General features: G+C 73.3%; 44 protein-coding genes and 7 tRNA genes. 35 read left to right on the top strand and 16 right to left on the bottom strand.

Going from position 1 to position 46,605, the window contains the following annotated elements; translation table 11 throughout:
* Window positions 1-126 precede the first annotated feature (126 nt).
* Window positions 127-798 (bottom strand): lysophospholipid acyltransferase family protein, encoded by a 672-nt coding sequence (locus tag ACIRQY_RS22000; RefSeq protein ID WP_351787377.1) that lies wholly within the window; start codon window positions 796-798, stop codon window positions 127-129.
* A 218-nt stretch (window positions 799-1,016) separates the two neighbouring features.
* Here ACIRQY_RS22000 and ACIRQY_RS21995 point away from each other — a divergent pair, with 218 nt between their 5' ends.
* From ACIRQY_RS21995 to ACIRQY_RS21985, 3 genes are all read left to right on the top strand, one after another.
* Window positions 1,017-2,198: a glycerophosphodiester phosphodiesterase gene (locus tag ACIRQY_RS21995; RefSeq protein WP_403928148.1), complete on the top strand. Its 1,182-nt coding sequence runs from the start codon at window positions 1,017-1,019 to the stop codon at window positions 2,196-2,198.
* A gap of 144 nt (window positions 2,199-2,342) precedes the next feature.
* Window positions 2,343-2,996: a sigma-70 family RNA polymerase sigma factor gene (locus tag ACIRQY_RS21990; protein ID WP_403928146.1), complete on the top strand. Its 654-nt coding sequence runs from the start codon at window positions 2,343-2,345 to the stop codon at window positions 2,994-2,996.
* 35 nt (window positions 2,997-3,031) lie between these two features.
* The gene (locus ACIRQY_RS21985) at window positions 3,032-3,529 is read left to right on the top strand and encodes a GNAT family N-acetyltransferase (RefSeq protein WP_351787385.1); all 498 of its coding nucleotides are present in this window, start codon (window positions 3,032-3,034) and stop codon (window positions 3,527-3,529) included.
* A gap of 62 nt (window positions 3,530-3,591) precedes the next feature.
* Here ACIRQY_RS21985 and ACIRQY_RS21980 read toward each other — a convergent pair whose 3' ends face one another.
* Both ACIRQY_RS21980 and ACIRQY_RS21975 read right to left on the bottom strand, forming a co-directional pair.
* Complete coding sequence (locus ACIRQY_RS21980; RefSeq protein WP_351787388.1) at window positions 3,592-4,029, bottom strand: hypothetical protein; 438 nt, start codon at window positions 4,027-4,029, stop codon at window positions 3,592-3,594.
* 2 nt (window positions 4,030-4,031) lie between these two features.
* Entirely contained in the window at window positions 4,032-4,394 is a 363-nt protein-coding gene (locus ACIRQY_RS21975; RefSeq protein ID WP_351787390.1) for a hypothetical protein, read from the bottom strand.
* Between the two features lie 656 nt (window positions 4,395-5,050).
* Between ACIRQY_RS21975 and ACIRQY_RS21970 the strand changes: the two genes are divergently transcribed.
* The 8 genes from ACIRQY_RS21970 to ACIRQY_RS21935 all read left to right on the top strand — a co-directional run bounded on the left by ACIRQY_RS21970 (window position 5,051) and on the right by ACIRQY_RS21935 (window position 16,297).
* Window positions 5,051-6,115: an ATP-binding cassette domain-containing protein gene (locus tag ACIRQY_RS21970; protein WP_351787393.1), complete on the top strand. Its 1,065-nt coding sequence runs from the start codon at window positions 5,051-5,053 to the stop codon at window positions 6,113-6,115.
* Complete coding sequence (locus ACIRQY_RS21965) at window positions 6,112-6,780, top strand: methionine ABC transporter permease (protein ID WP_403928140.1); 669 nt, start codon at window positions 6,112-6,114, stop codon at window positions 6,778-6,780. The genes ACIRQY_RS21970 and ACIRQY_RS21965 overlap by 4 nt, the downstream gene beginning before the upstream one ends.
* Window positions 6,781-6,871: 91 nt before the next feature.
* Window positions 6,872-7,723 (top strand): MetQ/NlpA family ABC transporter substrate-binding protein, encoded by an 852-nt coding sequence (locus ACIRQY_RS21960; RefSeq protein WP_351787399.1) that lies wholly within the window; start codon window positions 6,872-6,874, stop codon window positions 7,721-7,723.
* Window positions 7,724-7,921: 198 nt separating this feature from the next.
* The gene (locus ACIRQY_RS21955; RefSeq protein WP_351787401.1) at window positions 7,922-8,557 is read left to right on the top strand and encodes a GNAT family N-acetyltransferase; all 636 of its coding nucleotides are present in this window, start codon (window positions 7,922-7,924) and stop codon (window positions 8,555-8,557) included.
* Between the two features lie 80 nt (window positions 8,558-8,637).
* Window positions 8,638-9,873, top strand: a complete 1,236-nt coding sequence (gene cbiE, locus ACIRQY_RS21950; RefSeq protein ID WP_403928138.1) for a precorrin-6y C5,15-methyltransferase (decarboxylating) subunit CbiE — start codon at window positions 8,638-8,640, stop codon at window positions 9,871-9,873.
* Between the two features lie 306 nt (window positions 9,874-10,179).
* Window positions 10,180-13,920 (top strand): nicotinate-nucleotide--dimethylbenzimidazole phosphoribosyltransferase, encoded by a 3,741-nt coding sequence (gene cobT / locus ACIRQY_RS21945; protein WP_403928135.1) that lies wholly within the window; start codon window positions 10,180-10,182, stop codon window positions 13,918-13,920.
* A gap of 220 nt (window positions 13,921-14,140) precedes the next feature.
* A complete protein-coding gene (gene cobA, locus ACIRQY_RS21940) occupies window positions 14,141-15,409 on the top strand; it encodes a uroporphyrinogen-III C-methyltransferase (protein WP_403928133.1) in 1,269 nt (422 codons plus the stop codon).
* 69 nt (window positions 15,410-15,478) lie between these two features.
* Window positions 15,479-16,297 carry a TrmH family RNA methyltransferase gene (locus ACIRQY_RS21935; protein ID WP_403928129.1) on the top strand — a complete coding sequence of 273 codons (819 nt, stop codon included), beginning with the start codon at window positions 15,479-15,481 and terminating at the stop codon, window positions 16,295-16,297.
* A 134-nt stretch (window positions 16,298-16,431) separates the two neighbouring features.
* Here the strand turns inward: ACIRQY_RS21935 and ACIRQY_RS21930 are convergent, their stop codons facing one another.
* Window positions 16,432-17,592, bottom strand: a complete 1,161-nt coding sequence (locus ACIRQY_RS21930; protein ID WP_351787415.1) for a serine/threonine-protein kinase — start codon at window positions 17,590-17,592, stop codon at window positions 16,432-16,434.
* Window positions 17,593-18,101: 509 nt separating this feature from the next.
* On the opposite strand from ACIRQY_RS21930, the gene ACIRQY_RS21925 reads away from it, so the two are divergent.
* From ACIRQY_RS21925 to ACIRQY_RS21915, 3 genes are all read left to right on the top strand, one after another.
* Window positions 18,102-18,269, top strand: coding sequence for a hypothetical protein (locus ACIRQY_RS21925; protein WP_351787418.1), 168 nt, complete (start codon window positions 18,102-18,104; stop codon window positions 18,267-18,269).
* A gap of 608 nt (window positions 18,270-18,877) precedes the next feature.
* Window positions 18,878-20,131: a phosphotransferase gene (locus ACIRQY_RS21920; RefSeq protein WP_403928126.1), complete on the top strand. Its 1,254-nt coding sequence runs from the start codon at window positions 18,878-18,880 to the stop codon at window positions 20,129-20,131.
* A 46-nt stretch (window positions 20,132-20,177) separates the two neighbouring features.
* Window positions 20,178-20,483 carry a zf-TFIIB domain-containing protein gene (locus tag ACIRQY_RS21915; protein WP_351787424.1) on the top strand — a complete coding sequence of 102 codons (306 nt, stop codon included), beginning with the start codon at window positions 20,178-20,180 and terminating at the stop codon, window positions 20,481-20,483.
* A 60-nt stretch (window positions 20,484-20,543) separates the two neighbouring features.
* On the opposite strand, the gene ACIRQY_RS21910 is transcribed toward ACIRQY_RS21915, so the two are convergent.
* From ACIRQY_RS21910 to ACIRQY_RS21890, 5 genes are all read right to left on the bottom strand, one after another.
* Window positions 20,544-20,618: transfer RNA gene (locus ACIRQY_RS21910), tRNA-Val, on the bottom strand.
* Between the two features lie 39 nt (window positions 20,619-20,657).
* Window positions 20,658-20,729, bottom strand: a tRNA-Val gene (locus tag ACIRQY_RS21905).
* A 34-nt stretch (window positions 20,730-20,763) separates the two neighbouring features.
* Window positions 20,764-20,835: transfer RNA gene (locus ACIRQY_RS21900), tRNA-Val, on the bottom strand.
* 1 nt (window position 20,836) lies between these two features.
* Window positions 20,837-20,910 (bottom strand) — tRNA-Cys (locus ACIRQY_RS21895).
* Between the two features lie 39 nt (window positions 20,911-20,949).
* Window positions 20,950-21,022: transfer RNA gene (locus ACIRQY_RS21890), tRNA-Gly, on the bottom strand.
* 231 nt (window positions 21,023-21,253) lie between these two features.
* On the opposite strand from ACIRQY_RS21890, the gene ACIRQY_RS21885 reads away from it, so the two are divergent.
* The 3 genes from ACIRQY_RS21885 to ACIRQY_RS21875 are packed head-to-tail and all read left to right on the top strand — an operon-like array spanning window position 21,254 to window position 24,030.
* Window positions 21,254-22,321 carry a chorismate-binding protein gene (locus tag ACIRQY_RS21885; protein WP_403928123.1) on the top strand — a complete coding sequence of 356 codons (1,068 nt, stop codon included), beginning with the start codon at window positions 21,254-21,256 and terminating at the stop codon, window positions 22,319-22,321.
* Entirely contained in the window at window positions 22,318-23,148 is an 831-nt protein-coding gene (locus ACIRQY_RS21880) for an aminotransferase class IV (RefSeq protein WP_403928120.1), read from the top strand. Before ACIRQY_RS21885 ends, ACIRQY_RS21880 begins: the two co-directional genes overlap by 4 nt.
* A 42-nt stretch (window positions 23,149-23,190) precedes the next feature.
* Window positions 23,191-24,030, top strand: a complete 840-nt coding sequence (locus tag ACIRQY_RS21875) for a GNAT family N-acetyltransferase (RefSeq protein ID WP_403928118.1) — start codon at window positions 23,191-23,193, stop codon at window positions 24,028-24,030.
* A gap of 147 nt (window positions 24,031-24,177) precedes the next feature.
* Here ACIRQY_RS21875 and ACIRQY_RS21870 read toward each other — a convergent pair whose 3' ends face one another.
* Window positions 24,178-24,693 carry a DsbA family protein gene (locus ACIRQY_RS21870; RefSeq protein WP_351787436.1) on the bottom strand — a complete coding sequence of 172 codons (516 nt, stop codon included), beginning with the start codon at window positions 24,691-24,693 and terminating at the stop codon, window positions 24,178-24,180.
* A gap of 149 nt (window positions 24,694-24,842) precedes the next feature.
* Between ACIRQY_RS21870 and ACIRQY_RS21865 the strand changes: the two genes are divergently transcribed.
* Both ACIRQY_RS21865 and ACIRQY_RS21860 read left to right on the top strand, forming a co-directional pair.
* Window positions 24,843-25,256 carry a hypothetical protein gene (locus ACIRQY_RS21865; protein WP_403928115.1) on the top strand — a complete coding sequence of 138 codons (414 nt, stop codon included), beginning with the start codon at window positions 24,843-24,845 and terminating at the stop codon, window positions 25,254-25,256.
* 121 nt (window positions 25,257-25,377) lie between these two features.
* Entirely contained in the window at window positions 25,378-25,539 is a 162-nt protein-coding gene (locus tag ACIRQY_RS21860; protein ID WP_351787442.1) for a hypothetical protein, read from the top strand.
* A 170-nt stretch (window positions 25,540-25,709) separates the two neighbouring features.
* Here ACIRQY_RS21860 and ACIRQY_RS21855 read toward each other — a convergent pair whose 3' ends face one another.
* The gene (locus ACIRQY_RS21855) at window positions 25,710-26,267 is read right to left on the bottom strand and encodes a CGNR zinc finger domain-containing protein (RefSeq protein ID WP_351787444.1); all 558 of its coding nucleotides are present in this window, start codon (window positions 26,265-26,267) and stop codon (window positions 25,710-25,712) included.
* Between the two features lie 192 nt (window positions 26,268-26,459).
* Window positions 26,460-26,873, bottom strand: a complete 414-nt coding sequence (locus ACIRQY_RS21850) for an SsgA family sporulation/cell division regulator (protein ID WP_015032345.1) — start codon at window positions 26,871-26,873, stop codon at window positions 26,460-26,462.
* A 189-nt stretch (window positions 26,874-27,062) separates the two neighbouring features.
* Here ACIRQY_RS21850 and ACIRQY_RS21845 point away from each other — a divergent pair, with 189 nt between their 5' ends.
* Window positions 27,063-27,485, top strand: a complete 423-nt coding sequence (locus ACIRQY_RS21845) for a TIGR02611 family protein (protein ID WP_351787447.1) — start codon at window positions 27,063-27,065, stop codon at window positions 27,483-27,485.
* Between the two features lie 54 nt (window positions 27,486-27,539).
* Window positions 27,540-27,611, top strand: a tRNA-Val gene (locus ACIRQY_RS21840).
* Between the two features lie 56 nt (window positions 27,612-27,667).
* Here the strand turns inward: ACIRQY_RS21840 and ACIRQY_RS21835 are convergent.
* A complete protein-coding gene (locus tag ACIRQY_RS21835; protein WP_403928111.1) occupies window positions 27,668-30,313 on the bottom strand; it encodes an SCO7613 C-terminal domain-containing membrane protein in 2,646 nt (881 codons plus the stop codon).
* Window positions 30,314-30,405: 92 nt separating this feature from the next.
* Here ACIRQY_RS21835 and ACIRQY_RS21830 point away from each other — a divergent pair, with 92 nt between their 5' ends.
* Window positions 30,406-30,846 carry an SRPBCC family protein gene (locus tag ACIRQY_RS21830; protein WP_403928108.1) on the top strand — a complete coding sequence of 147 codons (441 nt, stop codon included), beginning with the start codon at window positions 30,406-30,408 and terminating at the stop codon, window positions 30,844-30,846.
* Between the two features lie 45 nt (window positions 30,847-30,891).
* Window positions 30,892-30,963 (top strand) — tRNA-Val (locus ACIRQY_RS21825).
* 47 nt (window positions 30,964-31,010) lie between these two features.
* Here the strand turns inward: ACIRQY_RS21825 and ACIRQY_RS21820 are convergent.
* The gene (locus tag ACIRQY_RS21820; protein WP_351787456.1) at window positions 31,011-31,739 is read right to left on the bottom strand and encodes a 3'-5' exonuclease; all 729 of its coding nucleotides are present in this window, start codon (window positions 31,737-31,739) and stop codon (window positions 31,011-31,013) included.
* Window positions 31,740-31,860: 121 nt separating this feature from the next.
* On the opposite strand from ACIRQY_RS21820, the gene ACIRQY_RS21815 reads away from it, so the two are divergent.
* The 3 genes from ACIRQY_RS21815 (at window position 31,861) to thrS (ending at window position 35,969) form a co-directional block, all read left to right on the top strand.
* Window positions 31,861-32,436 (top strand): DUF4365 domain-containing protein, encoded by a 576-nt coding sequence (locus tag ACIRQY_RS21815; protein ID WP_351787459.1) that lies wholly within the window; start codon window positions 31,861-31,863, stop codon window positions 32,434-32,436.
* On the top strand, window positions 32,436-33,761 hold the full coding sequence (locus ACIRQY_RS21810) for a hypothetical protein (RefSeq protein WP_403928106.1): 1,326 nt from the start codon (window positions 32,436-32,438) through the stop codon (window positions 33,759-33,761). Before ACIRQY_RS21815 ends, ACIRQY_RS21810 begins: the two co-directional genes overlap by 1 nt.
* Before the next feature lie 231 nt (window positions 33,762-33,992).
* Window positions 33,993-35,969 (top strand): threonine--tRNA ligase, encoded by a 1,977-nt coding sequence (thrS, locus tag ACIRQY_RS21805; RefSeq protein ID WP_403928104.1) that lies wholly within the window; start codon window positions 33,993-33,995, stop codon window positions 35,967-35,969.
* A gap of 85 nt (window positions 35,970-36,054) precedes the next feature.
* Here the strand turns inward: thrS and ACIRQY_RS21800 are convergent, their stop codons facing one another.
* On the bottom strand, window positions 36,055-36,741 hold the full coding sequence (locus ACIRQY_RS21800) for a potassium channel family protein (RefSeq protein ID WP_351787467.1): 687 nt from the start codon (window positions 36,739-36,741) through the stop codon (window positions 36,055-36,057).
* A gap of 65 nt (window positions 36,742-36,806) precedes the next feature.
* Here ACIRQY_RS21800 and ACIRQY_RS21795 point away from each other — a divergent pair, with 65 nt between their 5' ends.
* Complete coding sequence (locus ACIRQY_RS21795) at window positions 36,807-37,370, top strand: HIT domain-containing protein (protein ID WP_351787470.1); 564 nt, start codon at window positions 36,807-36,809, stop codon at window positions 37,368-37,370.
* 56 nt (window positions 37,371-37,426) lie between these two features.
* Here ACIRQY_RS21795 and ACIRQY_RS21790 read toward each other — a convergent pair whose 3' ends face one another.
* Window positions 37,427-39,085 carry a hypothetical protein gene (locus ACIRQY_RS21790; protein WP_351787473.1) on the bottom strand — a complete coding sequence of 553 codons (1,659 nt, stop codon included), beginning with the start codon at window positions 39,083-39,085 and terminating at the stop codon, window positions 37,427-37,429.
* A 593-nt stretch (window positions 39,086-39,678) separates the two neighbouring features.
* On the opposite strand from ACIRQY_RS21790, the gene pgsA reads away from it, so the two are divergent.
* From pgsA to ACIRQY_RS21750, 8 genes are all read left to right on the top strand, one after another.
* Window positions 39,679-40,341 (top strand): phosphatidylinositol phosphate synthase, encoded by a 663-nt coding sequence (gene pgsA / locus ACIRQY_RS21785; protein ID WP_351787476.1) that lies wholly within the window; start codon window positions 39,679-39,681, stop codon window positions 40,339-40,341.
* On the top strand, window positions 40,338-41,282 hold the full coding sequence (locus tag ACIRQY_RS21780) for a phosphatidylinositol mannoside acyltransferase (protein WP_351787479.1): 945 nt from the start codon (window positions 40,338-40,340) through the stop codon (window positions 41,280-41,282). The genes pgsA and ACIRQY_RS21780 overlap by 4 nt, the downstream gene beginning before the upstream one ends.
* On the top strand, window positions 41,279-42,433 hold the full coding sequence (locus tag ACIRQY_RS21775; RefSeq protein ID WP_351787481.1) for a glycosyltransferase family 4 protein: 1,155 nt from the start codon (window positions 41,279-41,281) through the stop codon (window positions 42,431-42,433). The genes ACIRQY_RS21780 and ACIRQY_RS21775 overlap by 4 nt, the downstream gene beginning before the upstream one ends.
* Window positions 42,434-42,839: 406 nt before the next feature.
* On the top strand, window positions 42,840-43,475 hold the full coding sequence (locus ACIRQY_RS21770) for an MBL fold metallo-hydrolase (protein ID WP_351787484.1): 636 nt from the start codon (window positions 42,840-42,842) through the stop codon (window positions 43,473-43,475).
* Window positions 43,476-43,486: 11 nt separating this feature from the next.
* Entirely contained in the window at window positions 43,487-44,029 is a 543-nt protein-coding gene (locus tag ACIRQY_RS21765; RefSeq protein ID WP_351787486.1) for a hypothetical protein, read from the top strand.
* Window positions 44,030-44,144: 115 nt separating this feature from the next.
* Complete coding sequence (gene pdxS / locus ACIRQY_RS21760) at window positions 44,145-45,059, top strand: pyridoxal 5'-phosphate synthase lyase subunit PdxS (protein ID WP_351787489.1); 915 nt, start codon at window positions 44,145-44,147, stop codon at window positions 45,057-45,059.
* 6 nt (window positions 45,060-45,065) lie between these two features.
* Window positions 45,066-45,653, top strand: coding sequence for a pyridoxal 5'-phosphate synthase glutaminase subunit PdxT (pdxT, locus tag ACIRQY_RS21755; protein WP_403928096.1), 588 nt, complete (start codon window positions 45,066-45,068; stop codon window positions 45,651-45,653).
* A gap of 62 nt (window positions 45,654-45,715) precedes the next feature.
* Entirely contained in the window at window positions 45,716-46,468 is a 753-nt protein-coding gene (locus ACIRQY_RS21750; protein WP_351787494.1) for a YebC/PmpR family DNA-binding transcriptional regulator, read from the top strand.
* Window positions 46,469-46,605 lie beyond the last annotated feature (137 nt).

The raw sequence follows: 46,605 nt of genomic DNA, 5'->3' as shown, positions 1-46,605 counted from the left end.
CGGTCGGCCTCCGTCCCGCGGCGGCGGGCGCGGCGCCCCGCCGGGTTTATTGGTCCCCCCCCCCCGCGGGCGGGGGGGGGGCCCCGCCCCGGCGGGGGGGGGGGCCCCCCCCCCGCGTTCCCGCGGTCAGGCCGCCTTCGCCTTGGTGGCGTACATGTCCACGTACTCCTGCCCGGACAGCCGCATGACCTCCGTCATCACCGAGTCCGTCACCGCCCGCAGCACGTAACGGTCGCGGTCCATCCCGTCGTACCGCGAGAACTCCATCGCCTCGCCGAACCTGACCGTCACCCGCCCTGGGCGCGGGAAGCCCGAGCCGCCCGGCTGGATCTTGTCGGTGCCGATCATCGCGAACGGCACCACCGGCGCCCCGGTCATCAGGGTGAGGCGCGCGATGCCCGTACGGCCCCGGTACAGCCTGCCGTCGGGGGAGCGGGTGCCCTCCGGGTAGATCGAGAAGATCTTGCCCTCCTCCAGGACCCGACGGCCGGTCATCAGCGCCGCCACACCGCCGCGTCCACCGTCCCGGTCCACCGGGATCATGCCGACGCTGGTGAAGAACCACGCCATCGCCCGGCCCTTGAGGCCCTTGCCCGTCACGTACTCGTCCTTGCCGATGAAGTAGACCGGGCGGTCCAGGCAGATCGGCATGATCATCGAGTCGATGAACGTCAGGTGGTTTCCCGCGAGGATGACGGGACCGGTTCCCGGGATGTTCTCGGCGCCCTCCACGCGGGGGCGGAACATCAGGCGCATGGGCGGCCCGAGCACTGCCTTGATGATCGCGAGACGGGACAACGGTTCCTCCGGTGGGACGCGGGTCGGTCGGGCCACGGTGCAGCACGCGACGATACTCGCGCGTCCGGTCCGTACGCACATCGGGTTCACCGAGTGGATACGCGGTGTTGACGTGTGTTTCCGCCATGTTCCGCCGGGGTCTGCCGTCCGTAGGGCCCGGATGCCTAGCGTCGGGGACACCCGCCGACAGGCGCGGGCATCACACAGGAGGACACCTCATGACCCAGGGCGAACGCCGGACCCCGGCACGGCGGACGGTTCTCGGAGCGGCGGGCGCCACGGTCCTCGGCGCCTCCACGGCCCTCACGGCCGGTACGGGCCCGGCGTCGGCGGCCGGCACCCCGGCCCCGGCGGCCCGGACGCACGGCCGGGGCGGCTACCGCTCGCTCCCCGTCCCCACCGTCATCGCCCACCGGGGCGCCAGCGGCTACCGGCCCGAACACACCCTCGGCTCCTACCAGCTGGCCCTGGACCTCGGTGCTCACGTCATCGAACAGGACCTCGTCCCCACCAAGGACGGACACCTGGTCTGCCGGCACGAGAACGACATCACCGGCACCACCGATGTCGCCGACCACCCCGAGTTCGCCTCCCGCAAGGCGACCAAGAGCGTCGACGGGGTCTCCCTCACCGGCTGGTTCACCGAGGACTTCACGCTCGCCGAGCTCAGGACCCTGCGCGCCAAGGAGCGGATTCCGGCCATCCGCCAGGAGAACTCCCTGTACGACGGCCGGTGGACCGTCCCCACCTTCGAGGAGGTCCTGCGCTGGGCCGACGAGGAGGGCCGCCGCCGGGGCCGCGAGGTCTGGCTGCACGTCGAGACCAAGCACCCCAGCTACTTCCGCGCCCTGGGCCTCGGTCTGGAGGAGCGGCTCGCCGGGCTGCTCCGCCGGTACGGCCGCCACCGCGCGAACTCCCCGGTCTTCCTCCAGTCCTTCGAGCCGAGCAGCATCCAGCGGCTCTCGAAGCTCGTCGGCGCGCCCGGCGTCGTCCTGCTCTCCGGACCCGGCACCCGCCCCTGGGACTTCGTCGTGAGCGGGGACCCCCGTACGGTCGCCGACCTCGTCACCCCCCGGGGCCTGCGCTGGATCGCCTCGTACGCCAAGGGCATCGGCCCCACCCTCGACCTGGTGATCCCCAAGGACGCGAGCGGGCGGCTCGGCGAGCCGACGACCCTGGTGCGGGACGCCCACGCGGCGGGCCTGGTCCTCCACCCGTACACCCACCGCAACGAGAACGCCTTCCTGCCCGCCGACTTCCGCCGGGGCACGGACCCGACGGCGTACGGGGACGCGTTCGGCTCCCTGAAGCGGTACCTGGAGACCGGCATCGACGGCATCTTCGCCGACAACCCCGACACGGCCCTGCTCGCCGCGGCGGACCTCACCGCCCGGCGCTGAGCCCGGCGGTCCGTCCGCCCCGGGAGCCGCCCGGGGGAGCGGAGGGGGGTGCACGGGCGGGCGGACGGACCCGCACACCCCCCGCCCGGGTGGTTTGGCCCACGGACCGCAACCACGCGCGCGTGCCCCGGCATCGTGCCCCTCATGACCACCCACCGGACCACCGCTCCCGCTCCGGCTCGTGACGCCGAAGCGGAAGCCGAAGCGGAAACCCAAGTCGAAGCGGAAGCCGAAGCGGAAGCCGCCCCCGGATCCGTCCCCGCCGACGCCCCGGGCCTCCTCGCCGCGCTCGCGCCCCTGCTCGCCGCCGAGTCGGACGCCGAGGCGCCCGCCGCGGGGGTCGATCCGGGCGACCTCGAACAGGCCGTCTGGCTCCGCCTCCTGGAGCGGCTCCAGGAGACCGGCACCGCCCCCGAGCGCCCCGCGGAATGGCTCCGCAGGGCCGTCCGGGCGGAGGCCCGCCGTGCCCGCAGGACGAGTCACCGCGAGACCCCGTACCGCGAGGAGCCCGTCCACCGGCCCGGCGGCGCCGAGCCCCACGGCTCCCCCGAGCACTCCCTGATGGCCGCCGAGGGCCGCCGCACCCTGCGCGCCGCCGTCACCCGGACGCCCGGCCGCTGTCCCCGGGTGCTGACCGCGATGCTCGACCCGGAGGACCACACCTACCGGGAAATCGCAGGAGAGTTGGGTATCTCACAGGGCAGTCTGGGACCGATGCGTTCCCGATGCCTGGGATGCCTGCGCAGAATGCTGGCGACAGAGGTTCCCGCTCCCGCTCGACGGGGAAGTGTGCGGTAAACCGATGATCGAACCAGAGCGGGAGGCGTGCACACATGGGCCTGAGCGTGACCATCTCAGCGGCGGCCGCGCGGGACGCGGAGCACATCCTGAAGCTGCAGTACCTCTGCTACCAGAGCGAGGCGGAGCTGTACGGGGACTGGTCCATCGAGCCGCTCACCCAGTCGCTCGACGCCCTGAGCGCCGAACTCGACGAGGGGCACGGGCTGGTGGCCCGGCTCGGCGACGAGGTCGTCGCCTCCGTACGGGCCCGCCTCGACGAGGACGGCACGGTACGGATCGCCAAGCTCATCGTCCACCCCCGGATGCGGCGGCACGGCCTCGGCGGCAGGCTCCTCGACGCCATCGAGGGCCACTTCGCGGGCGGTGTCCCCCAGCTGCCCGCCCCGTCCGCCAAGCGCTTCCGGCTCTTCACCGGCCACCGCAGCGAGGGCAACCTGCGCCTCTACCGCAGCCGGGGATACGCGCAGGTCGGCGTCCACGAGGTCGGCCCCCGGCTGACCCTGGTGACCCTGGAGAAGGCGGCGGCCTGATCCCGGGGCCACGGATCCCGGTGTCCGGCCCGGCGGTGTCCGGGCCGGACACCGCCGGGTCCTCAGGACTCCGTGCCGCGCGACCTCCGCAGCCACCACATGCCGGTCAGCGGCAGCAGTACCGGGATGAAGAGGTAGCCGTAGCCGTAGTCCGACCAGACAGTGGCGTCCGGGAAGGCGGACGGCTCGACCAGCGTCCACGTCCCGACCACCAGCACGCCCGCGAGTTCGGCGGCGCAGCACACCAGCGCCGCCCTGCGGGCCTTCTCCCCGCCGCGCACCAGCGTGTAGGTGATGAAGGCGTAGACCACGGCGGCCACCGCCGACAGGCCGTACGCGAGCGGCGCACGGTCGAACTCGGTGGCGATCTGGTAGATCGAGCGCGAGACCGCGCCGACCGACATCACGCCGTACAGCCACACGAGGAGGATGCCGGGGCCCGTGACGAGCCGGTTCCCCGTGCCCGCCGTGTCCTGCTCCCGCTCCCGCGTCCCGGTCATGGTCAGCCCACCGTCCAGATGTCGTAGAGACGCACTTCGAGCACGGCCAGGACGACCGCACCGGCGGCCACCGTGGCCGAGCCCCACCGGCTCCGCTCCGCGAGCGACATGAAACCGGCGATGGGCACCGCGCACAGTGCCCCCAGCAGATAGGCGACGAAGATCGTCGCCCCTTCCTCCGCCTTCTCGCCGCGCACCAGCTGCACGATCCCGACGATCAGCTGGACCAGGACGAGGAAGGTCACCACGGCCATGCCGATGAAGTGCCAGTCCTTGGTCGGCTGGTCGCGGAGGGCGGCGAAGCCGCACCAGGCGGCGAGGGCGAGCGCGGCCACGGAGACCGCGACCGTCAGGGCGTCAAGCATGCGCCCGAGGGTATTACGGTCCGAAAGGCCCGATGCGCTCGGCCCCACCGCTCCGTCCGCGTCGCGGACCGTCCGGCGGCGCCCGCAGGCGCGCGACGGAGGGGAACGGAGGGGCGCGCGGGGACGGACGGGCACGGGGAGGCACGGACGGGCGCCGAGGTGGCCTTGACCACAGCCGGGGCCCCGCACCCCTCCTCCGTACCCCCGGGGCGGGGTGGTCCGGGAGCCCCGTCCCCGCAGGCCACAGGGGAAATACGGGGCGGAGCGGAGGGTTCCGTACCGACCGCTGGACATCTCATGCGTGTCCGCTATTCGGACGCTCTCCTTTCGTTCGCACCTGCGCATGGTTTACTTCAGCCATGACCACGACGAGCAGCCGCACCCTTGCGACCGAGGCGATCACGACGCCCGGTGCTCGTTGTATGTGTCGAATGCGCGCCTTCTGAGGGCCCCCGCCTGAGTCTCGCGCCCCGAAGCGAGACCGACGGCCGTGCCGTTCCGCCCGCCATCCGGCAGTGGACCGTGCCCGTCCCGCGCACCCCGCCGACTCCCGGCCCACGCCGGAGCGGTCTCCGTGCGCCCGACTGTCCGAATTGACGAATGCCCCGTGCGTGACGGACTCCGCGTCGCGCACTCGACAGTGACGGAAAACCCCTGTGATCACCACTTCGGGCCTGACCAAGGTCTACGAGTCGCGCGGCCGCCAGGTCACCGCTCTGGACGGTGTCGACCTGCACGTCCGCGAGGGCGAGGTCTTCGGCGTGATCGGCCAGAGCGGCGCCGGCAAGTCCTCGCTCATCCGCTGCGTCAACCTCCTGGAGCGCCCCACCTCCGGCACGGTGACCGTCGACGGCGTCGACCTGACCGCCCTCGCGGGCAGGGGCCGCCGCGCCGGCAAGGACCTGCGCAGGGCACGCAGCGGCATCGGCATGGTCTTCCAGCACTTCAACCTGCTGTCCTCCCGCACGGTGAAGGACAACATCGAACTCCCCCTGGAGATCCTCGGCGTCTCCGGCGCCGAGCGGTCCCGCCGGGCCCTCGAACTCCTCGACCTGGTGGGGCTCGCCGACAAGGCCAAGTCCTACCCCGGCCAGCTCTCCGGCGGCCAGAAGCAGCGCGTCGGCATCGCCCGCGCCCTCGCGGGCAGGCCCAAGGTCCTGCTCTCCGACGAGGCCACCAGCGCCCTCGACCCGGAGACCACCCGCTCCATCCTCCAGCTGCTCCGCGACCTCAACCGGCAGCTCGGCCTCACCGTCCTGCTCATCACCCACGAGATGGACGTCGTGAAGACGATCTGCGACTCCGCCGCCCTGATGCGGCACGGACGGGTCGTCGAGTCCGGCACGGTGAGCGGACTGCTCGCCACCCCCGGCTCCCAGCTGGCGGCCGAACTCTTCCCGGTCAGCGGCGGCCACACCGACGCCGACCGCACGGTCGTCGACGTCACCTTCCACGGCGAGGCCGCGACCCAGCCGGTCATCTCCCAGCTGTCCCGCACGTACAACATCGACATCTCGATCCTCGGGGCGGCGATGGACACCGTCGGCGACCGCCAGATCGGCCGGATGCGGATCGAGCTGCCCGGAAGGTACGAGGACAACGTCGTCCCGGTCGGGTTCCTGCGCGAGCAGGGCCTCCAGGTCGAACTCGTCGAGGAGCCGGACACCCCGGCCACCGTGCCCGCCCCGGCGCACGTACTGGTGAAGGAAGGTGCGAAGTGACCTGGTCCGAGATGCAGCCCCTGCTGGAGCAGGGCACGCTCGACACGCTCTACATGGTCCTGTGGGCCACCGTCGTCACCGTCCTCGGCGGCCTCCCGCTCGGCATCCTCCTCGTCCTCACCGACAAGGGCGGACTGCTGCAGAACCTGCCGGTGAGCAAGGTCGTCGGTGCGATCGTGAACGTGGGACGTTCGCTCCCCTTCATCATCCTGCTGATCGCCGTGAGCCCCTTCACCAGTTTCGTCGTCGGCACCTTCATCGGCCCGACCGCGATGATCGTGCCGCTCTCCATCGGCGCCATCCCCTTCTTCGCGCGGCTCGTCGAGACGGCCGTCCGCGAGGTCGACCACGGACTCGTCGAAGCCGTCCAGTCCATGGGCGGCGGCATCCCGACCATCATCCGCAAGGCCCTGCTCCCGCAGTCCCTGCCCTCGCTGGTCTCCGCCGTCACCACCACGGTCATCGTCCTCATCGGCTACTCCGCCATGGCCGGAGCGGTCGGCGGCGAAGGCCTCGGCGCGAAGGCCGTCACCTACGGCTACCAGCGCTTCGACACCCGGTTCATGCTCGTCACCGTGGCGCTCCTGGTCGTCATCGTGACCGTGATCCAGCTCATCGGCGACGTGACCGTACGACTCCTCGCCCGCCGGGGACGCACCGCCTGAGGCCCCCCGGCCCCCCTGACTTCTTCCTTCGAAGAACACGCCCGGACTTGTTGTCCAGGCTCCACCGCTCCACCGGAAAGAGGCACTCTTCGTGCGCAAGAACATCAAGCTCACCGCGGGCATCGCCACCGCCGCCGCCCTCGCCCTCGGCCTCACCGCCTGCGGCACCTCCTCGGACCCGTCGTCCGCCAAGGGCGCGGCCGCCGCCGACAAGCCGCTCGTCGTCGCCGCGTCCCCGACGCCGCACGCCGACATCCTGAAGTTCGTCAAGGACAACCTGGCCGAGAAGGCCGGTCTGAAGCTGGAGGTGAAGGAGTTCACGGACTACGTCCTGCCGAACACCGCCGCCGAGTCCGGCCAGGTCGACGCCAACTTCTTCCAGCACAAGCCGTACCTCGACGACTTCAACAAGAAGAACAACACCCACATCGTCCCGGTGGTCAACGTCCACCTGGAGCCGCTGGGCCTCTACTCCAAGAACCTCACGTCGCTGAAGGACATCAAGGCGGGCCAGACCATCGCCGTCCCCAACGACACCACCAACGGCGGCCGCGCCCTCCAGCTGCTCGCCGAGAACGGCCTGATCACCATCAAGCCGGGCGTCGGCACCAACGCCAAGCTCTCCGACATCACCGACAAGAAGGGCCTGGAGTTCAAGGAGCTGGAGGCCGCCACCGTGCCCCGCGCCCTGAACGAGGTCGACGCCGCCGTCATCAACGGCAACTACGCCATCGAGGCCAAGCTGGAGCCCGCGAAGGACTCCCTCGCCCTGGAGAAGTCCGAGGGCAACCCGTACGCCAACTTCCTCGCCGTCAAGGAGGGCAACGAGAAGGACGCCCGTGTGCAGAAGCTCGCGGAGCTCCTCAACTCGCCCGAGGTGAAGAAGTTCATCGAGGACACCTACAAGGGCTCGGTCGTCCCGGCCTTCGGTGCCGTCAAGTAGGAAAGCGGAATCCGAGGGACCGTCAGACCGGTTCCCCCGTACCGCCCTTGTGTCGAAGGCCCCCCGCATCCCGTCCGGTGCGCGGGGCCTTCGCCGTGCCCCCGGCCGACACCCCACCCGGCCATGCGCGGCGGCGTCCGCATACTGCATGCTGTGCGTTCACGCTCGATTCGGACGGTCCTCGGCATGGAGCTGCGCATGACTACCACCTTTCCGGACATCTCCATCAACACGGACCGGCTGGTGCTGCGCGCGCTCGAAGAGGCGGACGTCCCCGCCCTCACCGAGATGATGAACGACGAGCTCGTCGTCGCCTGGATCCCGGTGCCGCAGCCCTTCACCGAGGCCACCGCCCGCGCCTGGATCGCCGAGCAGGCGCCCGCCGAGCGCGCCTCCGGCCGGGGCATCGACCTCGCCGTCACCGAGTTCCTCACCCAGCGCCTGGTCGGCGTCGTCCGGCTGGCCGGGACCGACTGGCGGGTCCGCTCCACCGAACTCTCCTACATCGTCGCCCCCTGGGCGCGCGGCGAGGGATACGCCTCCGAAGCCGCCCTCGCCACCGCCCAGTGGCTCTTCGGCGACCAGGGGTTCCAGCGCCTGGAACTGCGCACGGCGGCCGACAACACCGCCTCCCAGCAGGTCGCCCAGAAGATCGGCTGCATCAGCGAGGGCGTCCTGCGCGACGCCTGTATAGCCCGGGCCCGCACCGAGGACGGCGGCTGGACCGAGCTGCGCACCGACCTCATCGTCTGGGGTCTCCTCCCCGAGGACCTCGACGGGGTCGCCGACCAGATGGCCGAGGCCGGATACTCCTCCTTCACCGACTGGAGCTGAGCCCCGGCGCCCGGCACGGGGTACGCTCGGCACGCTTCCGACCTGCGACGACCTCAGACGACCCCAGGAGACAGACGACGATGGCCGACCGCGTCACGGTGATCGGCTGGGACGGTTCGCCCCTCACCGCGGCGGCCAGGTCCGCGCTGTCGGCCGCCACCCTCGTAGCGGGCGCGGCGCACCACCTGGCGCTGCCCGAGGTACCGCCCGCCGCCGAACGCGTCCGCCTCGGCAGCGTCGACCTCGCCGCCCGCCGCATCGCCGGCCACCGGGGCACCGCCGTCGTCCTCGCCGACGGGGACCCCGGCTTCTTCGGCGTCGTCCGCACCCTGCGCGCCCCCGAGCACGGCCTGGAGGTCGAGGTCGTCCCCGCGGTCTCCGCCGTGGCCGCCGCCTTCGCCCGCGCCGGAATGCCCTGGGAGGACGCCCGGACCGTCGTCGCCCACCAGCGCACCCTGCGCCGCGCGGTCAACATCTGCCGCGCCCACCCCAAGGTCGCCGTCCTCACCTCGCCCGGCGCGGGACCCGCCGAACTCGCCCTCCTCCTCGACGGCGTCCACCGCACCTTCGTCGTCTGCGAACAGCTCGGCACCGCACAGGAACGCGTCTCCGTCCTCACCTCCGACAAGGCCGCCGACCACACCTGGCGCGACCCCAACGTCGTCCTCGTCATCGGCGGCGGAGCCACCGGCACCACCCCCGCCGCGCCCTGGCTGTCCGGCCAGGACCCCGCCGCCCGCCCGGTACGGGGCTGGGGCCTGCCCCCGGGGGAGTACGGCCCCGCCGAGCCCGGCGCGCCCCGGCCCGGCACCGGCGAGGACCCCTCCCTGCGCGCGGCGCAGCTCGCCCGGCTCGGCCCCCGCCCCGGCGACCTCGTCTGGGACATCGGCTGCGCGGGCGGCGCCTTCGCCGTCGAGGCCGCCCGCTTCGGCGCCGCCGTCATCGCGGTGGACGCCGACCCGGCCGCCTGCGCCCGCACCGAACGGGCCGCCCGGGGTCACGGCGTACCCCTCCAGACCGTCCCGGGGCGCGCCCCGCACGTCCTGGAGAACCTGCCCGAACCCGATGTCGTACGGATCGCGGCGGGCGGAGTGCCCGTCGTCAGCGCCTGTACGGACCGGCGGCCGGAGCGCATCGTCGCCCACGCCTCCACCCGGGACGAGGCCGAGGCGATCGGCGCCGCCCTCTCCGACGGCGGCTACGCGGTCGAGAGCCTCCTCCTCCAGACCGTCGGGCTCGACCCCGACGACTGGTCGGAACGGGAGCGTTGTGTCGTGTTCCTGCTGTCCGGACGCAGGATCGAGCGCTCCCCCTGACGGGGGAGCTCCGCGCGGCGGGGTAGGCTGGCGGATTGTTGTACCGCGTCCGGACGTTCGGTGATTCGTTCGTCAATGTCCTGATTGGATGGCTGGTTCACGCCAGTGACGTGGTACGCCACCCGGGGGGACCGTGCGACGTGGCGCAGTCCACAGCGCACCGTGGCGAATCTCCCTGCCTCCGGGGCCGGGGGCCGCGACAATGTATGGGTGTCCGCGCGTCCTTTCGTGCCGCGCGGCACGCGTGCTCGTTCTTGTCGACGGGCGCGGGTCTGAAGGAACACAAGCGATGGGCGAGGGGTACGCATGACGGACACCGGCCAGGTCCCGGGCGAGGGACTGCCGGAGAACGCAGGCATGGTCGAGCAGCCGGGCATCCCCGCACCGGGCGCGTACGCCTTCCTGGACCCCTCCGAGCACCCCGCAGAGGACGACGACGTACTGCTGATGCCGGGCGCCCAGGGCGCCTGGAGCGAGCACCCGCCCGGCGTCGTGCCCGCGCCCCCCGTCGCCGTGCCGCCGCCGTCCCTCCCGAACCGGACGGCGCCCCACCAGGGCCTGCCGCACCCGGCGGCACAGGAGGCGCGGGTCCCGTCCGGCGACCCGCTCACCGACCCGCTGACCGCCCCGCTGGACGCGGTGGCCCTCGGCGACGTCCTGACCGCCCCTCAGCAGCAGACCCCGCCCCAGGGCGTGCCGGTCGCCCCGGCCGTGGGCACCCCCGCCCACGGCATCCCGGCCGAGCAGTTCGGCACGCCCGCGCACGGCGTCCCGGCCCAGCAGTTCGCGGGCACCCCCGCGCACGGCGTGCCCGTCGCCCCGCAGGAGCAGACCGTCACCGACCACGGCTACGAGCCGGGCATCCTCGACACCGGCGCCCACGGCACCGCGGGCCACGACACCGGCTCCGTCGACCTCGGCGGCGTCCCCGTGCCGCCGCCCGCCCCGGCCGCCGCCCGCCGTCCGCTCCACATGGGCCCGCCCGTCCCCGAGTCCGGTGGCGTCGTGCTCTCCCTCGCCGACCGGGGCCCGGCCGCCCCGCCCGCCCCACAGCCCGTCCCGGCTGCCGCGCCCGAACAGATGCCGCCCACCGGCCCCGCCCCGGTGCGCACCCCGGGCCCGCCGACCAGCGGCCCCGAGTACCTCGATGTGCCGCAGGACCAGCAGCTCGCGCCGCAGGGCGCCGAGCCGTGGACCGCGCAGCCCCAGGTGCCGGCGGCCCAGCCGTTCCCCGTGGAAGCAGAAACGGTCGTCCCGGCCCTGGGGTTCGTCCAGGTCGAGGGCATGGTCCCGACCGCCCCGCACCTCGCCCCGCATCCGGCGCCCGCCGCCGGTCAGGCCCCGGCGGAGGCTCCGGCGCCCGCCGTCGACCCCGTCGTCGAGGCCGCCCCCGAGGCCCTCGTCGCCGCCGAGGCTCCGGCCGCCGCCGCTCAGGAGGCGCCCGCCGAGCCCGTCGTGGCCCCCCCGGCCGAGCCCGCCGAGGCCGTCGCCCCCGAGAGCCTCGTCCCCGCCCCGCGCGAGGGCGAGCCCGCCGCCGAGGCCGTGGAGGCCGCCGCGCCGGAGCCGGAGCAGACCCCGGAGACCGCGCCGGAGCCGGAGCCCGCACCCGGGGCGGCGACGGCCGAGACGCCCGCAGCCGAGACGGCGACGGCCGAGACGCCCGCAGCCGAGGCGGCGGGCGCGCCCGCGCCCGCTCCCGAGAGCCCGGTGGAGTCGCCGAGCCCGGCGACCGAACAGGCCGAAGCCCCGGTGGTCCCCGAGCCGCTCCCCGCCGAGCCCCCGGTGGAAGCCGTCGCCGAGGACCTCCCGCCCGTCCAGGAGGCAGCCCCCGCCGACGTCCCGCCCCAGCCCGTGGCGGAGCCCGCCCCGGCCGCCGAGGCCACCGCCGTACCCACGGAGGACACGGAGGACAAGGGAAGCGCCGGGACCCCGGAGGTTCAGGAGGCCGCGGGGTCTCCGGAGCCCGTGGAGTCTCCTGAGTCCCCGGAGGCCGTCGAAGCGTCCGAGGACGCGGTGAGCCCCGAGACCCCCGGGTCCGAAGAGGTTCCCGCGACGGGTGAGACGCCCGAGGCCGAAGCGGCTCCCGCGACCGAGGTGGCCATCGAGGCCGAAGCGGCTCCCGCGACCGAAGTGGCGCCCCAGGCCGAAGAGACCGCCGAAACCCCTGAGTCCCCCGAGGGGCCCGAGGCCGTCGTCGCGGAGCCTGCGGAGGCCACCGAGGCCACCGAGGCCACTGCGAACCCCGAGGCCACCGAGAACCCCGAGGCCGCCCCGGACGCCGTCACGGACACCGGGACCGGCCCCCTGGAGGAGTCCGCCCCCGCCCCCGGCTACGACGACGCCGAGCGCGAGGCGGTGCTCCGGGTCATGCGCGAGCGCCGTGACATCCGCAACGGCTTCCGCTCCGACCCGATCCCGCACGAGGTCCTCCTCCGGGTCCTGGAAGCCGCCCACACGGCCCCCAGCGTCGGCCACTCCCAGCCCTGGGACTTCGTCGTCATCCGCTCCGCCGAGACCCGGCAGACGATGCACGAACTGGCCGTGCGCCAGCGCGAGGCCTACGCCGAGTCGCTGCCGAAGGCGCGGGCGAAGCAGTTCAAGGAACTGAAGATCGAGGCCATCCTCGACACCCCGGTCAACATCGTGGTGACCGCCGACCCCACGCGGGGCGGCCGCCACACCCTCGGCCGCTACACCCAGCCGCAGATGGCCCCGTACTCCTCGGCTCTCGCGGTCGAGAACCTCTGGCTCGCCGCCCGCGCCGAAGGCCTCGGCGTCGGCTGGGTCAGCTTCTTCGACGAGCGCGAGATGGTCCGCGCCCTCGGCCTCCCCGAGCATCTCGAAGTGGTCGCGTACCTCTGCGTCGGCTACGTCGACGAGTTCCCCGAGGAGCCCGAGCTGATGCAGGCGGGCTGGTCCAAGCGCCGTCCGCTGGCCTGGGTCGTCCACGAGGAGACGTACGGCCGCCGGGCGCTGCCCGGCGAGGAGCCGCACGACCTGCTCCAGGAGACCGTCGCCGACATCCGCCCGCTGGACGCCAAGGCGCTCGGCGAGGCCTGGGAGCGCCAGAAGCGGATGACCAAGCCGGCCGGGGCGCTCGGGATGCTGGAGATCATCTCCGCCCAGCTCTCCGGGCTCTCCCGGGTCTGCCCGCCGCCGATCCCGGAGCCCGCCGCCGTCGCGATCTTCGCCGGTGACCACGGGGTGCACGCCCAGGGCGTGACCCCCTGGCCGCAGGAGGTCACCGGCCAGATGGTCGCCAACTTCCTCGGCGGGGGAGCGGTCTGCAACGCCTTCGCCCACCAGGTGGGCGCCGAGGTCTGCGTCATCGACGTGGGCGTCGCCTCCGAACTGCCTGCCACCCCGGGCCTCCTGCCCCGCAAGGTCCGGCCGGGCACCGCCGACTTCACCATCGGCACGGCCATGACCCGCGAGGAGGTGCTCGCCGCCATCGAGGTCGGCATCGAGACCGCCCGCGACCTGGTCGCCGCAGGCAACAAGGCACTCCTGACCGGCGAGATGGGCATCGCGAACACCACCGCGTCCGCCGCCCTCATCTCGGTCTACACCGGGGTGGACCCGGCCGAGGTCACCGGCCGGGGCACCGGCATCAACGACGACACGCACGCCCGCAAGGTGGACGTCGTCCGGCGCGCCCTCGACCTGCACAAGCCGGACCCGGAGGACCCGATCGGCGTCCTCGCGGCGGTCGGCGGCCTGGAGCACGCGGCCCTCGTCGGCCTGATCCTGGGCGGGGCCTCGCTCCGTACCCCGGTCATCCTCGACGGCGTGTCCACCGGCGCGGCGGCGCTCGTCGCGCGGGCCGTCGCCCCCGAGTCCCTCGCCGCCTGCATCGCCGGGCACCGCAGCGCCGAGCCGGGCCACGTGGCCGCGCTCAACAAGCTGGGCCTGCGCCCCCTGGTCGACCTGGACCTGCGCCTCGGCGAGGGCACGGGCGCGCTGCTCGCCCTCCCGCTGGTGCAGAGCGCGGCCCGCGCGATGCACGAGGTGGCCACGTTCGACTCGGCGGGAGTCACCGAGAAGTAACCCGCTCCGGCGCGGCTCCCGGCCGGCGCGCCTCCCGCCCCACCGGGCAGGAGGCGCGCCGCTTCCGGGAGTGGCCCCGGCAGCCCCCGCGACCGGGACGTCCGTCACAGGGTGACCGCCCCGGGACGCGGATATCGTGGGACGCACACACCGTGTCCCACCAGCCGCTCCACAGCCGCAGCGGCCCCGCACACGCCACGCCCCGAGGAGCCGCTCACCCATGGCCGAGCACGCCGACCGCGCCGAGAACGCGACGCACCCCGCCTACCCCGTCGGACTGCGCCTCGCCGGCCGTCGCGTCGTCGTCCTCGGCGGCGGGCAGGTCGCCCAGCGGCGGCTCCCCGCCCTGATCGCCGCGGGCGCCGACATCACGCTGGTCTCGCCGTCCGCGACCCCCTCCGTGGAGGCGATGGCCGAGGCGGGCGAGATCACCTGGACCCGGCGGCGGTACGAGGAGGGCGACCTCGCCGACGCCTGGTACGCGCTGGTGGCCACCACCGACCCGACGGCGAACGCCGCCGCCTCCGCCGAGGCCGAGCGGACCCGCACCTGGTGCGTCCGCTCGGACGACGCCGAGGCGGCCACCGCCTGGACCCCGGCCACCGGCCGCAGCGAGGGCGTGACCGTGGCGGTCCTCACCGGCCACGACCCCCGCCGCTCCGCCGCCGTCCGCGACGCGATCGTCGAGGGGCTGCGGGACGGTTCCCTCGCCGCGCCGCAGCACCGCGCGCGCGCCCCCTTCGTCGCCCTGGTCGGCGGCGGACCCGGCGACCCGGACCTGATCACCGTGCGCGGCCGTCGGCTGCTCGCCGAGGCGGACGTGGTCGTCGCGGACCGCCTCGGCCCCCGTGACCTCCTGGACGAACTGCCCCCGCACGTCGAGGTGATCGACGCGGCGAAGATCCCGTACGGCCGGTTCATGGCGCAGGAGGCCATCAACAACGCGCTGATCGAGCACGCGAAGGCGGGCCGGTCGGTCGTGCGGCTGAAGGGCGGCGACCCGTTCGTCTTCGGCCGGGGCATGGAGGAGGCGCAGGCGCTGGCCGCCGAGGGCATCGCCTGCACGGTCGTGCCGGGCATCTCCAGCTCCATCTCGGTGCCGGGCGCGGCGGGCATCCCGGTCACCCACCGGGGCGTGGCCCATGAGTTCACCGTGGTCAGCGGGCACGTGGCCCCCGACGACCCGCGTTCGCTCGTCGACTGGGCGTCGCTGGCCCGGCTCACCGGCACCCTGGTGATCCTCATGGGCGTCGACAAGATAGGGAAGATCGCCGAGGCGCTCATCGCGCACGGCAAGGACCCGCGGACGCCGCTGGCCCTGGTCCAGGAGGGCACCACGGCGGCGCAGCGCCGGGTGGACGCCACGCTGGCGACGGTCGCGGAGACCGTCGTCGCGCGGGAGGTCCGCCCGCCCGCGGTCATCGTGATCGGCGACGTGGTCGCCGAGGGCCCCGACCGCCTGGTGGGACGACAGGGCGGACGACCGTAGCTGTAACCACGGGTAACAGAACCCCGCGCACACATTGGCACCACTCCCCGGACAAGGCAGTATCACCTCGTGGCCGAACTCATCACGATCGACGACCCCGACGACCCGCGCCTGCGCGACTACACCGGCCTGACCGACGTCGAACTGCGCCGCAGACGCGAACCGGCCGAGGGCCTGTTCATCGCCGAGGGCGAGAAGGTCATCCGCCGCGCCCGCCAGGCGGGCTACAAGATGCGCTCCATGCTGCTCTCCGCCAAGTGGGTCGACGTGATGCGGGACGTCATCGACGAGGTCCCCGCGCCGGTGTACGCGGTCCAGCCCGACCTTGCCGAGCGCGTCACCGGCTACCACGTGCACCGGGGGGCCCTCGCCTCCATGCAGCGCAAGCCGCTCCCGGACGCCGCCGAACTGCTGGGCGGCGCCCGCCGGGTGGTCGTCATGGAATCGGTGAACGACCACACCAATATCGGCGCGATCTTCCGCAGCGCCGCCGCGCTCGGTATGGACGCGGTCCTGCTCTCGCCCGACTGCGCCGACCCGCTCTACCGGCGGTCGGTCAAGGTGTCGATGGGGGCGGTGTTCTCCGTCCCGTACGCGCGTCTGGAGAACTGGCCGCGCGGCCTGGAGACCGTACGGGAGGCAGGCTTCAAGGTGCTCGCGCTGACCCCGGCGGAGAAGGCGGCGTCGATCGACGAGGCCGCCCCGCACCGGCTGGACAGGGTGGCGCTGATGCTGGGCGCGGAGGGCGACGGCCTGTCCACGCAGGCGCTGCGCGCCGCCGACGAGTGGGTGCGCATCCCGATGGCCCACGGCGTCGACTCGCTGAACGTGGGAGCGGCCGCGGCGGTCGCCTTCTACGCGGTGGCCACGGGCCGCCCGGAGTCGTAGCCCCGAGACCGGAAGACCCGGTGGCGAGGGGCCGGACGTCCGGCCCCTCGCCGGCCGGACCCGAGCGTCCCTGTCGCGGGAGCCCCGTGGTCCGGGTGTCCCCAGGACGTTCCCGTGGCTCCGGCGCGGCCGGGTCAGCCCTGGAGGGCCTGCGCGGCGGCGATGCCCAGGGCCACGACCAGCGTCACGACCACGAAGACGAAGAGCCGCTGCCGCAGCAGCCGGGGGTTGGCCGGACGCCGTCCCGTGGACGTGCCCCGGGCCCCCGGACGGGTACCGGGCCGGGACTGGGGCGTCCGCGCGCCGTCCGTACGGGGCCCGGCCGACGGCCTCGCCGCACCGGCACCGCGCCCCCGCTCGGACGGCCGCTCCGGGTCCCGGGCGTCCCGCTCGGTGTACCGCTCGGTGGGCCGGAGCGTGTGCCGCTCCTCCATCCGCTCCCGCTGCGCGGGAGGCCGGGAGGCAGGCAGCCCCTGGGCCTCGCGCGCCGCGATCTCCTTCAGCCGCATCGACAGCTGGAGCGTGCTGGGGCGGTCCTCCGGGTCCTTCGCCAGACAGGCCCGGATCAACGGCGCCAGCGCGTCCGGCACTCCGTGCAGTTGCGGCTCCTCGTGCACCACCCGGTAGAGCATGACCTCGGAACTGCCGTGCCCGAAGGGAGAGTCGGCCATCGCCGCGTACGCCAGGGTGGCACCGAGCGAGAAAACGTCGGTGGCCGGGGTGACGGCCGCTCCGCGCACCTGCTCCGGGGCGAGGAAACCGGGCGAGCCGACGGCCGTACCGACATGGGTGAGGGTGCTGGCCCCGGTGGCCCAGGCGATGCCGAAGTCGATGATCCGGGGGCCCTTGGGGGACAGCAGGATGTTCGAGGGCTTCAGGTCCCGGTGCACCACCCCCGCCTCGTGGACGGCGACGAGCCCCTCCGAGAGCGCCGCCCCGATCGTGGCGACGTCGGCGGCGCGCAGCGGACCCTCCTCGGCGACCCGGTCGTGCAGCGAGGGCCCGGGGACGTACTGGGTGGCGAACCAGGGACGCTCGGCCTCCAGGTCGGCGGCGACGAGACGGGCCGTGCAGCCACCCCGGATGCGCCGGGCGGCCGACACCTCGCGGGCGAACCGCGACCGGAACTCCTGGTCCTCCGCCAGATCGGGCCGGATCACCTTGAGCGCCACCCGCTGTCCGCGCCGGTCGGACCCCAGGTACACGACGCCCATCCCGCCGGCTCCCAGCCTGCGGTGGAGCCGGAACGACCCGACGATCCGCGGATCCTCGCGCCGGAGCCGCATCATCGCCATGTCCGTCCCCTCGTCCGTTCGACGTGGCACAGCTTACGTAGTGGCGCCCGCACGCGCTCATAGGCCGCGCCCTCGCACCGGATCGATTGTCGGTACCGGGAAGGCGGCGCCTGCCGCGCCCGCCCACGAGCCCACCCCAACCACCCACCGGACCACCACACTTGACGGCTGGTGAGGAACCGGCCCCGGCGCCCCGGGGCCCGTCCCGGCGGCCCGGGGGAGCGGACCGCGCACGGGACGCCCGGCGAAGTGACCGATGTCACGCCCCTCCGCCCTCCGGGGCCTCCGGCACGCGACCCCTCCGGGAAGACCCGGGGTTTCGCGCCCCTGTCTCCACCCCTGGGAGTACGTCGCACGGACGGGAGTCATCCTCCGGGAGGCCCGTAAGTCGGTACGCGGGCATGACGCCCAGGCGCTCCCCGCTCCCTAATGTTGAGGTCAAGCGGCGGGTGCAGCACTCGTCCCCCGAGGTCACGCACCCGCCGCGTCAAGACGACAGGAGAGGAACCATGGCATTCACGGCACCGAGGACGACCGCCGGGCCTTCCGGCCGACGTCACCCCCTGGTGGCCACGGCCATGGTCCTCCCTCTCGCGGCCCTGCTCGTAGTCGTCTTCGGCGGCTGGGAAGCGGTGGTCACACAGGCGTCGTCCGTGGTCACGATGCTGGGGCGCTGACAGCGCCCCGGACCCGGGAGAGCGGCCCGGGTCGGGACATCCGGCCATCAGCCCCGTGGGGACGGGGGTGCGGCGGACGGCAGCGTGGGGCCGGTCAGCTGGGGAGCTGACCGGCCCCCTCGCGCGTTCCCGCCCGGACAGCCACCTGAGCTGTTTCCCGACGGCCACCCCTGTCCCCCCTCCCCGCGAACACCGACCGGCCGCCGAAGCGCACTCCTGCCGGGCCTCCTGCCACGCGAGCGGTCCGGGTCCGCGACCCGCCAGGTGGGCCGGAGCCCGTCCGGTCGACCGCCTGTGCGTACCCGGGGCGCATCGACCCGGGCCTGTTCTTCCCTGCGGGTCGCGCGCCGCATGTACCCGAAGGGCAGCTGACGGCTCTTCACCGTCCCCGGGAGAACCGGTCGCCCCCTCGTGCCTTCCGGCGGAAGCCGCCCGGCCTCCTCGCCCTCCGGGAAACCCGGACACCCCTCGTTCCCGAGAGAGCCCGAGCACCCGGGGGAGTGGCCACCGCCTCGCGCCCTCCGGCGGAAGCCGCCCGCGTCCCCGCTCCCCGAGGGAAGCCACCCGCACCTCACCCCCGCCCGTACCCGTCCCGCTACGCTCCCGGCGTGGACCCCACCGCCCCGCCCCGCGCCCATGACCACCCGGCCCCGCCCCTGCCCGAGCGGCTCGCGTCCGTCGCGCACGCGGTCGCCCACCGGTCCGGCGCCCCCTGCTCCTGCCCGAGCGGTCTGGTCGGGGTCCTCGCCGACCGGGACGACGGCACCGTCGTACGCCACGGGGACCTGGTAGCCAAGGCGCACGCCCCCGGCACCGACCCCGACGCGCACCGCGCCCGCCTCGCGCTGGCCGCCCACCCGGACGTCTCAGACGTCCTCCTGCCGCCCCTGCCCGGCGGGCCCGGCGAACTGGACGGCCGCCCCGTCAGCCTCTGGCCCTACGGACCGCCGGTCGATCCGGCGGACCCCGACGCCGCGCCCTGGGAGGCGGCGGCGCGACTGCTCGCCCGGCTCCACCGCACGCCGCCGCCCGGCGGGGCGGCCCGGCTCCCGGAGTCGCGGGCCCCGCTCAAGGCGGCCCTCGCGGTCGGCCGGATGCGCGCCACGGCCCCGGACCATCCGGGCACCGCGACGGTCCTCGCCGCCTGGCGCACGATCCCCGGCGTCCGGAGCGCCCGCGACGGCGGTACGGCCCCAGGCCGCCGGGAAGCCCTCGGCATCCCGCGCACCTCAGACGCCCCGGACGCCCCCGGCCTCCCGCACAGCCCCGACCTCCCGCGCACCTCAGACGCCCCGGACGCCCCCGGCCTCCCGCACAGCCCCGACCTCCCGCAATCCCCTGGCCTCCCGCACAGCCCCAACTCCTCGGCATCCCCCGACAGCCCGGAAGGGCACTCCCTCCCGGAAGGACACTGCCTCCAAGCAGGGCACGGCCTCCCGGAATCCCACGGCCCCCGCCTCCTCTGCCACGGCGACTTCCATCTCGGTCAACTGGTCCGTGACGTCCGGTCCGAGTCCGCCGGGCCCTGGCGGCTCATCGACGTGGACGACCTCGGTCTCGGCGACCCGGCCTGGGATCTCGCCCGCCCCGCCGCCTGGTTCGCCGCGGGCGTCCTGCCGCCGGAGGTCTGGTCCCGGTTCCTCGGCGCCTACCAGGAGGCGGGCGGCCCCGCCGTGGGCGCCGACCCCTGGGCCCGACTCGACCTGCCGGCCCGCGCCCTGACGGTCCAGACCGCGGCCCTGGCCCTCGCCAAGTCGACCGTGCGGGGCCGCCCGCTCGACGAGGTCGAGGACGTGATGATCGACACCTGCGCCCGTATCGCGGGATTCCGAACCGCTTCGCCCTCCGGGGCGTCCGCATAGGGTGAAGCCATCATTCGAACGGCGTAGTCAGGGAGTTGACCCGACCATGCAGTGCCCCAAGTGTCACGCGGCCATGCACACGTACAACCGCAACGGCGTCCAGATAGAGCAGTGCAGCGGCTGCCGGGGGATCTTCCTGGACTACGGCGAGCTGGAGGCCCTGACCCGTCTGGAGTCCCAGTGGGTCCAGCAGGCCCCGCCCGCGCCTCCCGCCCCGGGGGCCTACCCGGCGCAGCCCGCCCCGGCCGCTCCCGCCTGGGGTGCTCCGCAGCACGGCGGCCATCACGGTGGTCACCACGGCGGCGGCCACTACCGGCAGCGCGGCTTCGGCCGGATGCTCTTCTCCTCCTGAGCGGTTCCCGGAGGGAACGACGAAGCCCCCGGCCGCGAAGTGCGGCCGGGGGCTTCTCGATGGTGCGCGATACTGGGATTGAACCAGTGACCTCTTCCGTGTCAGGGAAGCGCTCTCCCGCTGAGCTAATCGCGCGGGGTGCACACGAACTACCCGAAGGTACTGCGTACTGCGTGCGCGATACTGGGATTGAACCAGTGACCTCTTCCGTGTCAGGGAAGCGCTCTCCCGCTGAGCTAATCGCGCGGGGGATCCGAAGACCCAGGACCCGAAGGTCCAGTGGACGATACTGGGATTGAACCAGTGACCTCTTCCGTGTCAGGGAAGCGCTCTCCCGCTGAGCTAATCGTCCTTGGAGGTGGAGACGGGATTTGAACCCGTGTAGACGGCTTTGCAGGCCGTTGCCTCGCCTCTCGGCCACTCCACCAGGAGTGAATACAGGGGTTCGGGAAGATCCCCCACATCGAGCGGACGACGAGATTCGAACTCGCGACCCTCACCTTGGCAAGGTGATGCTCTACCAACTGAGCCACGTCCGCTTGTCGTTTCCGTTTCGCTTGCGCGTCCCGGCGACGTGTTGAACTCTAGCGGATTCCTGGGCCAGTACAAAAACGCGTTTCCGCAGCGTGCTGACCTGCGGGCCGACGCGGGTGCCCGGCCGGGGGTCCCGGAGGGTTCGTACGGCGTTCACCCGGTGTGCGCCCGCGGTGGCGGGGAGCCCACGTCGTGCGCCCCCGGTGCCGCCCCGGCGGCCGACCTAGACTCGACACGTGTACGACCTTGCCCCTCTGGCCCGCTTCGGCGGCCTCGTCGCGACCGATCTCCGGGACGTCACCCACGACCCCGAGGCCCTGGACTCCGCCGGCTTCTGGGCCGTCTGCGCGGACTTCGAAGGGCGGCTGACCTGTGCCCGCTTCGGGGACGTGCGGCCCGATCCCGTCCCGCCGCCCGTCCCGGGCGCCTGGCGCGGGCCCGCCGCCGGTGACTGGACGTCCTCGCTCGACCGCGCCGCGTACGTCGCGGGCGTCCGGCGCGTGCGCGAGCACATCGCGCGCGGCGAGGTCTACCAGGCGAACCTCTGCCGGGTGCTGACCGCACCGCTGCCGCACCCCGACGCCGCCGACGTCGACGCCCTGACCTCGCTCCTCGCGCGCGGCAACCCCGCCCCGTACGCGGGAACGATCCGGCTGCCCGCCCACGGCGTGGAGATCGCCACCGCCTCCCCGGAGCTCTATCTGCGCAAGGAGGGGGCGCTCCTCTCCTCCGGGCCCATCAAGGGGACCGGCAGGACCGCCGACGACCTCCTGCCCAAGGACCACGCGGAGAACGTGATGATCGTCGACCTGGTCCGCAACGACCTGGGGCGCGTCAGCGAGACCGGCTCCGTCGCCGTCCCCGAACTCTGCGCCGTCGAGGAGCACCCGGGCCTGGTCCACCTCGTCTCCACGGTCACCGGCACGCTGTGCGAGGGCGCGGGCTGGCCGGAGCTGCTCGCCGCCACCTTCCCGCCCGGTTCCGTCACCGGCGCGCCCAAGTCGAGCGCGCTGCGGATCATCGAAGCCCTGGAGACCGCGCCGCGCGGGCCCTACTGCGGGGGGATCGGCTGGGTGGACGCCGACGCGGGCACCGGTGAGCTGGCCGTCGGCATACGGACCTTCTGGATCGACCGCCCGGAGGGCGTGCTGCGCTTCGGGACCGGCGCCGGGATCACCTGGGGCTCGGACCCCGAGCGCGAGTGGGAGGAGACCGAGCTCAAGGCGGCCCGGCTGGTCGCGATAGCGTCGGGCGTCCACGAGTCGGGCGCCCCTGGGGCGAGCGGAAAGGCCATTTCTCGATGAAACTCTGGGTCAACGGCGGTCTGTACGACGAGGAGGCCGCCCGGGTCTCGGTACTGGACCACGGGCTGACCGTCGGCGACGGCATCTTCGAGACGGTGAGGGCCGAGCGAGGAGAAACGTTTGCTCTCACCCTTCACCTGGAGCGGCTCACCCGCTCCGCGCGCGGCCTGGGACTGCCCGACCCGGACCTCGACGAGGTCCGCCGGGCCTGTGCCGCCGTCCTGGAGGCCAACCCGATGCCGCTCGGCAGGCTCCGCATCACGTACACCGGCGGTCTCTCCCCGCTCGGTTCGGAGCGGGGTGACGCGGGCCCGGGTCTGGTCGTCGCCCTCGGGGAGACCGGCCGTCGCCCCGACTCCACCGCCGTGATCACCGTCCCCTGGACGCGCAACGAGCGCGGCGCCCTCACCGGCCTCAAGACCACCTCGTACGCCGAGAACGTGGTCGCCCTGGCCAGGGCGAAGGAACGGGGCGCGTCCGAGGCGCTCTTCGCCAACACGGTCGGACAGCTCTGCGAGGGCACCGGATCCAACGTCTTCGTCGTGGTCGACGGGCGGATCCTCACCCCGCCGGTCGCCTCCGGCTGCCTGCCGGGCATCACCCGCGCCCTCGCCGTCGAGTGGACGGGCGCCCTGGAGACCGATCTGCCGCTGGACGTCCTGGAGAGCGCCGAGGAGGTCTTCCTGACCTCGACCCTCCGTGACGTCCAGGCGGTCCACCGGGTCGACGGGCGCGAGCTGTCCCCGGCGCCCGGTCCGGTCACCGCGAAGGCCATGCGGGTCTTCGGCGAGCACGCGGCCCGGGACCGGGACCCGCGCCTCGGCTAAAACCTGATGACGTACGGCCCCGGGGTGGGTAGAACACCACTGATGACCACCACCCTGCGGCCGGCCGAGCCGCTTCAGCAGAGGCCCGACGGCGGCCGTTCCCGCACCTACGACGTGTGTGTGAACAGTCGCCGCGTCGGCTCCGTCCACCTCTCCACCGACCCCGGCTTCGGCGCCGCCTCGGGTCTCATCGAACGCCTCGGGATCGACGAGGCCGACCGGGGGCGCGGCCGGGGCGCCGTCGCCGCACTGGCCTCCGAGGAGGTGCTGCGCGGCTGGGGCTGCGTGGAGGTGCAGATATCGGTGCCCGCCGACGCCGTGGCCGCGCTGCGGACGGCCCGCTCACTGGGCTACACCGAGCGCAGCCGGAACATGGTCAAGGAACTGCCCGGGGAGCCGCCCGCCCTGCCGGAGGGCGTCGAGGTGCGGCCGATGACCGGCGAGGAGTACGCGGTCTGGGAGGCGCGGGCCAAGGAGGGCTTCGCGCGGAGCTGGATCGACCGGGGCGTCCCCGAGGAGCAGGCCCGCGCCAAGGCGGAGTCCAGCCACCGCAAGTACCTTCCCGAGGGCCTGGCCACACCGGGCGTCGCGATCCACGTGGTCGTACGGGACGGGCGGTCCGCCGGATTCCTGTGGACCGGCCGGATCGAACTGGAGCCGGGGCACTGGGCGGCCTTCGTGTACGACATCGAGGTCGACGCGGAGCACCGCGGCCTCGGCTACGGCCGGGCGCTGATGCTGCTGGCCGAGCGGGTCGCGCGGGAGGCCGGGGAGACCCGGCTCGGACTGCACGTCTTCGCGGGCAACACCCCGGCGATCCGGCTCTACGAGTCGCTGGGCTTCCGTGTGACCTACGTCAACAGCGCCAAGGAACTGCGGTAGGGAGTCCGCCCGCGGGCCTCGTCGCGCCCGTCGGCCCCGGGGCGGCCGGGCGCGGGGCCGCCCTCCGGGGGGCCGCTGCCTCCGGCCCGCCCGGCCGACGGGCGGCCGTCGCGCGCGGCCCGGCCGGGATCGTCGTCCGGCGGGGTGTCAGCCGTTCAGGAGGCGGTCGGCGATCTCCTCGACGCGCTCCCGCAGCCCGTCCTGGCTCTGGCCGCCGTCCAGCCGCTCGCCGCCGATGATGTACGTCGGGGTGCCGGTGACCTTGACCGCCTTGCCCTCGGCCTCGTCGGCGTCGACGGTCAGCAGGTGCCGCCCGTCGATCAGGGCGGTGTCGAACTCCTCGGCGTCCAGGCCCAGTTCACCGGCGATCTCCAGGAGTACCGGCTCGCCCCGGTCGGCGAGGTCCGCGGTCCTGGCGAGCAGCGCCGCCACGTACGGCCAGCCCTTGCCCTGCGCCACGGCCTCCTCCGCCGCCTGCGCGGCGGCGTACGCGTGCTTGTGCTTCGCGAGCGGGAAGTGCCGCAGCTGTACGTCGAGCCGGTCGCCGTACTTCTCGCGGAGCGCGCGGACGTCGTCGAGGGCCTGGAAGCAGTCGGGGCACTGGAGGTCGAACCACGCCTCCAGGACGACGGGGGAGACGGATGCGGTGGTGATGTCACTCATGGGAGCAGTCTCCCTCACCGGGACCTGGGGAGGAGATCCGGAGGGGAGGACCCGGAGATCTCCCTGAGACCGGGCGCGGACCATGGCCCCGGAGGGTCCCGGCGGTGCACGATGGAAGGGACGCAATCACCCCTGACCTGGAGGACCGCATGATCGCCGAGACCATCTGCTCCGCGGCGGCCGCGGCGGGCCTGGGTATCGCCGCGATCTCGGCGTACCGGAAGCGTTTCCTGTCCGCCGCCCGGATCGCGGCCTATGCCCTGGTGCCGCTCGGCCTCGTGATGACGGGCGCGGTCCAGTGGATCGCGGACACGGCGTTCAGCCCGGTCGCCTGGGCGGGCTTCGGCGTGCTCGGCACCGCGTGGCTGCTGTTCCTGTCCACCCGGGCCGTCGAGCGCCGCAGGGCCGTCCGCAAGGGGAGCGACGACGGGAGCGGGACGAGAGCCGTGGCCCCCGGCGCGTCGACGCCCTCGCGTGCCGTGGCGGCCAAGCCCCCGGCGGGCCAGAGCACCGGAGAGGATTTCAGTGACATCGAGGCGATTCTGAAGAAGCACGGAATCTGATCACTTCTGATGATTCCGGTGTCCGTCCTGGATCCGTGATCCACGGGAAGGAGTGAACAGCCCCCGGGATGGGGCGGTTTCCTGGATTTCCCGCCCCCGGCGTGCGCGATCATCCCCCGAGATGCTGGATACCTCGCGGGAGACCGCCCCCACCACCGATGCCCCCGACGAAGAGCCGCGCGGCTGCCTGTTCGCGCTCTCCCAACCACCCCTCATGATTTTTCTCGGGGTGATCGGCTGTCTGCTGCTCGTGGCCTCCGTGCACGACCTCTTCGTGCTGTGACGGGCCCGCTTCGTGCCACGACCGGCCCTCGCGATGCCGCGACCGGGTCCGACGCGCGGTCCCGTGCGGCTCGCCCCGACCCGTGCCGTTCGCGCGGCCCGTGGCGCGAGAAGGGTCCCTGGCGTGCGTCCTGTGGCGCGGGGGCGCGCGGCGAGGCCGCGCGGGGGAGGTCAGCCCGCCGCTTCCTTGCGGCGTGCGCGGTAGGCGGCCACGTGCAGCCGGTTGCCGCAGGTGCGGCTGTCGCAGTAGCGGCGGGAGCGGTTGCGGGAAAGGTCGACGAAGGCCCGGCCGCAGTCCGGTGCCTCACAGCGCCGCAGCCGTTCCTGCTCGCCCGCCACGACGATGAACGCGAGGGCCATCCCGCAGTCCGCCGCGAGGTGGTCCGCCACCGAGGCGCCCGGCGCGAAATAGTGCACATGCCAGTCGTAGCCGTCGTGGTCCGTGAGCTGCGGGGTGGTGCCCGCGCCCGCCACCAGCTGGTTGATCAGCGGAGCCGCGATCCGGGCCTCGGGCGCGGAGAAGACCGCCGCGAACTTCCCGCGCACCTGGCGGACGGCCTCCAGATCGGCGGATCCGAGCCGCCCCACGTCGCTGACCTTGTGGGCGCTCAGGAAGGCGTACAGCCCCGGCAGGTCCGCGAGCTCGTCGGGGCGGTCGCCCTGGGACGCGGTGTTCATCAGATCGACAACGGTGTCGAGGGCGATCCGGGTGTCGTGGGGGATCAGCACGTTTCGCTCCCTGGCCGGCCACGGGCGGGCGCCCGCGGAATGGCGCTGACTTTAGCGTGACCGGGAAACGGGCAACGGCGCCCTCCACCGCGCCGGCTGCGCGGTGGGGAGCGCCGGTGTCGTGCCTGGGTTACTGCCCGCGCGGTGCCGTCGCCCCGAGTTCGGACGGCGCCGCGCGACTCCCTGCCTGGCTCAGCTGTCGGCCAGGATGTGGGAGAGCTCCGTATCGAGATCGAAGTGCCGGTGCTCGGTGCCCGGTGGCACGGCGGCGTCGGTCCGCTTCAGGAACGACTCCAGGGCCCTCGCCGGGGCCTCGAGCAGGGCTTCTCCCTCGGGGGAGCTCAGTGCGATGCAGACGACTCCCTGCCCGTGACTACGGGAGGGCCAGACTCGGACGTCGCCCGTGCCGGTGGGCCGGTGCAGCCCCTCGGCGAGAAGGTCGCGGGCGAAGACCCACTCGACCGTCTCCTCGGCTCCGGTGTGGAAGGTGGCGTGCACGGCATACGGATCGGCCGTGTCATACCGCAGGCCCGCGGGTACAGGCAGTGAGGACTCGCTCGACACAACGAGGCGCAGGTGCAGCTCGCAGCTGACCGTGGTGTTCATAAGCGCCAGGGCCTTTCGCTCAGTGTGCGCTCGGGGATTCGCACGTCGGCGAAATCGACATGCCACCTCTGGGGTCGTTGTAAACCCCTCTGTCGGTTTTGTGGTTGTTCAGGTCGCTCGTACGGAAGCGTGTGACCTGGGGTAATACCGCCATTCCGGCGAGGGGCTCCGGTCCGGTAAGTTGGGGTCATGAATGCGGAGAGTGACGAGCGCACCGGGGAGTCCGCAGACGGCCAGGAAGCCGAACTGGGATCCCGCGCACCGAAGTTCATCAAGTCCCGGCGGGGCCTGCACCTGAGCTGGCAGGTCGGCGTCTTCATCGTGGGGCTCGCCGTGGTCGGCGCCGGAGTGCTCATGCTGGTGCTGCCGGGGCCGGGCTGGCTGGTCATCTTCGCCGGCATGGCGATCTGGGCGACCGAGTTCGTCTGGGCACAGCTCGTGCTCCGCTGGACGAAGCGCAAGGTGACCGAGGCGGCACAGCGCGCCCTCGACCCCAAGGTCCGGCGCAGGAACATCATCCTGACCAGCGTCGGTCTGGTGATCATCGGTGTCCTGCTCGGCGTCTACCTCTGGAAGTTCGGCATCGTCATGCCGTGGAAGATCACCGAGTGACCTCGGGACGGTACGGAAGCACCGCTGACATGCGGTAATGTTTGCGGTGCGCCGGGGCGATTAGCTCAGCGGGAGAGCACTTCGTTCACACCGAAGGGGTCACTGGTTCGATCCCAGTATCGCCCACCCGGACCGAAGGCCCGGAGACGGAACACCGTCTCCGGGCCTTCGGCGTTCCCCGCTCACCGCATCCGCGTCACCCGGTCCCGCAGCCTCCGGGCGTCCCGCAGCCGCTGCTCGTAGGTGGCGCCCACCGCGAGCAGCAGCAGCCCGGCCAGCGCGGGCGGCAGCCAGCGCGGCAGCGCGCCCACCGCCCGCACCACGTACGGCGCCAGCTCGTGCAGCCCGACGAGGGCGAGCACCGCACCACCGAGCACCAGCAGTGCCTGGAGCCGGAACCGGGCCCCGAGCAGGGTCACCACCAGGGCCGCGAGCCCCAGGAGCAGCGGACGCTGCCAGCCCGGGTCCGGCCAGGCGGCGGCCAGCCCCGGCAGCAGCGTCGCGGCGAGACCGGGACCGTACGCCGTCCAGGACGAGACCGCCGGGTCACGCCGTCGCCGCAGGAGACCGAGGAGCAGCGCGGGCACGGTCACCGGCAGCGTGTACGCCTCCGGGGCCGTCACCCCCCACACCGCGAGCCGGACCCAGGCGGCCGCCAGGAAGAGCGCCGCGGCCGTCCACGAGGCGAAGCGGCGGCGCTCGGGGCGCAGCGCCGTGGCCGCCGCGATCAGCCCGCCGAGGGCCAGCCCCGCCGCGAGGAACGCGGGCCGGGACGTGGCGAGCCCGAGGGCCGCGAGCCCCACCGTGCCACCGGTGATCTCGACCGGCAGCGCCACCCGGCGTGCCCCGGCGCCGACGAGCGCCGTCGCCGCAGGGACCGACAGCAGGGCGAGCGCCGTCCAGTGCGGGGCGAACCCGGCGGCAGCCGCCACCGCGCAGACGAATCCGGTCGCCGCCGCCACCGCGCCGCAGGCCGAGACGGTCCCGCGTGCGTCCCCGGTGGACACGGCCACCCCCACGAGCAGCGCGCACACCAGACCGAGCGCGGTGAACGTGGCACCCCGGACGTCCAGCGCGAACGCCAGCGCACCCACCGCGGACACCAGCCCGGCGGCGTAAGCGGCCCACCCGAGGACCACGCCGGGCTCCGGCGGGACAGCGGGCGTCCGGGGCCGCGAGGACGCTGCGGTGGGACTGGTGGGGCCCATGGGATCTGTGGGGCTGGTGGAGCCCGTGGGCGCCTTCCGCGTGGCGTCGTCGTCCGGTCGCCCGGCAGCGTTCCCCGTCGCAGCCGTCGCAGCCGTCGCAGCCGTTGCAGCCGTCCCAGCCGTCGCAGCCGTCGCAGCCGTCGCGGGCGAGCCGGAAGCCGTACGGGAGTGCACGGCGTCGGCCGCGTTCCCCGCCGCCGCCTCCCCGGGGGCCGCGCCCGGTGTCCGCGCGCCGGGGCGGGCGAGGCCGCGCGCCGGCGGGCCGGGCCGGACGGCGCAGGCCAGGGCCGCCGCCGTCGTCAGGAGCTGAAGCGTCAGTGTCACCGCGTACGGCAGTTCCAGTACGACCGGCAGCGCTGTGAGCAGCGCCCAGGCGAGGGCCAGCGCGCCACAGCGGGCCCAGAGCCGGGGGACCGCCACCAGGACCAGGGCGGCCACCGCCAGGACCAGGGCGGCCGTCGCCGGGTACGACGGGAGGACCGGCCCCGCGTGCTCGCCCGACCAGACGGGCGTCCGCCGGACCAGCGGCCCCAGCGCGCCCGCCACGACCGGCGGCAGCGCCCAGACGAGCCCCAGCGCCGCCACGGCGGCCCCCGCGACCGCCAGGCCCGCGCGCACCTCGCCCGGCAGCCGGACGCCGACGGCACCCGCCCACCACACCGACGCCAGGAGCAGCCCGCACAGCACGTACCCCGGCACCGTCCAGTCCGGAGCGAGCGCGGCACGCAGCAGACCGCCGGAGGCAGTCACCGCCGCCAGACCGGCGACAGTCGCCCCCGCCACCGCGAACGCCTGCCTCCGCCAAGCCGCGTACAGCAGCGCGGCCGCACCCGTCAGGAGCAGCGCGGCGCCGCTCCACGGCGCGGTCAGCGACAGCCCGCCACCGGTCAGGAGCGCCCAGCCGCCCAGCGCCGCCGCACCGGCCGCGGCCGTGATCCGCGCCGCCACCGGACGGGCCCACAGGACCACCGCGCCGTCCGCCGCGGCCGTGACCAGCGCCGCCCAGGCGAAGGCCGTCGGCCCGCCGCCCGCCGCGAGGACCCCCAGGAGCAGCGGCAGCTGCCCGGCGACCACGGCCGCCGGGAGCGGCGTCCGCAGCCGGGAGAGCCCCGTCCCGTACGCGGCCCACCCGGCCGCCAGGACCGCCGAGGCCACCGCCGCGTAACCGAGACCGTCCGTGTCCGTGAGCGCCACCCGGTGCAGCGCGTACGCGTCGAGCACGGTCAGGGCCAGGCCCAGCGCCGCCACCGACTCGGCCGTCGAGACCAGGCCCCGCCGCAGCAGCGCCACCGGCGCCACCAGCGCCGCCGAGGTCACCACGGAGAGGACCGCGGCCCGGCCGCCGATCCCCATCGAGCCCCAGCTCACCAGGGTGAAGGCGACCGCGGCGATGGTCAGGAGCGTCCCGCCCAGCGTCAGCAGCACGTTCTGCGCGCCGCGCGGCGTCGAGTCCGCGACCGGTGCGCGCGCCCCGGTCGCCGCCGTCACCGCGACGGGGGCGCGGAGGGCCTGGAGGAGCCAGGCGCGGCGGGCCAGCAGCGTGGACCGGCGCGCGTCGAGATGGGCCAGCTCGCGGTCGACGAGCACCAGCTCGTCGGCGGGCGGCAGGGAAGTGTTCATGGCCGGAGTGTGGCTCCCGCCACACCGGACCCGGATGCGCTCCGGTACTCATCTTCCGGTCCCCGCCGACTGAGTACGTCCACACTGGAGGCATGGACCGGTACCGGTATCGCTTCCGCAGCGTCTGGCGGCTGGCCGCCCCGCCCGACGCCGTCCGGGCCGTCCTCGAACGCGCCGAGGAGTACCCCTCCTGGTGGCCGCAGGTCCGCGAGGTCGTCCCCGTCGACGACACCACCGGCGCCGCCCGCTTCCGCTCCCTGCTCCCGTACGACCTCTTCGTCACCGTCAGGGCCCTGCGCCGCGAGCCCCGGGTCCTGGAGGTCGCCCTCCACGGCGACCTGGAGGGCTGGGCCCGCTGGACCCTCATCCCGGACGGGACCGGCACCCGCGCCCTCTACGAGCAGGAGGCCGAGGTCCGCACCCCGCTCCTGAGGGCCCTCGCCGTCCCCGGGCGGCCCCTCTTCCGGGCCAACCACGCCTGGATGATGCGCCGCGGGCGAAGGGGGCTCGCCGCCCGGCTGTCATCGGGGTGAATTTGGAAGCGGGCAGCGGAGACCTGTATGGTTCAACCCGTTCCCGGGCGATTAGCTCAGCGGGAGAGCACTTCGTTCACACCGAAGGGGTCACTGGTTCGATCCCAGTATCGCCCACCGGGAGAGGCCGGTCCGTCGAAAGACGGACCGGCCTCTGTCATGTGTCAGGCGGCCGTGTCCAGTTCCGGCCGCAGCGGCCACGCCGGGTCCACCGTCTCCGGCGTCCCCTGACGGGTGAACCAGGCCTGGAGCCCCCGTGCCTGTGCCGCGTGCCACACCGCCTGGAGGGTGTGCAGCTCCGCCGGGGTCAGCCGCTCCAGACGCGACGAGAAGCGCCGCGCCACCGCCCGTACGACCTCCAGCGCCGCCGTGGCGTCCGCCGCCGCGTCGTGCGCCCCCGTCAACTCCACCTCGTAGTGCGCGCACAGGTCCGTCAGCGTCCTGCGGCCCTTGCGGTAGCGGTCCAGGTGCTTGTCCAGGACCCGGGGGTCCAGGACGCACAGCGGCCTCCCCGCCAGATAGGTGCCGAGCGTGGACGCCCGGTGCCTGCGCAGCTCCCGGTCGAGGATCGTCAGGTCGAACGGCGCGTTCATCACCACCACCGGCCGCCCTGCTGCCGACTGCTCGGTCAGCGCCCGCGCCAGCTCCTCCATCACCGGGGCGGGCCACCGCCCGTTCCGCTGGAGGTGATCGTCGGTCAGACCGTGCACGGCCGTGGCCCCCTCGGGCACCGGTATGCCCGGATTGACCAGCCAGCGCGTCACCCTCGGCCGTGTCCCCGTCGCGTCCTGCACGACCAGGGCGGCCGACACGATCCGGTCGCCCTCGACGTCGATCCCCGTGGTCTCCGTGTCGAAAGCGGCCAGAGGCCCCTCGTACCACTGCATCGTCATCCCCGAACTCCCTGCACACGTGCGGCAGATGGCCAACCCTCTGCCCCGGAACGGTGATACCCGGACCGTTTGCGCCGTACGCGGACCGGTCACAACAGAAGGGACGGGGAAGGAAAACGACATGGCGCTCGCCCAGCCCGAGCCGGGAGGGCTGCCGCCTCAGCGGCCCGCTCCGACGCGCGGCTCACTCGCCACCACAGCCTGCATGGAGACCCTCCAGGTGGGATACCTGCACGCCGTCGCCGCCGCGGCCGGCTGCTCGCTCTCCCAGCCCTTTCCGGACAACGGCATCGACTGGCACGTGAGCCACAGCGCTCCCGGCCACACCGTCGACGACGAAGTGACCATCAAGGTGCAGCTCAAGTGCACCTACCAGCTGGCCCCGCGCGTCCCCGGGAGCGCCGCCGGGGCGTTCTCGTTCACCCTCGACAACGACCACCTGGTGAAACTCGCCAGAACCCCGGTGGCGGTGCACAAGATCCTGGTCGTGATGCTCGTCCCCAGAGCCCCCGAGGAATGGCTCAGCGCGGGCCACGACCGGCTCGACCTGCGCCACTGCTGCTACTGGACCAACCTGGCCGGACACCCGGTCACGGGACGGCGCCGGACCACCGTCCGCGTCCCCACGGCACGGATCTTCGACGACCGGGCGCTCTGCGAGATCATGACCCGGATCGGCGGGGGAGGGAGACCTTGATGCACCGGCCGACCGACGAACCAGGACCGGGGAACGACGGGTACGGGTACGGGCGCGGCCCCGTGTCCGTACCCCCGTCCCACCGGCCCCATCCGGCACCCGGCGACCCACCCGGCCCCTGGACCGGGGTCCCCGCCGCGCCCGCCGGACCCTGGGCCGACGCCCAGGGCGCCCCCGCCCCCGACCGGGTCGACCCCCGCGTCCTCGGCGCGCTCCTCGCCCGCCACGGCTGGCGGCGGCGCGGCGGGGCGCCCGGCCGCTACGGCCGCTGGACCCCACCCGGCGACGGCCCCGGCACCAGCCTCCTGGTGCCGGAGAACCGTGCCTTCCCGGACTGCGACGACCTGCTCGGCGAGGCGCTCACCGCCCTCGCCCGCAGCGCCGCGCCCTCCGCCCGCGAGGTCCTCACCGGCCTCGCCGTCCCCAGCGACGAGATCCGCTGGTGGCGGGACGTGCCCCCGGGCCCCTCCGGTACGGTCCCGTGGACCGTGCAGGAGCAGCTCAGGTCGGCCGCCCGCCAGCTCCTCCTGGCCGGGGCCCTCGCGGTGCGCGGCCGGGCGGGTTACCACGGAGCACGGCACCGGCGCCCCGCCCAGACGTCCCTGGAGACGGTCGTCGTGGGCGCCGCCCCCGGCGGGCGCGGCCTCACCGCCTATCTGCCGGTGGACTCCGGCCGCGCCATAGCCGTACGGCTCCACCACGCGCTCCACGCGGCCCGCGAGGCCACCGACTACCAGCGCGCCACCGGAGGCATGGAGGCCTTCGACGCCGCCGTCGGCGCGGGCGTCAGCAGGGAGCTCACCGAGGCCCTCGTCGCCCTGGTCCGGGGCACCGAGGGCGCCCGCGTCGCGCTGGCCTGGGCACCGTCGGCCGGGACGCCGGAGGGCTGCGCGGCCCGGCCCGAACCGGTCGAGTTCTCGCCCGGCGACCTGCCCGCGCTGCGCGAGGCGAGCGCCCGCTACCTCACGGACGAGCCCTCCGTCCCGGTCCGGCTCACCGGCGCCGTCGTACGGCTGCGCCGGTCCGGGCCGCGCGGCGGGGGCACCGTACGCCTCCGGGTGCTCGGCGGGGCGGAGGTCCCGCACGTCCGCGCCACCCTGGACGAGGAGGACTACCGGACGGCCGGCCACGCCCATCTGCTCGGGCTCCCGATCCGGGTCGCCGGGCGGCTGGAGAGCCGGGGCGGCTTCCGCCGTCTCACCGACCCGTCCGGGATCGTCCCCGTCCAGGTCGACGAGACGGAACGGGACCGGCTGATGAAGTCGCTCCAGGAGAACCTCGACTTCTTCGAGGAGGCCTGCGGCCCGGACGAGGACCTCCCCTGAGCCCAGGGGTTCGGGCGGAGAGAGGTGGGGCTCCGGGCCGCTGACCCCGCCCGTCCGGGGCGCGTCCCGAGGCGGCGCCGGGAGAACGGTCCCCGGCGCCGTCCGCCATAACCGTTTCGCGGAGTGGGGGGACCCGTCGGTAGGATCGGCCGTGCGCGGCACCTCGTCTCTGTCGCGCGTGGTCGGCGCCGGCACATCGTGTCTGCCTGCGCCCCTAGGTATGGAGTACCCGTGTCTGAAGTCCGTGTGACCGTCCAGTCCGCCTCGGATCAGGAGGAGAGGACGGTGAGCGCGGGCACCACCGCCGGCGCCCTGTTCGCCGACGACCGCACCATTGTCGCCGCCCGCGTCGGCGGCGAGCTGAAGGACCTTTCGTACGAGCTCGCCGACGGCGACGCCGTCGAGGGCGTCGAGATCTCCTCCCCGGACGGTCTCGACATCCTGCGCCACTCGACCGCCCACGTCATGGCCCAGGCCGTGCAGGAGCTCTTCCCCGAGGCCAAGCTGGGCATCGGCCCGCCGGTCAGGGACGGCTTCTACTACGACTTCGACGTCGAGAAGCCCTTCACCCCCGAGGACCTCAAGGTCATCGAGAAGAAGATGCAGGAGATCCAGAAGCGCGGCCAGCGCTTCGCCCGCCGCGTGGTGTCCGACGAGGACGCCCGCACCGAGCTGGCGGACGAGCCGTACAAGCTGGAGCTCATCGGCATCAAGGGAGCCGCGTCGACCGACGACGGCGCGAACGTCGAGGTGGGCGGCGGCGAGCTGACCATCTACGACAACCTCGACGCCAAGACCGGCGAGCTGTGCTGGAAGGACCTGTGCCGGGGGCCGCACCTGCCCACCACCCGGAACATCCCGGCGTTCAAGCTGATGCGGAACGCCGCCGCCTACTGGCGCGGCAGCGAGAAGAACCCGATGCTCCAGCGCATCTACGGCACCGCCTGGCCGTCGAAGGAGGAGCTGAAGGCGCACCTCGAATTCCTCGCCGAGGCCGAGAAGCGCGACCACCGCAAGCTCGGCAACGAGCTGGACCTGTTCTCCGTCCCGGACGAGATCGGCTCCGGACTCGCGGTCTTCCACCCCAAGGGCGGCATCATCCGCCGGGTCATGGAGGACTACTCGCGCAGGCGGCACGAGGAGGAGGGCTACGAGTTCGTCTACACGCCGCACGCCACCAAGGGCAAGCTGTTCGAGAAGTCGGGCCACCTGGACTGGTACGCCGAGGGCATGTACCCCCCCATGCAGCTCGACGAGGGCGTGGACTACTACCTCAAGCCCATGAACTGCCCGATGCACAACCTGATCTTCGACGCGCGCGGCCGCTCGTACCGTGAGCTGCCGCTGCGGCTGTTCGAGTTCGGCACCGTGTACCGGTACGAGAAGTCCGGTGTCGTGCACGGTCTGACCCGCGCCCGGGGCTTCACCCAGGACGACGCGCACATCTACTGCACCCGCGAGCAGATGGCGGAGGAGCTGGACAGGACCCTCACCTTCGTCCTGAACCTGCTCCGCGACTACGGTCTGACCGACTTCTACCTGGAGCTGTCGACCAAGGACCCGGAGAAGTTCGTCGGCTCCGACGAGGCGTGGGAGGAGGCCACCGCCGTCCTCCAGCAGGTGGCCGAGAAGCAGGGCCTGCCCCTGACCCCCGACCCGGGCGGCGCCGCGTTCTACGGCCCGAAGATCTCCGTGCAGGCGCGGGACGCCATCGGCCGCACCTGGCAGATGTCGACCGTGCAGCTGGACTTCAACCTGCCGGAGCGCTTCGACCTGGAGTACACCTCGCCGGACGGCACCAAGCAGCGCCCGGTCATGATCCACCGTGCTCTGTTCGGTTCGATCGAGCGGTTCTTCGCGGTGCTCCTGGAGCACTACGCGGGCGCCATGCCGCCGTGGCTGGCCCCCGTGCAGGCGGTCGGCATCCCGATCGGCGACACCCACGTCGACTACCTCCAGGACTTCGCCGTCGAGGCGCGGAAGAAGGGCCTGCGGGTGGACGTCGACGCGTCCTCGGACCGGATGCAGAAGAAGATCCGCACCCACCAGAAGCAGAAGGTGCCGTTCATGATCATCGTCGGTGACGACGACATGGCGGCCGGCACCGTCTCCTTCCGGTACCGCGACGGCTCGCAGGAGAACGGCATCGCACGCGACGAGGCCATCGCCAAGCTCCTCGACGTGGTGGAGCGCCGCGTCCAGGTGTGACCCGAGCGGTCGTGTGACGGGTCCAGGTGTGACGCGAGCGGTCGTGTGACGGGTCCTGGCGCGACCCGAGCGGTCGTGTGACGGATCAGGCCCCCGGGGTGCTCCCCGGGGGCCTCTTCTCGTCCTCCCGGGTGAACGCCTGGATCAGCCACGAGGAGAAGGAACCCGTCACCGCGCCCAGCAGCGCCAGACCACAGGCCATCACGCCGACCGCCGTCACCCTGCCCGCCGGGGTCACCGGCACCGCGTCCCCGTACCCCACGGTCGCGAGCGTCGCGCAGGTCCACCACACCGCGTCCCCGAAGGTACGGATCGAGGCGCCGGGCGCGTCCACCTCGTAGTGGTAGACGGTGAGCGCCCCGGCGAAGCCGAGCAGGGCCGTGGAGAGACCGGCGTACACCATCACGCGCGCGTAGAGGCCGAGCCGGGGCTTCTCGCGGCGGCGCTGGATCCGGTCGTAGGCACTCACCGTGCGGACCGGCCGCAGCAGCGGCAGGAGCAGCACCACCGTGTCCAGGAGATGGGCGCGGACGAAGCGGAGCGGGCCGAGACCGCTGAGCCGGAGCCGTACCGCGTAGTCCACGCCGAACAGCGCCCAGGAGGCGAGGGTGAGGGCCAGGCAGAGGTCGAGCCAGCCCTGCGGGAGCTGGTGGCGGGCGAGGATCCGGACCGCGTACCCCGCGAGATAGACCAGGGACGCCACGGCGAGCGGGGTCTCCATGCGGCGGTCCCAGCGCTCCTGGCGGGGCGGTTTCGGTGGCCTGTCGCTCATCGGATCAGCATGGACGCTGCCCGGATCTTCCGCCCCGGCGACACGTTCCGAACGGGCGACGCAATATGCTGCACGGCATGACGACTGAGCCGGAGCAGCAGATCGGAGTGGGGACGCCGGACGCGTTCCAGCGCCTGTGGACGCCTCACCGGATGGCGTACATCCAGGGCGAGAACAAGCCCACCGGACCGGGCGCCCAGGACGGCTGTCCGTTCTGTTCGATCCCGGCGAAGTCCGACGAGGACGGGCTGGTGGTCGCGCGCGGCCGGAGCGTGTACGCGGTCCTCAACCTCTACCCGTACAACGGCGGGCACCTGATGGTCGTCCCCTACCGGCACGTCGCCGACTACACGGACCTGGACCTGGCGGAGACCGGCGAGCTGGCCGACTTCACCAAGCGCGCGATGGTCGCGCTGCGGGCGGCGTCCGGGGCGCACGGCTTCAACATCGGCATGAACCAGGGGTCCGTCGCGGGCGCCGGGATCGCCGCCCATCTGCACCAGCACCTGGTGCCGCGCTGGGGCGGGGACACCAACTTCATGCCGGTCGTCGGGCACACCAAGGTGCTGCCGCAACTCCTCGCCGACACCCGGAAGATGCTGGCCGACGCCTGGCCCGCCACCGTCTGAGCCCTTCACGGAACGCGTACGGCGAGGAGCCCGGGGCCCCTCGCCGTACGGTCGTGTCAGGCGTCGTAGACGTCGGCCTTCTTCGGGCCCGGCTCCTGGATGCCGCCGCTGAGGGCCAGCGAACGGCTGGTGAAGCGGTCCGTGTCCACACCGTGCTCGTCGAGCATCTTCAGCGTCGCGGAGTGGACCGCGCGCAGCACCGGTGTCGCCATGCGGATGGCGTCGTCGGCCATGAAGCGGTTCTTCCACAGCGGGCCCGCCCAGACGTGCCGCAGCCCGAACGGCTCGGGCAGCACCATCTTGCCGCCGAGGAACTCCAGGATCGGCGGATACCAGGTCAGCGGGGCGCGCACCGCGAGCCGGACGATGTCGTCGGTGCCGAGCAGTGGCTGCTGGACCGTCCGCGTCTCCCAGAACCGGACGGCCTTGGAGACCTCCTTGGTCTTGGCCGCGGGCTTCGCGCTGAACAGGCCGTGCACCGGGCCGAGCGCGTGGCCGGTGACCTCGATCCTGAGCGTCTGGTGGAGCGAGGTCACGGTGACCATCATCGTCAGGACGAGGTTCCCGTCCCAGAGGGTGAACTGCACCCCGAGGTAGTGCCGGTTGCCCGCGCCGAACTGCTGGTCGTTGCAGATGCGCTGTATCTCGTGCGGCTTGACCTGGAAGTGCACGATGTTGTCGCTCTCGGGGCGGCTGACGGAATCGGCGCCCTCCCCGACGGCGGCGACGATCCAGTGCTTGACCGTGGGCTTCGGGAAGCCGGTCTTCATGGCGCCCCGCTCGAGCAGCGCCAACTGGTCGTGGATCCTGCGCACCACGTCCCAGGCGCGGAAGGCGTGGATCTCCCGTCCGGCCTGCGGGACGAGCTCCTCCGCCAGGGTCCAGCTGCCCCAGCGGGTGCCGAGCCCGAGGATTCCCTTGGAACCCGCGTAGAAGGCGATGTTGGACTGCTGCTCCGCGGAGAGCTTCTCCAGGTTCACCCGGAGCTCCTCGGCCGACTTCTCACCCGGGTCCGTGGGCACGGACTTGGGGATGTGGGGGCCCATGCCGCCGCCGCCGAGCAGCGCGGTCCAGCGCGTGCGCAGGTCGACCGCGGTCTTCTCGCAGACCCGGCGGGCGAGGAACCACCCGAGCACCGGGGCCACGATCATGGCCCGCAGATAGTTCGGCAGGATGCCGTCGAAGGGCAGCTTCAGCAGGACCAGCACGGCCAGCAGCCCCGCCGCCCACAGGAGTACGGTGCCGATGGTGCTGGTGCGCTTCTTCGCGGACCCGGCGGCCACCCGGCGCAACTGGATGACACCGAGCCAGAGCAGCAGACCGGGCAGGAAGAGCACACCGCACACGAAGGTGATCAGGGTCAGCCGGACGTCCCGCTGCCTGCGCAGGTGGGTGGCGGCCAGACAGTGCTGCACGACCGGCTGCGGGTCGACGCCGAACGACTGGATCAGGGCGCCCCGGCCACCGCCGAGCATCCGCATCTGGACCGCGCGGGAGAACGCCTCGCCCAGGTCGGGCCCGAAGAGCTTCTCCCACTTCCCGGTCTTGACCGTGGTCTTGTAGAGGTCGTTGTCGGCGTCCTGGATCGTCTTGAGCGGGCTGTCCCGGTACGCGGCGGAGGCCAGCGCGTTCGTCGCGCCCGTGCCCCCGCCCGATCCGGTGAGCGGGACCTGAGCCCCGGGTCCGAAACCGTCCATCGCCACTGCCGCCCCCATCGCGCGCGAGTACCTTGTGCGGGCTGTTCCCAACTGCCGCGCCCCGCACACCTTCTGAGCTGGGCACCACAGCGTAACCGGGGAGTGTCACGCGCGTCACCGCCTGTGGACGGCGCGGCCGGACGACGGGCCCGCGACCTGCGGCGGACGGCCGTTCCTTTCTTTCGGGTCGTCAATCGGGCGGAGCGTTGAGGCCCTTGCCGGGCCCGCGGCCCGGTGGCCGCTGCCCGGAAACCGGCGCCCGGCCCTCCGGGGCGCCCGGCCCCCCCCGGGCGGTGATGCCGGACCCGACCCGATCGGTGACGTCCGCGCCCGAGGAGTCCACCGCGTGCGCCTTGCCGTCCCTCAGGGTGCCCAGGACGCCCCGGACACCGATCAGCGGGCACCCCGAGGAGACGCGCCGCGCGGCCCGGTCCCGTACGGCCCTCTCCACCGTGGTAAGGGCGCGTCCCGTCCGTCGTACGGCGCAGGGCTCTCGGAGGGACGCCGACGCGGCCGGGCGGGTGCCCGCCGGTGAGCCGGGGCGCGCGTGGCTACGATGGGTGAGCCGGTGGTCATAGGGGCCGCGCGGCCCACCGAACCTCGGGAAGGCCATGCTGAACAAGTACGCGCGTGCATTTTTCACGCGTGTCCTCACACCGTTCGCCGCGTTTCTGCTCCGCCGGGGCGTCAGCCCCGACGCGGTCACGCTCATCGGCACCGCGGGGGTGATGGCCGGCGCGCTGGTCTTCTTCCCCCGCGGGGAATTCTTCTGGGGAACCATCGTCATCACCCTCTTCGTCTTCTCCGACCTCGTCGACGGCAACATGGCCCGACAGGCCGGCATCTCCAGCCGTTGGGGGGCCTTCCTCGACTCCACGCTCGACCGGGTCGCCGACGGCGCCATCTTCGGCGGCTTCGCCCTCTGGTACGCGGGCAAGGGCGACGACAACGTGCTGTGCGCCGTGGCGATCTTCTGCCTGGCGAGCGGACAGGTCGTCTCGTACACCAAGGCCCGGGGCGAATCGATCGGCCTGCCCGTCGCCGTCAACGGTCTGATCGAGCGCGCCGAGCGCCTGGTGATCTCCCTGGTCGCCGCCGGTCTCGCGGGTCTCCACGCGTTCGGGGTGCCCGGCGTCGAGGTCCTCCTCCCGATCGCCCTGTGGATCGTCGCCGTCGGCAGCGCCGTGACCCTGGGCCAGCGGGTCGTGACCGTCCGCAGGGAATCGGCCGAGGCGGACGCCGCCACGGCCCAGGGCGGCGGGGCGACCACATGAGTGCGTGGAAGGACCGGCTCAGCGACGGCCTGTACGGCGCCGGCTGGGCCGTCGTCAAGAAACTGCCCGAGCCGGTGGCCGTGGGCCTCGGCCGCCGGATCGCCGACTTCACCTGGAAGCGGCGCGGCAAGAGCGTCCTGCGCCTGGAGGCCAACCTCGCGCGCGTGGTGCCCGACGCCTCGCCCGAGCGGCTCGCCGAGCTGTCGAAGGCGGGCATGCGCTCGTACATGCGGTACTGGATGGAGTCCTTCCGGCTGCCGACCTGGAGCAAGGAACGCGTCGCGCGCGACGCCGACATCCAGGACAGCCACCATCTGCTGGAGGGACTCGCCGCCGGGCGCGGTGTCGTCCTCGCCCTGCCCCACCTGGCCAACTGGGACCTCGCCGGGGTGTGGGTGACCCGCTCCCTCGGTGTGCCGTTCACCACGGTCGCCGAGCGGCTCAAGCCGGAGAGCCTCTACGACCGCTTCGTCGCCTACCGCGAGTCCCTCGGCATGGAGGTCCTCCCGCACACCGGGGGCTCCGCCTTCGGCACGCTGGCCCGGCGGCTGCGGGCGGGCGGTCTGGTCTGTCTGGTCGCCGACCGCGACCTGTCCGCCTCCGGCACCGAGGTCAGCTTCTTCGGCGACACCGCGCGGATGCCCGCCGGACCCGCGATCCTCGCCCAGCAGACCGGTGCGCTGCTGCTCCCGGTGACCCTCTGGTACGACGGCCCGGACATGCTGAGGGGCCGTATCCACCCGCCCGTCGACGTCCCCGAGTCGGGCACCCGGGCCGAGAAGACGTCCGTCATGACGCAGGCGCTGGCCGACGTCTTCGCCCGGGGCATCGCGGACCATCCGGAGGACTGGCACATGCTGCAACGACTGTGGCTCTCGGACCTGGAGGAACGCCCGGAACCGGCCGCCGGTGCCGGGCGGGACGGGGAGCGCGGCGCGTGAAGATCGGGATCGTCTGCCCGTACTCCTGGGACGTGCCCGGCGGCGTCCAGTTCCACATCCGCGACCTCGCCGAGCACCTGATCCGGCTCGGCCACCAGGTCTCCGTCCTGGCGCCCGCCGACGACGAGACGCCGCTGCCGCCGTACGTGGTCTCGGCGGGCCGCGCCGTGCCTGTGCCGTACAACGGCTCGGTGGCCCGGCTCAACTTCGGCTTCCTCTCGGCCGCCCGGGTGCGCCGCTGGCTGCACGACGGCACCTTCGACGTGGTCCACATCCACGAGCCGACCTCGCCCTCGCTGGGCCTGCTCACCTGCTGGGCGGCGCGGGGGCCGATCGTCGCGACCTTCCACACGTCCAACCCGCGCTCCCGGGCCATGATCGCCGCCTATCCGATCCTCCAGCCCGCGCTGGAGAAGATCAGCGCCCGGATCGCGGTGAGCGAGTACGCGCGCCGCACGCTCGTCGAGCACCTCGGCGGCGACGCCGTCGTCATCCCCAACGGGGTCGACGTCGAGTTCTTCGCCCGCGCCGAGCCGAAGAAGGAGTGGCAGGGCGAGACCCTCGGCTTCATCGGCCGGATCGACGAACCGCGCAAGGGCCTGCCCGTCCTCATGCGCGCCCTGCCCCGGATCCTCACCGAACGGCCCGGCGCGCGGCTCCTCGTCGCCGGGCGGGGCGACGAGGAGGAGGCGGTGGCCTCGCTGCCCCGCGAGATGCGCTCCCGGGTGGAGTTCCTCGGGATGGTCAGCGACGAGGACAAGGCGCGGCTGCTGCGCAGCGTCGACGTGTACGTGGCGCCCAACACCGGCGGGGAGAGCTTCGGCATCATCCTCGTCGAGGCGCTCTCGGCGGGCGCCCCGGTGCTCGCCTCCGACCTCGACGCCTTCGCCCAGGTCCTCGACCAGGGCGCGGCGGGCGAACTGTTCGCCAACGAGGATGCGGACGCGCTCGCGGAGGCGGCGGTCCGGCTCCTGGACGACGCGGAACGGCGCGCGGAACTGAGCGCCCGGGGCTCGGCCCACGTCCGCCGCTTCGACTGGTCCACGGTCGGCGCGGACATCCTCGCGGTCTACGAGACGGTCACGGACGGCGCGGCGGCGGTCGACACGGACGAACGCGCGGGCGGCCTCCGGGCGAGGCTTGGCCTGTAGGCCTGTAGGCCTGTAGGCCTGTAGGCCTGGTGGGCGAGACGGGCGGACCGGCGGACCGGCGGATCGGCCGACTGGCCGGGCACCGACCGGCCGGTCCGGGCCGGGCCACCGGGGCTGTACCCCGGTGGCCCGCCCGCGCCGGGTCCACCGTGCCACCGGTGCGGCCCGGCCGGACCGGCTGGCCCCGCCCCGGACGGCGGCACTCCCCGGCCCGCTCGTCCGGAGGAAGCCCGGACCTCCGTTCCCGCCCCCGGCAGGGGCCTCTCCGGCAGGGCCCGCCTCGACGGGGCCCCCTCCAGCATCCCGCCTCCCGGTCGGCCCCACCGGCCCGCTCGGCCCCACCGACGGGATCCGCCACCAGCGGAACGCCCGCCATGACCGGGCCGGTCACGGGCACGCTCTTCGTATGATCTCCGTCCAGCGGCTCGATCTCGGCCGCTTCACCCGGCCCGCCGAGGAATGGGGCGGCCCCCACGCACGTGTGGAGCCCGCCCTCGGCTATCTCGTCCGGTACCCCGGCGGCACCCTCCTCTTCGACACCGGCATGGGCGAGGGCTCCCCGGAGACCGACGCCCACTACGGGATCGTCCGCCACCCCCTGACCGTCCCGCCCTCCGCCGTCTCCCTGCTCGTCAACTGCCATCTGCACTTCGACCACATCGGCGGCAACCAGCGCTTCCCCGGCGTCCCGGCCCTCGTCCAGCGCACCGAACTCGCCGCTGCCCGGACCGACGGCTACACCATCGGCTCCCTCCTGCCCGGCGTCCGGTGGACGGAGATCGACGGCGAGCACGAGATCGCGCCCGGGGTGCGGATCGTGCCGACACCGGGGCACACCGAAGGGCACCAGTCGCTCGTCCTCGACCACGGCGACCGGCTGACGGTCCTCGCGGGGCAGGCGTACGACACGGCGGGGGAGTTCGGCACCCCCCACCGGCCCTGGCTCGGGCGGCTCGCGGAGCTGGCGGCCGGACGGCCGGTCCGTGTCCTGTTCGCCCACGACCACGACCTTTGGGAAGGTGCGTCGCTCCTGCCCGGGTAGCCTGTGCGCCCGTGACCCAAACCCTGATCTGGACCGTCGTCGCGCTGATCCTCATCGGCGTCTACCTCAGCTGGACCGCCGGACGGCTCGACCGGCTGCACACGCGCATCGACGCCGCCCGCGCGGCCCTGGACGCCCAGTTGCTGCGCCGCGCCTCGGTCACCCAGGAGCTCGCCACCTCCGGCGTCCTCGACCCGGCCGCCTCGATCGTGCTCTACGAGGCGGCGCACGCCGCCCGGCAGGCCGAGGAGGAGCAGCGGGAGGTGGCCGAGAGCGAGCTGAGCCAGGCCCTCCGGGTGGTGTTCGGCGAGCCCGAGCAGGTCGAGCTGGTGCGGGAGGCCCCGGGCGGCGAGGAGGCCGCGGGGGAGCTGGCGGCGGCCGTCCGCCGGGTGCCGATGGCCCGCCGCTTCCACAACGACGCCGTGCGGGCCGCCCGTGCGCTGCGCCGCCACCGCAAGGTCCGCTGGTTCCGGCTCGCCGGACACGCGTCCTTCCCGCTCGCCTTCGAAATGGACGACGAACCGCCGGTCGCCCTTGCTGATCGTCCGGCCTGACGTCCACGGCCTGGGAAAATGATCCACCGGGTCCACATTGGCCCTTGAAGTGGACCCCTCGCGGGCGGTTTCCTCGACCTAGTCGTCAACCCCTGTTGTCACGAGTGAGGTATCCGTGTCCACCACGCCTTCCCCCTCCCCCCAGTCTCCCGAGACCGGCACCGCCCGAGTGAAGCGCGGCATGGCCGAGCAGCTCAAGGGCGGCGTGATCATGGACGTGGTCAACGCCGAGCAGGCGAAGATCGCCGAGGACGCCGGGGCCGTGGCCGTCATGGCGCTGGAGCGGGTCCCCGCGGACATCCGCAAGGACGGCGGAGTGGCCCGCATGTCCGACCCGAACATGATCGAGGAGATCATCGCCGCGGTCTCCATCCCGGTGATGGCCAAGTCCCGCATCGGCCACTTCGTCGAGGCCCAGGTCCTCCAGTCCCTCGGCGTCGACTACATCGACGAGTCCGAGGTCCTCACCCCGGCCGACGAGGTCAACCACTCCGACAAGTGGGCCTTCACCACCCCCTTCGTCTGTGGCGCCACCAACCTGGGCGAGGCCCTGCGCCGCATCGCCGAGGGCGCGGCCATGATCCGCTCCAAGGGCGAGGCCGGCACCGGCAACGTCGTCGAGGCCGTCCGCCACCTGCGCCAGATCAAGAACGAGATCGCCAGGCTGCGCGGCTACGACAACAACGAGCTGTTCGCCGCCGCCAAGGAGCTGCGCGCCCCGTACGAGCTGGTCAAGGAGGTCGCCGAGCTCGGCAAGCTGCCGGTCGTGCTGTTCTCCGCCGGTGGCGTCGCCACCCCCGCCGACGCGGCCCTGATGCGTCAGCTCGGCGCCGAGGGCGTCTTCGTCGGCTCCGGCATCTTCAAGTCCGGCGACCCGGCCAAGCGCGCCGCCGCCATCGTGAAGGCCACCACCTTCTACGACGACCCGAAGATCATCGCGGACGCCTCCCGCAACCTGGGCGAGGCCATGGTCGGCATCAACTGCGACACCCTGCCCGAGTCCGAGCGCTACGCCAACCGCGGCTGGTAGTCCTCGATGACCACTCCTGTGATCGGGGTCCTGGCACTCCAGGGCGACGTACGGGAGCACCTGATCGCCCTGGCCTCGGCGGACGCCGTGGCCAGGCCGGTCCGGCGCCCCGAAGAGCTCGCCGAGGTGGACGGCCTCGTCATCCCCGGTGGTGAGTCCACCACCATCTCCAAGCTGGCCGCGCTCTTCGGCATGACGGAGCCGCTGCGCGAGCGCATCGCCGCGGGCCTGCCGGTCTACGGCACCTGCGCCGGACTCATCATGCTCGCCGACAAGATCCTCGATCCCCGCTCCGGCCAGGAGACCTTCGGCGGCATCGACATGATCGTCCGCCGCAACGCCTTCGGGCGCCAGAACGAGTCCTTCGAGGCGGGCGTCACCGTCACCGGCATCGAGGGCCCCGTCGAAGGCGTCTTCATCCGGGCCCCCTGGGTGGAGTCCGTCGGCGCCGACGTCGAGGTCCTCGCCGAGCACGGCGGCCACATCGTCGCCGTACGGCAGGGCCAGGTGCTCGCCACCTCGTTCCACCCCGAACTGACCGGGGACCACCGCATCCACGCCCTGTTCGTCGACATGGTGCGCGCGGCACGGTGACCCGGTCCCGGTAGGATCTCTGGGGTTCGTTCAGAAATGGGTTACGCGAAGGAGACAGGCAGATGTCCGGCCACTCTAAATGGGCTACGACGAAGCACAAGAAGGCCGTGATCGACGCCAAGCGCGGCAAGCTCTTCGCGAAGCTGATCAAGAACATCGAGGTCGCGGCCCGCACCGGCGGTGCCGACCCCGAGGGCAACCCGACGCTCTTCGACGCCATCCAGAAGGCGAAGAAGAGTTCGGTCCCCAACAAGAACATCGACTCCGCGGTCAAGCGCGGCGGCGGTCTCGAAGCCGGTGGCGTCGACTACGCCACGATCATGTACGAGGGCTACGGCCCGAACGGCGTCGCGGTGCTCATCGAGTGCCTCACCGACAACCGCAACCGCGCCGCCTCCGACGTGCGCGTGGCCATGACCCGCAACGGCGGCTCCATGGCCGACCCGGGCTCCGTCTCGTACCTGTTCAACCGCAAGGGCGTCGTCGTGCTCCCCAAGGGCGAGCTGAGCGAGGACGACGTCCTCGGCGCGGTCCTCGAAGCGGGCGCCGAGGAGGTCAACGACCTCGGCGAGAGCTTCGAGGTCATCAGCGAGGCCACCGACCTGGTCGCGGTCCGCACCGCGCTCCAGGAGGCCGGCATCGACTACGACTCGGCCGACTCCAGCTTCGTCCCGACCATGCAGGTCGAGCTCGACGAAGAGGGCGCGCGCAAGATGTTCAAGCTGATCGACGCGCTGGAGGACAGCGACGACGTGCAGAACGTCTTCGCCAACTTCGACGTCAGCGACGAGGTCATGGCCAAGGTCGACGCCTGATCACGCCGTTCCGCAGCGGGGGGGGGGGGGCCGCCCCCCCCCCCCCCCCCCCCCCGGGGGGCGCGCCCCCCCCCCCCCCCCCACACAAATGAACCCAAAAACCGGGCCACCGCGGGGTGGGAGGCCGGGGCACCCCG

The organism is Streptomyces sp. NPDC101490 (genome assembly GCF_044767145.1).
Classification (GTDB): domain Bacteria; phylum Actinomycetota; class Actinomycetes; order Streptomycetales; family Streptomycetaceae; genus Streptomyces.
Note: the sequence above shows the minus strand (reverse complement) of the source record. Positions and strands in the feature narration are given on the sequence as shown.

Coding starts and splice junctions, on each gene's coding strand:
- ACIRQY_RS21995 (WP_403928148.1), top strand. CDS start 1,017: ATGACCCAGGGCGAACGCCGGACCCCGGCACGGCGGACGGTTCTCGGA.
- ACIRQY_RS21990 (WP_403928146.1), top strand. CDS start 2,343: ATGACCACCCACCGGACCACCGCTCCCGCTCCGGCTCGTGACGCCGAA.
- ACIRQY_RS21985 (WP_351787385.1), top strand. CDS start 3,032: ATGGGCCTGAGCGTGACCATCTCAGCGGCGGCCGCGCGGGACGCGGAG.
- ACIRQY_RS21980 (WP_351787388.1), bottom strand. CDS start 4,029: ATGACCGGGACGCGGGAGCGGGAGCAGGACACGGCGGGCACGGGGAAC.
- ACIRQY_RS21975 (WP_351787390.1), bottom strand. CDS start 4,394: ATGCTTGACGCCCTGACGGTCGCGGTCTCCGTGGCCGCGCTCGCCCTC.
- ACIRQY_RS21955 (WP_351787401.1), top strand. CDS start 7,922: ATGACTACCACCTTTCCGGACATCTCCATCAACACGGACCGGCTGGTG.
- cbiE (WP_403928138.1), top strand. CDS start 8,638: ATGGCCGACCGCGTCACGGTGATCGGCTGGGACGGTTCGCCCCTCACC.
- cobT (WP_403928135.1), top strand. CDS start 10,180: ATGACGGACACCGGCCAGGTCCCGGGCGAGGGACTGCCGGAGAACGCA.
- cobA (WP_403928133.1), top strand. CDS start 14,141: ATGGCCGAGCACGCCGACCGCGCCGAGAACGCGACGCACCCCGCCTAC.
- ACIRQY_RS21930 (WP_351787415.1), bottom strand. CDS start 17,592: ATGGCGATGATGCGGCTCCGGCGCGAGGATCCGCGGATCGTCGGGTCG.
- ACIRQY_RS21925 (WP_351787418.1), top strand. CDS start 18,102: ATGGCATTCACGGCACCGAGGACGACCGCCGGGCCTTCCGGCCGACGT.
- ACIRQY_RS21915 (WP_351787424.1), top strand. CDS start 20,178: ATGCAGTGCCCCAAGTGTCACGCGGCCATGCACACGTACAACCGCAAC.
- ACIRQY_RS21880 (WP_403928120.1), top strand. CDS start 22,318: ATGAAACTCTGGGTCAACGGCGGTCTGTACGACGAGGAGGCCGCCCGG.
- ACIRQY_RS21875 (WP_403928118.1), top strand. CDS start 23,191: ATGACCACCACCCTGCGGCCGGCCGAGCCGCTTCAGCAGAGGCCCGAC.
- ACIRQY_RS21870 (WP_351787436.1), bottom strand. CDS start 24,693: ATGAGTGACATCACCACCGCATCCGTCTCCCCCGTCGTCCTGGAGGCG.
- ACIRQY_RS21865 (WP_403928115.1), top strand. CDS start 24,843: ATGATCGCCGAGACCATCTGCTCCGCGGCGGCCGCGGCGGGCCTGGGT.
- ACIRQY_RS21860 (WP_351787442.1), top strand. CDS start 25,378: ATGCTGGATACCTCGCGGGAGACCGCCCCCACCACCGATGCCCCCGAC.
- ACIRQY_RS21850 (WP_015032345.1), bottom strand. CDS start 26,873: ATGAACACCACGGTCAGCTGCGAGCTGCACCTGCGCCTCGTTGTGTCG.
- ACIRQY_RS21845 (WP_351787447.1), top strand. CDS start 27,063: ATGAATGCGGAGAGTGACGAGCGCACCGGGGAGTCCGCAGACGGCCAG.
- ACIRQY_RS21835 (WP_403928111.1), bottom strand. CDS start 30,313: ATGAACACTTCCCTGCCGCCCGCCGACGAGCTGGTGCTCGTCGACCGC.
- ACIRQY_RS21830 (WP_403928108.1), top strand. CDS start 30,406: ATGGACCGGTACCGGTATCGCTTCCGCAGCGTCTGGCGGCTGGCCGCC.
- ACIRQY_RS21820 (WP_351787456.1), bottom strand. CDS start 31,739: ATGACGATGCAGTGGTACGAGGGGCCTCTGGCCGCTTTCGACACGGAG.
- ACIRQY_RS21815 (WP_351787459.1), top strand. CDS start 31,861: ATGGCGCTCGCCCAGCCCGAGCCGGGAGGGCTGCCGCCTCAGCGGCCC.
- ACIRQY_RS21810 (WP_403928106.1), top strand. CDS start 32,436: ATGCACCGGCCGACCGACGAACCAGGACCGGGGAACGACGGGTACGGG.
- ACIRQY_RS21800 (WP_351787467.1), bottom strand. CDS start 36,741: ATGAGCGACAGGCCACCGAAACCGCCCCGCCAGGAGCGCTGGGACCGC.
- ACIRQY_RS21795 (WP_351787470.1), top strand. CDS start 36,807: ATGCTGCACGGCATGACGACTGAGCCGGAGCAGCAGATCGGAGTGGGG.
- ACIRQY_RS21790 (WP_351787473.1), bottom strand. CDS start 39,085: ATGGGGGCGGCAGTGGCGATGGACGGTTTCGGACCCGGGGCTCAGGTC.
- pgsA (WP_351787476.1), top strand. CDS start 39,679: ATGCTGAACAAGTACGCGCGTGCATTTTTCACGCGTGTCCTCACACCG.
- ACIRQY_RS21780 (WP_351787479.1), top strand. CDS start 40,338: ATGAGTGCGTGGAAGGACCGGCTCAGCGACGGCCTGTACGGCGCCGGC.
- ACIRQY_RS21770 (WP_351787484.1), top strand. CDS start 42,840: ATGATCTCCGTCCAGCGGCTCGATCTCGGCCGCTTCACCCGGCCCGCC.
- pdxT (WP_403928096.1), top strand. CDS start 45,066: ATGACCACTCCTGTGATCGGGGTCCTGGCACTCCAGGGCGACGTACGG.
- ACIRQY_RS21750 (WP_351787494.1), top strand. CDS start 45,716: ATGTCCGGCCACTCTAAATGGGCTACGACGAAGCACAAGAAGGCCGTG.